The sequence below is a fragment of the Neoroseomonas terrae genome (genome assembly GCF_018129025.1).
Lineage (GTDB): Bacteria > Pseudomonadota > Alphaproteobacteria > Acetobacterales > Acetobacteraceae > Neoroseomonas > Neoroseomonas terrae.
The window spans coordinates 1-56,124 of sequence record NZ_JAAEDI010000009.1 but is presented as its reverse complement, the minus strand read 5'-3'; the positions used below and the strand labels follow the sequence as shown (position 1 = coordinate 56,124).

Genomic DNA, 56,124 nt, shown 5'->3' with positions numbered 1-56,124 from the left:
CGAGATGCGCCGCGACGCGCAGCGCGTTCGCGCAGTGGCGTTCCATGCGCAGCGGCAGCGTCTCGAGCCCCTGCAGCGTCAGGAAGGCGTTCATCGGCGCCATCGGTGCGCCGAGGTCGCGCAGCAGGATGACCCGCATGCGGATGATGTAGGCGATCGGGCCGAGCGGCTTCACCGCCTGGGTCCAGACGGCACCGTGATAGGAGGCGTCGGGCTTGTTCAGCGTCGGGAAGCGGTCGGCATGGGCTTCCCAGTCGAAATTGCCGCCATCGACGACCACGCCGCCGATCGAGGTGCCATGGCCGCCAATCCACTTCGTGGTGGAATGCATCACGATCGCGGCGCCGTGCTGCAGCGGCTTGCACAGCACCGGGGCGGCCGTGTTGTCCATGATGAGCGGCACGCCGATCTTGCGGCCGAGCGCGGCGACTTCGGCAATCGGGAAAACGTTGAGCTTCGGATTGGGCAGTGTCTCGGCGTACCAGCAGCGCGTGCGGTCGTCGGTCGCCTTCACGAAGTTCTCGGGGTCGGCCGGGTCGACGAAGCGGACCTCGATGCCGAGCGACTTCAACGTGTTCGCGAAGAGGTTCCAGGTGCCGCCGTAGAGGTCGGTGCTGGAGACAATGTTGTCGCCGGCCTCGCAGAGATTCATCACCGCGAAGGAGGTCGCCGCCTGGCCCGAGCCGAGCGCGAGGCCCGCCACGCCGCCTTCCATCGCCGTGACGCGCTTTTCCAGCACATCCACGGTCGGGTTCATGATGCGGGAGTAGATGTTGCCGAGCTCGGCCAGGCCGAACAGCCGCGCGGCATGGCCGGTGTCCTGGAACTGGAAGGAGGTCGTCTGGTGGATCGGCACGGCGACCGACCCGGTGGAGGGATCCGCCCGCCAGCCCGCATGCAGCGCAATGGTTTCGGGGTTCGTCCAAGTTGGTGCGGACATCGGTAACCCTCCGGTGTGGCGTCTTCCCGGGGCATCAAGTGCCACGGGTTGCGGCGCAGCGAAAGGGAAATGCAGGCATCGCGGATGGCGGGCCGGAGAGAGCAGGAGTTTCGGCGTCCGGCTGCCGATGGGAAAGGAATTTGCACCGTTATGACCGGCGCCCGGCGGGCGCGCCGCGCGCGCAATGCGTTCCCTGACGCGATCCGACCTAGGCGGCCATCACCCGCCCGACCTCCGCCCAGATGCGCGCCCACCCCGCGTCGCGGCCGAATTCCTCGGCGGCGTCGCTCGCCTCGGCCGGAATGCCGGCACGGCGGTCGAGCGCCGCCATGACCAGCGCCGCCGAGACGAAGCTGCGGGTGCGGTAGGCGAGAGCTGGCGCGGTAGAGACGACATCCGGTGCTGCGGGATCACCGATGCGCAGATGGGGGATGCCGGCGCGGAGAGCGATCTCCCGCGCCGGGCGTGTCCTCGCGGGGCGGCCGAGTTCGACGATGAAAGCCGGTCGGCGGCCGTTCCAGCCGCCTGGGTCGAAGAAGGCGCCCGTGGCGGCGAGCGAGATGGCCTCCCGCCGCACGGCGAGCGGGCCATCGGTGGGCCAGTCGGGCATGGCTGCGCCGTCCGGCGCGAAGATCGTCACCGCGCGGCGCTGTGCGGCGGTGAGACAGGCAAGGACGGGGAGCAGATCCGGGGCGGCCGGATCCTCGGCCAGCAGGGCGACCGGCCCGTCCGCGCCGCCGCGCAGCGCGGCGATGAGCCGGCTGTCCTCGCCCCGCCAGAGCAGCGGGACGGCAGCATGCGCGGCACCCGCTGCCCGGCGGATCGCCGCCGCCGCGCGGGAGGGCGCTTCCTCGAGCAGAAGAAAGCGCGGGAAGGCGCCGGCGAGCGTCGTGAGGCGGTCGTCGAGGCTGCCCTGCATCGCCATCGCCGCCGCATGTGCCACGCCGAGCCGGGTGCGAACTGGCGCCGAGGGCCCCGCATCGGGCAGGGTGGCGAACCAGGCGATGAGATGCGGCCCGGCCAGTATTTCCCACAAACCGGCGCGGCGCGGGCGCTTGTCGTCGAACAGCGACTGCGCGACAGCGGCGGGCAACGCCCCGCAGGCGGGGTCAACGACCGGGCGCCCGCGGGTGGCGAGCAGCCGCAGCGCCGCTGGGTCGGCGGCTTCCGGGTCACCGGAGAAATGCAGCGCGATCGGCGCACGGAAGCCGGCATAGCGGGCGACGTCGATGGCATGGTCGAGGATGAGGCTGCCCGGTCGGGCCTGGTCGAAGCGGAGGGCGATCACGACCGAAGGCGGCAGTTCCCCCGCCAGCGTTCCCGCATGGGCCAGGGTTTCCGCGATGCCCTGTTCGGCGGAGGCCACGGAGCGGCGCGACGCCTTGGCAAGTGCTTCCAGCGCCTCCGGCTCACGCACCAGCCGGTGGATCGCGCGCATCATGGCGTCGAAATCGGCGCATTCGTGGAAGGGGTGGGTCGCGGCGTAGCCCTCAAAAGCGTGGACGTGGCTGATCAGCGGCCTGCCCCGCGCCAGCGCCTCCCCCACCTTGATCTTGAGCCCGGTCGAGAAGGCCAGCGGCGCGAGGACGGCGTCGACTTGGTCGTAGAGCGCGTCCATCGTCTCGACCCGGCCGAGCTGGCGCAGATAGGGAAGGTGCAACCCTTCCAGCAGGTCGCAGACTGAGCCGGCGACGACGATCTCGACTGGCAGCAGGGTGCGGCGGAGATAGGCATCGGCTGCTTCGAGGAAGCGGCGGATGTTGCTTGCATTGATGTTGTTGCGCCCGCCGACGATGCCGAAACGCAGCAGGCCGTCAGCCGGCCGCGCGGGGCCGGACGGCGCGGGTGGTTCCATGTGCAGCAGCGTGCGCACGGGCCGGGCGGTCAGGGTCGCGAAGAACGCCGCCTCCTGCTCCTTGATCGCCCAGACGATGTCGGCGCGGCCGAGGGCGAGCCGTTCCTGTTCCTCGGTCGTGTGGAAGTATTCGGCGGAGAGGCCGTTGGCAGCCAGCAGGTCGCGTCGGCCGGAGAAGCGGTCATGCGTGTCGAGGATGCGCAGGACGCCGGACGGCGCGTGTTCGAGCGCCTTCGACAGCCACGTATAGTTGACCAGCAGCGCATCGTAGCGGCCGATCTTGAACAGCCAGTCGAGCATCTGGCCGATGGCCGGGTCCCACCAGTCGTCGGCGGCGTGGTCGGGGCCGGCGGATGGGCGGGAATGCAGCGGGCGGGTGACCGGCGTGTGGAAGACCTCGTCCCATTGTCCGGCCATGGCAGCCAGAGCGTCGCGGGGCAGGCGGGTGCGCCATTCCTCATCCGACGGGTAGTGCAGGAGCGCCACATGCGCGCCTTCGCGCTGCAGGGCGCGGTTCACCTGGACGATGCGGTTGCGGTTGCCGAAAGTGACCGGCCAGGTCGGCACCGGCGACAGCACCAGGACGCGCAGCCCCGCCCAGGAACCACCCGGGGCGGGCAACGGCGCATCAGACGTCATCCTGTTCGTCCAGCCCGGCGAGCAGCGCGATCACCGCATTGTAGACGGCCCCGGCCTGCCAGCGGAAATCCGCGGCGTCATCCTTGTGCAGGGCGAGTCCACGCATCGTGCGGTCGGCGGGATTCTGGGTGAGGAGGTAGCCCTTGACGGCGGCCCAGGCATCATCGCTGCGGTCGAACTGCGCCTTCGGATCGCGCAGGTATTCTGAAACCGCCTGCCAGGCAGCCCGGCGGCGGAACCAACGCTGCGTGAGGCGCCCCGGGTCGACCCAATGGTCCACCGCGGCGAGCGGGTCATAGGCCACGAGCCCGCCGAGTGCCTTGATACGCTCGGTGAGCGCTGTCTCCTCGGCGGAGAGCAGGCTGGCGCCGCCGCCGGTGCGCCCAAGGGAGGTGTCGAACCAGCCGGCATTGCGCAGGGCCGCGATCCGGAACGCGATGTTGGCGCCCGCAACCCATTCGCCATCGGCAAGAAGCCGGCGCTTGGGGCCGAGGTCGACGACGGTGACCTCGCCCAGCATCTCGTCCGGCAGCCACGCGGGTCGCGGCGCCCCCCACCAGGGACGGATGCGACCGCCGACCACGCTGACAGCCTCGCCGAACTGGTCGAAGCAGCCGGCGACGTTCTGCAGCCAGACGGGGTCGGCGCGCGCATCGTCGTCAAGGTAGGCGATGATGGGCGCGCGTGCGTGCCGTGCCGCGACGTTGCGGGCGTTGGACAGGCCGGGGCGGGCCTCGTGCCGCCAGGTAACGCCGGGCCTGTCGGCGAAGGGCGCGGCTTCGCGCGCCGAACGCGCGGGGTCGGGCGAGTTGTCGACGACGATCAGCTCGAACGAGCCAGGCGGCAGGGATTGTGCCAGCACCGATTCAATGGCGCCGGGAAGAAGGTCGTAGCGTTCATAGGTGCAGATGGCGGCAGTGACGCGCGGGGCGCCGGAGACGACGCCGTCAGTCACGGGCGAGGCGTAGGGTCTGGAAGGCCACGCCGAGCCGGCGCCTGTCGGCCGCGCCGTGGTCGGACGGCGAGTGGATGTGCGGTACGTGCAGCGTCACGCGGGTGGGGCCGTCGGTATCGCGCGGAGCAATGGGTTCTGAGCGCATGACCTTGCCGGGGCCTTGGTGATGGAGGGGGTAGCGCTGGCCGTCGACCTCGATGGCGAGGGCCTTTGCGTTGTCGGGGGTGCCGAAGTGGAAAAGGCGGAAGGTGGCGATGAGGGGGGCGGAACGGTCGATCCAGGCTTCGAAATGGACGTCATGGTCGGGGCCGGTCCAGCGCAGCGCGCCATCGGGGCCCCATTCGAGCTGGTAGAAGCCGTCCTGGGCGGGGAGGAGCTGGTCGGCGGCGATGTCGTGGGTGGTGGGGAGAGCTGTTGTCTCGGCGGAGGCCGGGGTAGCGGTGGCAGGTAGTGCAGCGTCGCGTAGCTGGAGGATGCGTTCGTAGGAATCGAGACGTGCGCGCAACTCAGCAACCTCGGCGCGGAGCCGCTCGGTGTCTGACGCCGCATCGGCCGCGATTGCGCCTTCATTGGTCAAGATAGCATCCATGGGCTTCGCTTTCGGCAAGCACGCAGCGCTCGCCGCAGGAAATGCTGTGTCGTTGAGGAGCACCGGTCAACCCAAGATTGGGTAACCGTATCCTACCCGTACCGGTCCAGCCCCGCTGCGATGGTCGGCAGGCGCTGCCGCAGGTCTTCGAGCTGCGGTGCCAGCTTCTCGGCGACGATGGCGCGTACCTCGTCGAGATCACCGTCCGGCTTACCGCCTTCGAAGACCTTCTCGCGCGCTTTGGGGAAACTGGCTTCGCTGAAAGGGAGGCCGAGAAAGTCGCAGATGCGGCGGAGCACACCCATCGGGTCGTCGCGGATCAGGCCGTTGTAATCAATGTGTAGCTGACCGGTCGGAAGCATGCCCCTCCAGCGCAGGAGCCAGTTTCCATAGTCGGAGTACCAGGCCACGCCGTTCCACCAGTTGGAGAGTGCGATCTCCTTCATCCGGCCAGCGGTCGGTGTCTTCCCGCATAGCATGGCGAGGTGGGACATCGCTCGGGCGACGGGATGGCGCAGCAGGACAATGACCTTCAGGTTCGGATTGAAAGCCAGTGCATGGCGAATCGCCTCGCGGGGTAGCACGGAATATTGCGGCGAGATCTCTCCGCAGATCTGATCCACTCCGCAGCCTTCGAAGAGTGTTGCGTATGCCTCATCCGTCATCGGTTCCTGGGCCAGGGCATCGAGACTGGCGATGACGCGGGCACGGATCTCGGGCCGAGGTTCCTTGCCACCAGGCCGATCGGTCAGCGTCCAGTGCTTGCGCGCTTGGCCGACCTGGAAGGCGCGGTGATCCGCATCCGCCTTGGCCCAGCCGGGGACGTAGAGCGATGAGAAATACGCGACCTCCTTGACGGGCGGCATCAGGATTCCGGGATGGCCGCGCAGATTGGCGTAGAGCCAAGTCGTGCCTGCCTTCTGCGCGCCGATGCAGATGAAATCGGGCCGCGCGGCACGCGACGACGTGATTGGCGCATAATGCGGGCTGCGGCGGTCCGGCGAGGCGACGGCTGCTTCCTCTTTCTGCGCAATCTTCTCGAGCATGAACCACTCCGGAACGGCGCCCTTCAGAGGGGGCGGCTCTTTTCCTTAGCGCCCGGTCATGCGACATGGAAGGCCGCATGACCGCTGCGGCACAACAAGAGATGCGCTATCCCGATTTTCTGTGCATCGGTGCGCAGAAGGCGGGCACCACATGGCTCGATGCGAATCTCCGACGACATCCGCAGATATGGATGCCGTGGATCAAGGAACTGCAGTTCTTCAACGATGTGCATATCCCGGCGCATCGGGCATGGACGGGCCGGCATCGATGGCAGCATGCCGAGAAGGCGGCGCGACGATTGGTTCGGCGAGCGGAGGACAAGCCGCTCGATATGACAATTCTACACCGCATCACCTCCATCGGAACGTCGTCCGTCTCTGATGACTGGTATGGACGGATCTTCGCTCATGCGCGCGCCGATCAAGTCTGCGGCGAGGTTACGCCAGAGTATAGCTTGCTACCTGTGCAAGGAATTGAGCACGTTAAGAGACTAAATCCTGAATTAAAGATTATATTTCTCCTGCGCGATCCCGTTGATCGGTGCTGGTCGCACTTGAGAATGTTGGCAAAAAATCACACGAAATTGGATTTATTGCAGGCCGCACAAAGCTCGGACGTTCTTGATAGAAGTAATTTTGTGTCAATATATCAAAAATGGGTTAGTATTTTTGGATTTGATAAAATATATCTTTCTTGTCTGAAGAATATTGCTGAAACTCCTTGCGAATTTCTGGGAGATATTTGTCGATTCCTCGGAATTTCCGTGCACTCCAAAATTAACCTATCCGCTTACGAGCCTGTTTTTGTCGGGGAGCGCTTGGAAATGCCGGAAGCAATTCGTGCTGTTCTCGAGCGAAGATTGGAGCGAGTTCGGGACGAAATGCGCGCATTACCGATTCGTCGCGTGCCAATGGTCGCGGCCGGGGTGGGGTCGTGACGGCGCCGGGCAGGTTCGATGCGCGCGTTGCGGCGTTTCACCGCGCGCTTCTTCTTCCTGTGGAGCGGCTTGCATCGGGCGGCGCGCCTTTTCGGGTCGGCGCCCTCGATCAGAATGGGCTGCCTATTAAGGAGTTTCGTCTTCGCCGGGGACGATCCACAACCGCTGATGCGACTTTCCAGCATCCGACGGAGATTCTCGAAGGCGAGTATGTCTACGGGGGCATTTCGTTCGCTCAGTGGGGTCACTTCCTCTTGGAGACGCTCGCCCGGCTTTGGTTTTTGAAGGCCTGTAGCGATCACTTGCCAATCATCTGGCACGGCGTCGATGGGCATGCTGGATTTTGGCGTTGGCAGGCGGAGCTAATCAATATCGTGGGTCTTGGGGGGCGAGAGCATCGCTTTGTTGTCTCGCCTACTCAGATTTCGAATCTGACGGTGCCCGAGCCAGGCTTCGTTCTCTTGGATGAGTTTGCTGAGCGTCAGGTGCGTGCCCTTGGATGTGTTTCGTTCGGTGCGAAGCGCCGCGGCCACCGGGTGTGGATATCCCGCTCTCAACTGAAGGCGCGTACGATCGCCGGTGAGGCTGATGTTGAGGCCCGACTCCTGGAGCGCGGCTGGGCCGTTCTCTCGCCTGAGAAGCTCTCAGTACGCGAGCAACTCACTATGATTGCGGGCGCTGAGGTGATTGCCGGTTTCGAGGGGTCGGCATTCCATACGCTGGCGCTGTTCGACGACGTTCCGTCAAAAGTGCGTATCGTCGCCCGACCTGGTGGCATTGGCGCGAACTACCAACTCATCGCCGCGGCGAAGTCGATTGATCAGGCAGTATTTACGGCCCAGGTCGACGCCGTTTCCGTCAGCGATCGGGGAACAACGTTGGCGGCACGGGATCCTGCGAGGATTGTCGAGTTTGCTAACGATGGTGGTGCCAAGTTGCCGCAGCGCGCACCGTCTCCGGTTCCGGGCAAGGATCGGATTAGGGCGCTTCGCGCTGAGGCCTGGAGGCTATTGGGGAAGAAGGCCCGTCTCGAAGCTGACGCGATTGCGCAGGCGGTGCTTGCGGAGGTGCCCTTAGATGCCGGGATGCTGCGTTGCCGCGCGGAAGTCGCACTGGCGATGCGTGACTTGCCGGCTGCACTCGAACTGGCGACGTTGGCCTGGGCACAGCCGAGTGCAACCAGTGAACACGCGTTGCTGCTGGCCGACATTCTCCTGAAAACGAACAGGCCGGCCGATGTTATCGACCTCATCGCTTCGGCCTCTGCGCGCTTATCGAATGCCGTCACACTGGTCCGGCCGCATGTTGAAGCACTCCGACGCCTTGGTCGATACGATGAGGCTGCGGCGGTGTTCGATGTTCAGGATATGCGTGCTTTACCGCGGTCGCTGCAGTTGCTGCGCGCGCTGGTCCTTGTGGAGTGCGAACGTGAGTTCGATGCGATTGAAGCATTGTGTGACTTGGTGGAGGGCATCGATCCAGGGCGCGCCGATCTGGGCGGCATCGTTAACGTTGTCGATATCCTTCGCCAGCGTCGAGCGATAGGACGCAGCAATGAACGATTGGTGCGCGCTCTCTCGCGTTTGCCACCCCACTTTCGACTTGCATGGCTTGTTGCGCCAGATGCCCCGTCGCCCGAAGCGCTCGACCACGACGATTGCGCTGTCGTTGCGGTGCAAGGTCAGGAAGCTGATCCGCGTATCGCGGGAGTATTCAAGGACTGGCCCAGACATCCGGCCTCATCCTTTGCGCGAAATTTTCGACCCGAACAGGACGTGAATCTGCGTTCTTACCGAAATGTTTACTTGTATGTGTTTGAATCAGGCTTTATTTTGCTCGATCGGGATTGGAATCCGTTAGATATTTCATATCCCTATGCGCTTCCAACGCACGTTGATTTGATTCGAGATCGATCTCCCGTCTCCCTCGGGAGTATATTTTATGCCGGGGATCGGTTTGCTCCGCGTAATTACTGTCATTGGATATCCGACTACCTGCCGAGAATTTTGGTGGCCAATGACCTTGGTGTCGATTTAAAGATCGGCATTCCGCGGTATGATGCCAAAAAATTCCAGTTAGATTCACTGTCGTTTTTTGGAATAGACCCTCACAGTGTACATAATATCGCGAATGGACTCTATCATTGCGAGGTATTAAAGATTCTAGATTCTTCATCGCATCGATTCCAGAGATACTTTCAACACGGAAATGCGAAGTATGCCTCCGCGCTTCTTCGGCGCCTGCCAAGGGCCGACGGTCTGCCCTCCAAGCGCATTTGGTTGACTCGTGGGGAAACCAAGATCCGCCATCTGGTCAATGAAGCTGAGGTCAACCAACTGGTCGAGAAGCTGGGCTTCCGTGCCATAGATGCCGGCGCCATGCCATTTGCCGAGCAGGTACAGCTAATGATGTCGGCCGCACATGTAGCTGGCCCGCATGGTGCAGCTTTTCAGAATATCCTTTTCTGCCGAGAACGCACGGGGGTGGCGGAGTTCTTCCCCGCTAACTATGGGACGCCGGCTTTCGCGGTTATGGCGGCGCTTAGGAACTTGAGATATCAACCCTTTATCGTAGAAGCTGCGGGATCAGTCGTTCGCCTTGGACAGGAACGTCAGTCAGCAGACTTCAGCGCCGATCTTTCATCGATCGAGGCGGGCATTCGTAGTCTACTGCGGGAGACTGCCGCACCGTAGCCGAAATTCTTTAAGTATTGGCAAGGCCTGTATCCATATCAATTTAATGGGAGAATTTCAGATTGGTCGCAGCCATGTCCGGCGACGAGCTTAGAGTCTGGTTGACGATTCTGCGGCGAGGGGCGCGTTTTGTTGGAGAATGAGATCGAACCACTGTCTGGTGGCGAGCGGCGTCCAAAAATCCTCCATCCGCGAATGAGCGCCCCTGAGATCAAAATGTTGCGCGAGCTTGCGTTGAAGAGTCGGTGTGTCACGGAATTCGGTATTGGTGGGTCGACGTCTCTATTTGTTAGATCTGGTGCCGAAATGGTGGTGTCCGTGGAATCTGACGCTCGCTGGATTGAAGCGGTACTTGCCCAAGACAATCTGAGCGATGCGCTTGCTCACCGACGCGTAATCGTCGAGCATGTTGATCTCGGCCCGGTAAGAGCTTGGGGTTACCCGGCTAACTTAGACAAGATTGACGCGTGGCCGACATATTCCCGGGCGCCTTGGCCTGTCTGGGATCGAATGGCGCAGACGCCAGATCTGGTACTTGTGGATGGCCGGTTCCGCGTGGCGTGTTGTGCCCGAACCGCTGAGTTCCTTATTGAGAGGCGGGTCAGCGATGCGTTGATTCTGGTGCACGACGTCACGTCTAAGCGAGCAGGCTACCAGAGGATCTTCGATTTCATGGACGAGATCCGATCGACGGAAACCCTTTTCCTTCTCCGATGCAAGGCCGGCATCGGTCTTCACCAACTCCGGAAGATTGCGGAGGAAACGGAGCGCGAGCCACAGTAACCGCTTCGTACTTTTCGCCACCACAACGCGTTCTCCCAAGACGCTACGGCCTTCAGCTCGCCACGGAGGCGGCCCTCGTGATGGCAGGTCGAACCACCGCGGATCGAGTGCCCCGAGTATCTCGGCTTCACCGAGGCAGGCACCATCGGCGGCCTCCCGAACCGCATGTGGTATCTCGACTCCTGCCTGCTGCGCTTGATTGGCGATGGCTGTCATGAACATGGCTGTCATGAACCCGGCTTGCCAAGCTCGATCCGCAAAGCGCAAAACCGGGCCTATGATCCGCCTCGCCCCCCGCCTCCTCCGCGCGCCGGACGGCCCCGCCGCCGGCGCCCCGCCCGAGACCTTCTTCCGCGCCCCCCTGGCCGCTGCCGACCCGGACATCGCCGCCGCCGTCGCCCAGGAACTCACCCGCCAGCAGGACGGCATCGAACTCATCGCCTCCGAGAACATCGTCTCGAAGGCGGTGCTCGAGGCCCAGGGCAGCGTCCTGACCAACAAATACGCCGAGGGCTACGCCGGCCGTCGCTACTACGGCGGCTGCGAGGCGGTGGACATCGCCGAGCGTCTGGCGATCGAGCGTGCGTGCAAGCTGTTCGGCGCGTCCTTCGCGAACGTCCAGCCGCATTCCGGCGCCCAGGCCAACCAGGCGGTGTTCTTCGCCCTCATGCAGCCGGGCGACACCTTCATGGGGCTCGACCTCGCCGCGGGCGGGCATCTCACGCATGGCTCACCGGCCAACCAGTCGGGCAAGTGGTTCAAGGTCGCGCCCTACACCGTGCGGCGCGATGACCAGCGCATCGACATGGATGAAGTCGCCCGCATCGCGCGGGAAAGCCGCCCCAAGGTCATCGTCGCCGGCGGCTCCGCCTATGCCCGCGCCTGGGACTTCGCCCGCTTCCGCCAGATCGCGGACGAGGTCGGCGCCTACTTCATGGTGGACATGGCGCATTTCGCCGGTCTTGTGGCCGGCGGTGCGCATGACAGCCCGGTACCCCACGCTCACGTCACCACCACCACCACGCACAAGACGCTGCGCGGCCCCCGTGGCGGCATGATCCTCACGAATGACGAGGCGCTGGCGAAGAAGATCAACTCCGCGGTCTTCCCGGGCCTGCAAGGCGGCCCGCTGATGCATGTCATCGCCGCGAAGGCAGTGGCGTTCGGGGAGGCGCTGAAGCCCGACTTCCGCACCTATGCCGCCGCCGTGGTGGCGAACGCCAAGGCGTTGGCCGAGGAACTGAAGGCCCAGGGCCTCGACCTCGTCACCGGCGGCACCGACAACCACCTGCTGTTGGTGGATCTGCGGCCGAAGAAGCTTACGGGCAAGGTGGGGGAGGCGTCGCTGAACCGCGCGCACCTCACCTGCAACAAGAACGCGATCCCGTTTGATCCGGAAAAGCCGATGGTGACCTCCGGTGTCCGCCTCGGCACGCCCGCAGGCACGACGCGGGGCTTCGGCACGGCGGAGTTCCGTGAGGTCGGCAAGCTGATCGGTGAGGTGCTGGACGGCGCGGCCCGCGCCAATGCCGAGGACGGTAATGCGGCGGTCGAGGCGGCGGTGAAGGCCAAGGTGCTCGAACTCTGCCGGCGTTTCCCGGTCTACTGACCGGGCGCGTCGCCCCCACCGGTGGCGTTTCAACGAAGCTTCAGCCACAATATATGGCGATCGTTGAATGATCGGCGAGGGAGCGACCGATGAAGTGCCCGTTCTGCGGTGCGGAAGACACGCAGGTGAAGGACAGCCGCCCGGCCGAGGATGCGGCGGCGATCCGGCGCCGTCGCGCCTGCCCCGCTTGCGGGGCGCGCTTCACGACCTTCGAGCGCGTGCAGCTCCGCGAAATCACGGTGCTGAAGACGGACGGCCGCCGCGTACCCTTCGACCGGGAAAAGCTGGCGCGCTCCGTGCGCGTCGCGCTGCGCAAGCGTCCGGTGGATGAGGACCGGATCGAGCGGCTGGTGAATTCCATCCAGCGCCGACTGGAGACGGAGGGCGAGACCGAGATCCCGTCCCGCAAGATCGGCGAGCTGCTGATGGAATCGCTGAAGGAACTGGACCAGGTCGCCTATGTCCGCTTCGCCAGCGTCTATCGCAATTTCAGCGAGGCGAAGGATTTCCAGGCCTTCCTCGGGGAACTCGGCGGCAAGGAGTAGGCTGCCGTGCCGTTCCTGATCATCGGGGTCGTGCTCGCGCTGCTCTTCGGGCCGATGCTGTGGGTGAAGTGGGCGATGCGCCGGCATTCGGGCGATCGCCCGGATCTGCAGGGAACCGGCGGCGAACTCGCCCGCCACCTGCTGGACGAGGCCGGGCTGCGGCATGTCCGCGTGGAGCAGACCGACCAGGGCGACCACTACGATCCGACCGTGCCCGCGGTGCGGCTTGGGCAGTATCACTACGATGGGCGCAGCATCACGGCTGTCGCGGTTGCTGCGCATGAGGTCGCCCACGCCGTGCAGCATCGCGACGGGGCGCGGCTGTTCAGCCTGCGCATGACGATCGCACGCATCGTCACGCCGCTGCGGCTGGTCGCGGTCGTGATGATGACGGTGCTGCCGCTGGGCGGCGCGGCGTTGGGTGCGGGGCATATTGCGCTCGGGTCGATGCTGCTGGCGCTCGCGGTCTTCGCGCTGTCGATCCTGCTGCAACTCGTAACCCTGCCGCTGGAGTTCGATGCGAGCTTCCGCCGCGCACTGCCGGCGTTGCGGGCGGGCGGCTATCTCGCGGAACGGGACCTCGGCGCGGCCCGGACGGTGTTGAAGGCGGCGGCGCTCACCTACGTGGCTGGGGCGATGCTGTCGCTGCTGCAACTGGCGCGGGTGGTGCGGTAGGCGGCGCGGAGCCGCCATGCCGCAAGGCACCTTGCCCGGTCCTGTCCGGTGCGGGAGAAGGGCGGGCCTCATGCCCGATGATGTCACCCACATGCGCGCTGCCCTAGCGCTGGCCCGCCGTGGCCTCGGCAATACCTGGCCGAACCCCGCGGTCGGCTGCGTGCTGGTGAAGCACGGTCGCGTCATCGGCCGCGGCTGGACCCAGCCCGGCGGCCGCCCGCATGCGGAAACCGAGGCACTGCGCCGCGCCGGCCAGAACGCCCGCGGCGCCACCGCCTATGTCACCCTCGAACCCTGTTCCCACCACGGCCGCACGCCCCCTTGTTGCGATGCGCTGACCGCTGCCGGCGTCGCCCGCGTGGTCATGGCCATGCGTGACCCCGACCCGCGTGTGAACGGCCGCGGCGTCACCATGCTGCGGGACGCCGCCATCCTTGTGGAAGAAGGCCTGCTCGAAGCGGAGGCGCGCGCGCTCAATGCCGGCTTCTTCCGCCGGATCGAGCGCGGGCTGCCCGTCGTCACCCTGAAGCTCGCCACCACGCTGGATGGCCGGATCGCCACGGACTCCGGCGAATCCCGCTGGATCACGGGCCCCGAGGCGCGGCGAGAGGCCCATGCCCTCCGCGCCCGCCACGACGCCATCCTGGTCGGCTCCGGCACCGTCCTGGCGGATGACCCGGACCTGACCTGCCGAATCCTGGGCATGGAGCGCGTACCTATGCTTCGCGTCGTCGCCGACGCCCGGTTGCGCACGCCGCACACGGCGCGCCTGGTGACGACCGCCCGTGTGGCGGCCACCTGCATTGTGACCGCCCCCGGTCATCCGCCCGCCGCCCAGGCGCCCTTCACGGCGGCGGGGGTCGAGCTGCTCACGGTGGGGCAGGGGGACGACGGCCTCGACCTCCGCGCCCTTCTGGGCGCCCTCGCCCGCCGCGGCGTGACGCGCGTGCTGGCCGAGGGCGGCGCCGGCCTCGCCGCCGGGCTGCTGCGCGCGGGCCTTGTCGATCGCCTCGCCTGGTTCCACGCGCCGGGCGTGATGGGCGGGGAGGGGCATCCCGCCGTTCAGGGCTTGCACCTTGCCGCACTCGCCGCCATGCCACGCTTTCGTCGGGTGGCCGTGAAGCCGCTCGGTGCGGACCTGCTGACCGAATATGAATCCAGCGCGGAGCTCGGCTGATGTTCACCGGTATCGTCACGGACCTCGGCACGGTGCGGGAGGTGCAGCCGATCGGCGGGGGCCATGACCTGCGCCTCGTCATCGGCACCTCGCCCGGCTTCCTTGCCAACCCGGCACCGGCGGCGCTCGGCGCCTCCATCGCCTGTTCCGGCGTGTGCCTGACCGTCGTGCATCTCGCGGCCGATGCCTTTTCTGTGGATTGCTCGGCCGAGACGGTCGCCATGACCACTGTCGGGACCTGGACGCCCGGCACGCGGGTCAATCTGGAGCGCGCGCTGCGCCTGGGCGACGAACTCGGCGGGCATCTCGTCGCCGGCCATGTGGACGGGGCTGCCGAAGTGCTGTCCGCGACGCCGGAGAACGCCTCCGTCCGGTGGCGCTTCCGGATTCCGGCGGCGCTGGCGCCCTTCGTCGCGACCAAGGGATCCGTCACCATCGACGGCGTTTCCCTGACGGTGAACGAGGTTGACGGTGAAGTGTTCGGGGTCAACATCATCCCCCACACCACCACCGTCACCACCTTCGGCACGCTGCAGCCCGGCGACAAGGTGAACGTCGAGGTGGACATGATGACGCGCTACGTGGCGCGGCTGCGGGAGTATCAGCGTTGAGCGCGACCACTGAGACCGTCCGGACGTCCTTCAGCGACTTCCTGTCACCGACGGAGGAGTTGCTCGAGGAAGCGCGCAGCGGCCGGATGTTCATCCTGGTCGATGACGAGGACCGCGAGAACGAGGGTGACCTCGTCATCCCCGCCCAGTTCGCGACGCCGGGTGCGATCAACTTCATGGCCCGCTATGCGCGCGGACTGATCTGCCTCGCCATGACGCGCGGGCGTGTCGAGCAGCTCGGCCTGCCGCTGATGGCCCAATCAAACGGCACGCGCCACGCGACGGCCTTCACCGTGTCGATCGAGGCCCGGGACGGCGTTACGACCGGCATTTCGGCGGCCGACCGGGCGCGCACGGTCGCCGTCGCCATCAACCCCGATCTCGGGCGCGACCACATCGTCACGCCGGGCCACGTCTTTCCACTGGTCGCGCGGGAAGGCGGCACGCTGGTCCGCGCCGGCCACACGGAGGCGGCGGTCGATTTCGCCCGCATGGCCGGCCTGAACCCCGCCGGCGTGATCTGCGAGATCATGAACGACGATGGGACGATGGCGCGTATGCCGGACCTCGTCGCCTTCGCCCAGCACCACGGGTTGAAGCTCGGCACCATCGCCGACCTGATCGGTCATCGCCGCCGGACTGAACGCTTGGTTCGCCGCGTCGAGGAAGCCATCCTGCCGCAGGCCATCGGTGGCGAGTGGCGCGCCGTGGTCTATGGCAGCACCGTCACCCCCGGCGAGCACCTGGCTCTGATCAAGGGTGACGTGACGGCCGGCGACGAGCCGGTGCTGGTTCGCATGCACGCGGCCTCGCTCATGAACGATCTGGTCGCGGGGCGCACCATCGGCGAACTGCACGGCGCGATGCGCATGATCTCCGAGGCCGGCCGCGGTGTCGTCGTGCTGCTTCGCGACTGGCGCAGCGACGGGCTGTCGGACCAGATCCGCCGCGGCCGCGGCCGGGCCACCGCGCCGGAGCTGCGCGATTACGGCATCGGTGCGCAGATCCTCGCCGATCTTGGCGTTTCCCGGATGATCCGCCTTTCCAACCATCCGCGGCCCATCGTCGGCCTCGAGGGCTACGGCATCGAGGATGTCGAGATCAGGCCCATTCCTATGGACAACACGAATTGAGCACCCTTGATTCCCCCGAGCGCGGCTCCGCCGCGCTCGCCGGCCCGCCGCCGCGCATCCTGGTCCTCTCGGCGCCCTACTACCGCGACGTGGTGGACGGCATGCTGGGCGGCGCGCAGCGCGTCCTCGCCGATGTCTCGGCCACGGTGGAGGTCGCCGAGGTCGCCGGCGGCTACGAGCTTCCCGCCGCGCTGGCCATGGCACTGAAGCAGCCCGCCCGCTGGGATGGCTTCCTGCTGCTCGGCTGCGTCGTGAAAGGCGAGACCGACCATTACACCTTCATCTGCGACGCCATCTGCCACGGCGTGATGGATGTCTCGACGCGTTCCGCCGTGCCGGTCGGCTTCGGGCTGCTGACGGTGGACAGCCTGGAGCAGGCGATCGCGCGGTCGCGCGACGACCGCATGAACAAGGGCGCCGAGGCGGCGCATGCGGTGCTGGGGCAGATCGGCCTGGCGCGTGCCTGGGGGCTTGGCGCATGAATCCGCGCCCGAAGCCCACCGGCCGCCCGCGCACCGGGGCGCGCGTCGCGGCCGTGCAGGCCCTGTTCCAGTCCGAGCAGACCGGAGAGACCGCCGAGACCGTCGCGCACCAGTTCATCCGCCACCGCATCGGCGCGGGCGCCGGGGTCGAAGCCTTCGAGGACGGGCAGGTGCCGCTCGCCCACATCCCGCTGTTCGAGGCGATCCTGAAGGCGGCGGCGACGCGGTCGGAGGCGGCGGATGCCGAGATCCGTGCGCGTCTTTCCAAGGACTGGACGCTGGAACGGCTCGACCCGGTGCTGCGCGCCCTGCTGCGCGCGGCGGCTGCGGAACTGCTGGAGTCGCGTGATCCGCCGGCGCGGGTGGTGATCAACGAATATCTCGACATCGCGCGGGGGTTCCTCGACGAGGAGACGTCCCGCTTCGCCAATGGCGTGCTCGATGCAATGGCGCATGCCTTGCGGCCGGGGGAATTCGGGCGGTGAAGGTGTGTCGGGGAGGGGCGCCGCCCCTTTCCGAACCTCACGCCGCGAGAGCCGTTTTCCCTTCGCCTCGGCTCACGGCAACGTCTCCAGCCCGTCGTTTTCGCGAGCATCTTCACCCGATCAGGTGATTCCACCTGATCGGGAACTGCTCTAAAGGCCGAAGGGCCTTCGGAAACCAGTACCTGGCGCCGTGCGCCGCGAGCAGGATGGGCGCAGTGACCCGCATTCGAGCACGGAGTGGCGCAGTGGTTGGACGATTCCGCCGCGCTCGGCACCAGAAGATAGATTTCCAGATGACACTGTCATTTGGCGGGGGAGGCTCGGAGGGGGCGGCGTCCCCGCCGCTTCCCCCCGCGGCCGGTATCGCGCCAGCCTGGAGGGCAGCGGTTCCAGGGCCCGGCGTCGCGTGACCCTTCCTCCCGAATTCGCCCTCATTGCCCGTCATTTCCGCCCCCTGGCCGGCCACGGGGCGCTCGATCTGTCCGACGACGCGGCGCTGCTGGACGTGCCGCCGGGCCGGCAGCTTGTCCTTGCGGCGGATGCGATGGTGGAGGGCGTCCACTACCTGCCGGATGATCCGCCGGAGACGATCGGGCGCAAGCTGCTGCGGGTGAATCTGTCGGACCTCGCGGCGATGGGCGCGGCGCCGCTTGGCTACCTGATGACGACCGTGCTGGCGCGAGGCACGCCCGATGACTGGATCGCGGGGTTTGCGCAGGGGCTGGCCGAGGATCAGCGCGACTTCGGCCTGACGGTGCTTGGTGGCGATACGGCGGCCACGCCGGGGCCGACCTGCCTGTCGCTGACCATACTCGGCACCGTGCAGCCGGGCGCGGTACTGCGGCGAGGAGGAGCGCGGCCGGGCGACGACGTCTGGGTGTCAGGCACGATCGGCGACGGGGCGCTGGGGCTGCGCGTGCTGCGCGGCGAACTGCCGGACGATGCGGCGGGGCACCTCGCGCACCGGTACCGGCTGCCGCAGCCGAGGCTGGCACTGGGGCAGGGCATAGCGCGCCTGGCGCGGGCCGGCATGGATGTCTCGGATGGGTTGGTGCAGGACCTCGGGCATCTCTGCCGCGCCGCCGGCTGCGGTGCGGAGATCGAGGCTGCCGCCGTGCCGCTGTCCTCAGCCGCGCAGAAGCTGCTTGGGGCCAATCTGGCGCTGCTGCCGACGGTGCTGGGCGGCGGCGACGACTACGAACTGCTGTTCGCCGCCGCGCCCGAGGCCCAGGGACCGCTTCGCGAGGCGGCCTCGCGGGCCGACGTGCCGATCACGCGGATCGGCCGGATGGTGTCGGGCCCGCCAGCGGTCTCGGTGACCGGCGCCGATGGACAGGCGATAAACTTGGCGCGAGGCGGCTGGAGCCACTTCTGAGCCTGAGCACGCCCGCCTTGGAGCGACCCACGCTGCCGGGGGCTTCCATTTGGATGTCGGCCCGTTGGAGGGGTTTCGCCCCTCCAAGCCACCCCAGCAAAGGCCGAAGGGCCTTTGCAAACCTCAACTTGGCATCGCGCGCCAAGGGCAGGAATGGTGCTGAAATCGGTCCTTGCGCCCGACACGCACCGTAGGGGGCCAAGCCCGTCATGCCTCGTACGAACGAATTGCGGTCCAGGTGCTCCAAGCACCTGGCGGGGTGGCTTGGAGGGGCAGAGCCCCTCCAACGGATCGTCAGTACCGCCCGCCGAGATTCGCCGGATTGCCCGGCCCTGGCGAGCCACCCATGCTCGGCCGGCCGAGGTTCCCGAACAGCTCCTGCATGATCGACCGCTCGTTGCCCGGCACCGGCGTCTCGCGCGACACCATGGCGACGTCGCGGCCATCCGCCTCCGTCAGCTCGCGCACGCCGCTGACCACGCCCTGCGGGTTGAAGGAGATGACGACGACGCGCCGGTCCTCCACCTGCAGGTAGCGTCCGGGCTGCAGCCGGGTCTGGGCGCTGCTGTAGTACCAGTTGTCCTCGTCGAAGGTACCGCGGAAGGAGGGCGATCCGAGGAGCGCCTCGACATCCGTCCGGGTCTGAACGCCGGGGGTGATCTGGGACAGCCGTTCCGCATCCACGCGGTTGCCGCGCATGACGGGGTCGGGCCCGAATGTATCGGTGATCCATCCGCAGCCGGAGAGGGCGAGCAGGAGGAGGGCGGCCGGCGCGAGCCGGGATGCGTTGACCGATCGGGAATGGCGGGCCATGTCGCGGGAACCGATAGACATCATGGTGCCCCGCGGTCAACCGTTCTGGGCCAGGAGCCATTCCAGATCATGGGCATCCTCGCGATGTTCCGCCGCCGGCCGCATGAGCGGGCTGGCTTCGAACTCTACGGCGCGGCGGTCGCCGCGGCCCGCAGCCCCGCGCTGTTCGCCGAGCTGGGTGTGCCTGACACGGCGGAGGGGCGTTTCGACCTCGTGACCGTGCATGTCGGGCTGGTGATTCGCCGGCTGCGCGCGGATGGCGACGCGCGCGGCGCAGCACTCGCTCAGGCGGTCTTCGACGCCATGTTCGCGGACATGGACCAGAACCTGCGCGAGATGGGGGTGAGCGACCTGGCCGTCGGCAAGCGCGTGCGCTGGCTGTGGGAGGGTTTCCACGGTCGTGCCCTGGCCTATGAGCAGGCGCTCGACTCCGAGGATCCGGCGGTCCTGCCGGAAGCTCTGGCGCGCAATGTCTGGCGCGGCGAGCCTCCGCCTGGGGACGCGGCCGCGCGACTGGCCGGCGTTGCCCGGGCGCAGGCCGAGCATCTGGGCGGGCAGGGGATCGATTCGCTTGTGACAGGCCATGTCGCGTTCCTGTCTGCGGAGGACCTTCTGCGTGACGCCTGAGTTTTCCCGACCCATCGCGCTGGCGCGCATCCCGCCGGAGGGGCGCGCGGAAACCTTGCGAGCCTCCCCCGCGGAATGCGCCGCGCTGGCGCTGCGATTCGGCATCCCGGCAGTGAACCGGTTCTCGGCCGCATTGCGGCTGACGCCCGAGGCGGGCGGCGCCGTGGCGATCGAGGGACGTATCCGCGCGGAAGTGGTGCAGGACTGTGTCGTCACCCTGGACCCTGTGGTCCAGCAGGTGGACGAAGCCGTGCATCTTCGGGTTCTGGGCGCCGGTGAGACCGCGTCCGAAGACCCGGACACGCCGGATGATGTCGAGGCGCCGGGAGGCGTGGCGGATCTGGGGGAGGCGGTGGCCGAACAATTGGCCCTGGTGCTCGACCCCTATCCGCGCGCGCCGGGCGCGGTGTTGCCGGACGAAGCCGAAGGCGAACCGGAAGCACCTGAGGAGCCTCGGCCCAACCCGTTTGCCGCCCTTTCGGCGCTGCGCGGGCGGAAATAGCGCCCGGTTTCGGCCGTGCGGCTTGCGTATCGGGGGGGTGGGTGCTAATGGCCCGCCCTCCCTGCTATCTTTGCCGTTTGTAGATGAAAGAGGCTCGGCGCCATGGCCGTTCCGAAGAAGAAGACTTCGCCCTCCCGCCGCGGCATGCGCCGTAGCCATGAGGCCCTGAGCGCCCCGTCGCACCAGGAATGCTCGAACTGCGGTGAGCTGAAGCGTCCGCATCATGTCTGCTCCCACTGCGGCCACTACAATGGCCGTGAGGTGGTGGCAGCCGAGCGCGTGGGCCAGACCATCCGTTCCTGACGCGCGGTGGTGACATCCGCGCCCATGGACCGCTGACGTGTCCCAGCCGAGCCGGCCCTTCGCCCTAGCCATCGACGCCATGGGCGGCGACGCGGCGCCGGATGTCGTGATCGACGGCCTGGAACTGGCGGCCGAGCGTCATCCTGACGCTCGATTCCTGCTAGTTGGCGATGAGGCCCGCGTCGGCGGCGCTCTCGCGCGGCGCAAGCGCGCCGCCAAGGCGTGCAGCCTGCGCCATGCGCCGGACTACATCCCGGGCGACATGAAGCCGACCGCGGCGCTGCGCGTGCGCGGGTCGTCCATGCGCGTCGCCATCGATGCGGTGGCGGGCGGAGAGGCGTCGGGCATCGTCTCGGCCGGCAATACCGGTGCGCTGATGGCGCTGTCGAAGATCGTCATCAAGACGATGCGGGAGATCGACCGGCCGGCGCTCGCCGCCATCGGGCCGTCGGCGCGCGGCGACGTGGTGCTGCTCGACCTCGGCGCGAACGTGCAATGCGATGCGCGAAACCTGGTGGAGTTCGCCGTCATGGGCGACGCCTTCGCGCGCGCCGTGCTCGGCCTGACCAACCCGTCGATCGGGCTGCTGAATGTCGGTTCCGAGGAGTTGAAGGGCGACGACCGCGTGCGGGCGGCGGCGGAGACGCTGCGCGATTCGCACATCGGCGCCAATTTCCGCGGCTTCGTCGAAGGCCACGACATCACCGCCGGGACGACGGATGTGATCGTGACGGATGGCTTCACGGGGAATGTCGCCCTCAAGACGGGCGAGGGCGCGCTGAAGCTGATGCGCGACCTGCTGCGGCAGGTCTTCACATCCTCAGTGCCGGCGCGGCTCGGCTATCTGCTGGCGCGGCCGGCGCTCGACCGGCTGCGCGAATGGATGGATCCGCGGCGCTACAACGGTGCCATCCTGATCGGGCTGAACGGCGTGGTGGTGAAGTCCCATGGCGGGACGGATGCGCTCGGCTTCGCCCATGCCGTCGACGTCGCGATGGACATGGTGACGCATGGCTTCAACGAGCGTATCCGTGAGGGCCTGACCCGTCTGTCCACGAACGGACCGCGAATCGCGGCCGAGTCTCACTGAGGTAGTCCGTCCTCCCATGGTAGTGCGTGCCACCATCGCCGGAAGCGGCGGCTATCTGCCCGCGACCCGGCTGTCCAACGACGAACTCGCGGCGCTGAAGGGGCTCGATACCTCCGATGCCTGGATCCGCGAGCGGACCGGGATCGGCTATCGCCATATCGCGGCGCCAGGGGAGACCGCTTCGGACATGGGGGCAGCCGCGGCCCGGCAGGCGCTGGAGCGCGCCGGCGTCGAGGCATCGGAGGTGGACGCGATCCTGGTCGCGACCTCGACGCCCGATTCCGCCTTTCCGGCGACGGCGGTGCGTATTCAGGCGAAGCTTGGTGTCACAAAGGGCTTTGCCTTCGACCTCGCCGCGGCGTGCACCGGCTTCATCTATGCCGTCAGCGTGGCCGACGCGCTGATCCGTGCCGGGCAGGCGCGCTGCGTGCTGGTGATCGGCACCGAGGTCTATTCCCGCATCCTCGACTGGACGGATCGCGGCACCTGCGTGCTGTTCGGGGACGGCGCCGGCGCGCTGCTGCTGCGCGCCGGGGAAGGGGCGGGCACCACCGCTGATCGCGGCGTGCTGTCCTGCCACCTGCATTCCGACGGCAGCCAGGGTGACATTCTGCACGTCGAAGGCGGCGCAGGCTCGACGGGCGGGACGGGCCTGCTGCGGATGGCGGGGAAGGAAGTGTTCCGCCATGCCGTGACCAAGCTCGCCTCGGTGGTGGATGAGGCGCTGGCGGCGAATGGCCTCGGGCACGAGGATGTGCGCTGGCTGGTGCCGCATCAGGCGAACCGCCGCATCATCGACGCCATGGGCAAGAAGCTGCATCTGCCGCCCGAGCGCGTGGTGGTGACGGTCGAGCGGCACGCCAACACCTCTGCCGCCTCGGTGCCGCTGGCGCTGGCCGAGGCCTGCGGCGACGGGCGCATCCAGCCCGGCGACCTGGTGGTGATGGAAGCGATCGGCGGCGGGCTGACCTGGGGCGCTGCGCTCGCGCGGTTCTGAGAGACGGCGGATCGCGGCACCTTCGCGAGCCAGGAGCGCACAGCGCAACCGCTCCCGAGTAGCGCGTTGCGTCCGGCAGACGAAGGCGGGCCGCGAAACAGTCCGGCATCCCGACGCCAGGCGTCCGAGGCCAAACAACACGGCTCGGCACGATACAGTTGACCTGCGGTCCCGATACCGGTTTTCTAGTGTTCAGAACGGCTTGCGGGCGGCTCCACAGCATGAACACGGTAACGCGGGCGCAACTCGCGGAAGCGATCTACGCCAATGTCGGCCTCTCGCGGAACGAAAGCGCCGCGCTGCTGGAGACCGTGTTGGAGCGGATTTCCGCCGCCCTCGAAGCCGGGGAGGCGGTGAAGATCTCCGCATTCGGCACCTTCCTGGTCCGCCAGAAGGGCCAGCGCGTCGGCCGCAACCCCAAGACCGGCGTCGAAGTGCCGATCCTGCCGCGCAAGGTCCTGTCCTTCCGCCCGTCCCAGGTGCTGAAGGCACGGATCAACAATGAGCCTGAGGGCGAGGGCGACGAATGAGCGAGGAACTGCCGCCCGTCGAGGGTGAAGGCCGCGTCCGGCCGCGCAAGGCGCCGACTGCCTTCCGCACCATCAGCGAGGTGGCGGACGACCTGCACATTCCCCAGCACGTCCTACGCTTCTGGGAGAGCAAGTTCCCGCAGTTGAAGCCGCTGAAGCGCGGCGGCGGACGGCGGTATTACCGGCCGGAGGACATCGCGCTCCTGCGACGGATCTCCGATCTGCTCTACACGCAGGGCTACACGATCAAGGGCGTGCAGCGGCTGCTGCGGGACGGGACGGACGAAGGCCCCCAGGGTGGGGAATTGCCGCTGAACGATCCCCCGCCGCCGACGGCCGCGGAGGAGGTCGAGACGGCGGCGTTGCGCGCGGCGCTGGCGGAGCTGGAAGCGATTGCGGCCGAGTTGCGGGTGTTGGCGGGGTAGTTGCCGCGCCACTGACACCGGGGGCTTTCAACGTATCGCCCCGGATGCTACACGGCGCCCCTCGGTCGGGCAGTAGCGCAGCCTGGTAGCGCATCAGTCTGGGGGACTGGGGGTCGTGGGTTCGAATCCCGCCTGCCCGACCAATCATCGATCATCACCATAGCCTCCCACACGACGCATGTGATTGCGGCGACAAGCGTCATGTGCGCTTCACCCCGTCCGCGGCGGCGCGCCCGCGGCGAAGCCTGCACCGGCAAGCGCAGGCATTTCTGTTCGGTTCACCGCCCGGTCCGACCGTGATGATCCTTGCGGAAGGACGGTCGAGACGAGAGCGCTACGGTGCGTGTTCCCCGGCACCGTAGTAGAGGGCGACGGTATGCGTCGCCTCGGCGAACATCAGCCATCGTTCGGCCAGCAGGCCAACCGTCACGAGCGCCGCGGCGGCCACCGCAAACACCCCCGCGAAGGCGCCCCCAGTGAGTAGCGCCAGCAGCAGCAGCGCCGCGGGCACGGCGAAGCCGGCGACCGACGCGATCCGCCGCAGCTTCGCCGCATGCACGCGGCCGATGCGGAAGGCCATTTCGCGCAGCAGGTAGTTCGTCTCGGTATGCGGCGGGTCGAGCACGCGGACCTTGCCGATGAAGCCGAGGCCCGTCGCCGTTTCCATCGTCGCGAGCGGCGGTCCGGCATCGACGCTCGCCCAGTAGGCGCGCTTCAGCACGAAGGCGACGGCGCCGAGCACCGCGGCGATCGCCGCCGGTGCCATTGCGGCACCCCAGAAGGCGGCGAGTGTCGCGAGCAGCGCCGCGCCGGAGAAGGCACCGAACAGCAGATAGCCGGGTGCGACCAGCGGGTGATGCCACTGCCGGATGGTGGGCAGGGAGGCGTAGATCATGCCCGTGCACCACACCGTCACGGCTGCACCGGCGGCGGCGAGCAGCCCGGTGGGCAGCGCGAGCCATTCGGACTGGCCGGCGAGGGCCAGGAAGAACAGCCCCGCGGGCGCGAAGGTCGCGATGGCGCAGATGCCTTCCCGGGACAGCCAGGAGGACCGCCATTGGCTCAGCGCGCGCCACGCCCGTTCCGGCCGGCCGAGATGCGCCGTGGAGGACAGCAGTCCGAGCATCGTCAGCGCCAGCGCGATCCCGACGGTGAGCACGCCGAAGCCCGCCGTCTGCGGGACCAGCCCGAGCGGCCGCAGCAGGCCCATCCAGAACAGCAGCCCGTAGCCGGCGCCTGACGCCACGGTGAAGAAGATGATCGACGGCGCCGGATTCATCGCGACAGCACCTTGTCCACCCAGCGCAGCAGCGGGTTGGTGATCTGCGAGGGCAGGGGACCGGCATCCTTCGGCGGCCCGGCATCGGGCTTCGGCGCGCGGCGTGGCGGCAGGTATCGGTTGACCGGCTTGTAGCCGAGCTCCGGCATCAGCTCCATGCCGCCGCGCTCGGCGACGAGCTTCGAGACATCGCTGTCGGGATCGCCAAGATCGCCGAAATGCCGCGCATTGGCCGGGCAGGTGGACACACAGGCAGGGACGCGTCGTTCCTCGGGAATGTGCTCGTTGTAGATGCGGTCGACGCAGAGCGTGCACTTCTTCATCACGCCCTGGTCTTCGTCGAATTCGCGCGCGCCATAGGGGCAGGCCCAGGCGCAGAGCTGGCAGCCGATGCAGATGTCGGTGTTGACCAGCACGATGCCATCCTCGGCGCGCTTGTAGGACGCGCCGGTGGGGCAGACGGTGACGCAGGCGGGCGTTTCGCAATGCAGGCAGGATCGCGGGAAATGGACGGTGCGGCCATCCTCGCCATCGCCGGCTTCGTAGGAATGGACGCGGTTGAACCACACGCCCTCGACGCCGGCGGAATAGGGATGGTGGTCGGGCAGCGGCGCCATGTGGCCGCTGGTGTTCCATTCCTTGCAGTTGGTGGCGCAGGCCTGGCAGCCGACGCAGGTATCGAGGTCGATGACGAGGCCGAGCTTCTTCGCGGAGGGCGCAGGTAGGGACGTCATGGCTTCTGGCCTCCCGCATTGAAGCGAAGGATGTCGGGCGGGTCCGGCATGTCCGGTGGGGGTTCCAGCACGTCCGGGTGCGGCGCGGTGACGCCTTCCTCGCCCGGGGCGACCTTCGTCACCTTCACGCGCAGATCGTACCAGGCGGCCTGGCCGGTGACGGGGTCGGCATTGGCGAGGCGCGGGCCGGCCTGGCTCGGCAGCCATTCGCTGATGACGTGGTTCAGCAGGAAGCCGCGCTGCGATTCCGCGGCATCCGGCGAGAGCATCCACGCTCCTGCGCGCTTGCCGATCGCGTTCCAGGTCCAGACGGTGTCGCGGTTCACGCCTTCCATCAGGGTGAGCTGCGCTTTCACCCGCCCGCTGCGGCTTTCGACCCAGACCCAGTCATCCTGTGCGAGGCCATCGGCCGCGGCGCGCTCACGCGACATGTACAGCTTGTTCGACCCGTGGATCTGCCGCAGCCACGCATTCATCGAGCCCCAGGAATGGTACATCGCCATCGGCCGCTGCGTGACGGCGGAGAGCGGGAAGGGCTCGGTGTCGTGCTGCTGCTGTTCGAGCGGCGCGTACCAGAAGGGCAGCGGGTCGCAATAGGTGCGCACGCGCTCGCGCAGCGCCTCGGGCGGCTGCTTCGTGCCATGGCCCTCGGCGGCGAGGCGGAACTTCTGCAGCGGCTCCGACCAGATCTGCAGCACGATCTGGTTGGATTGCCCCTGCATGCCCATGGCTTTCGAATTGGCCAGGTAGGTCGCATTGGCGTGCTTGAAGTAGGATTCCTCGGGCGCCAGGTGATGCCGCCAGAAGCAGCCATTCTCGATGTAGCGCTGGAGTTGGTTGGGGTTCGGTTCGCCGACGCCCTTCTTCGATCCGTCCTCGCCACGCCATCCCGCCAGCGGCCCGACGCCCGGCGTGCGCTGATGGTTGGTCAGGTAGTCCGGATAATCCTTGAAGCGGGGCGAGCCATCCTCCTTCACGAAGGCGGGCAGACCGAGCCGGGCGCCGAGTTCGATCAGCACAGTCTGGAACTGCCGCACGTTGCGGTCGGGCTCGACCACCGGCTGGCGGATCGCATCGCCCGGCCCGTGCGCAGACCCGATCGGCCGGTCGAGGATGCTGATCGCGTCCCAGCGTTCCAGATAGGTCGTGTCCGGCAGGATCAGGTCGGCGTAGGGCACCGTCTCGCTGAAATACGCATCCGAGTAGATGACGTGCGGAATGACGTAGTCGCCATTCTCGTCCTGCTGCGTCAGGCAGTCGATCGTCTCGAGCGGATTCATCGCGCTGTTCCACGCCATGTTCGCCATGAACATGAACAGCGTGTCGATCTTGTACGGGTCGCCCTTCGCCGCATGGCCGATGACCGTATGCATCATCCCATGAAGGCCGAGCGGCGCTTCCCACGAGAAGGAATGGTCGATGCGCAGCGGCGTGCCGTCATCCTCGACCAGCAAATCGTCCGGCCCATGCGTGAAGGACAGGATGTTGCCCGCGAGCGGCGTGTTCGGCTTCGCCCCCTTGCCGGCAGGACCTGGCCCGGGCGGGATCGGCCGCGGAAAGGGCGATTTGTAGCGCCAGGAGCCGGGCGTATCGACCGCGCCGAGGATCATCTGCAACAGGTGCAGCGCGCGGCAGGTGTGGAAGCCGTTGGAATGCGCGGAGATGCCGCGCATCGCGTGGAAGGCGACCGGACGGCCCACCATCGTCTCGTGCTTGCGGCCCCACACATCCGTCCAGGGGATGTCGAGCGTGATCGTCTGGTTGAAGGCGACATCCGCGATCTCGGCGGCGAGGCGGCGGATGCGCTCGGCGCTGAAGCCGCATCGTTCGGCGACGGCCTCGGGCGCGTACTCCTCGCCGAGATAGCGTTCGGCCATCAGGTTGAAGACCGGCTTCGCGACGCGGCCATCGGGCAGGGTGAACTCGCCGACCAGCACCGGCGACAGATCGGCCGTGTCGGCGGCGATCGCGCCACGCGCGCGATCCCAGGCGAGCGGCTTGCCATCCGCATCGCGGGCGAACAGCCCATCGTCGGCACCACCAGGATTGCGCACCACCAGCCAGGGCGCGTTCGTGTAGCGGACCAGGAACTCGCCATCGACCTTGTCGGTGCGGATCAGCTCATGGATCAGCGCCATGATGAACAGCCCGTCCGTGCCTGGACGGATGCCGACCCATTCATCGGAGATGGCGGAATACCCGGTGCGGACCGGATTGACCGAAACGATCTTCGCGCCGCGCTTCTTCATCGACGCGAGGCCGATCTTGATCGGGTTGGAATCATGGTCCTCGGCAACGCCGAAGATCATCAGGTATTTCGCGCGTTCCCAATCGGGCTCGCCGAATTCCCAGAACGACCCGCCGATGGTGTAGAGCCCGCCGGCCGCCATGTTCACCGAGCAGAAACCGCCATGCGCCGCGAAGTTCGGCGTGCCGAACTGCGCCGCCCAGAAGCCGGTCAGCGATTGCGACTGGTCGCGCCCGGTGAACAAGGCAAGGCGCTTCGGGTCGGTTTCCCGTATATGCTTCAGCCAGCCGGTGGCGGTCTCCAGCGCCTCATCCCAGCTGATCTCGGCATATTCGCCGGAGCCGCGCGGCCCGACGCGCTTCAGTGGCGCCTGCAGCCGCGCCGGCGAATACTGCGTCATGATGCCGGCGCTGCCCTTGCCGCAGAGCACGCCCCTGTTCACCGGATGGTCGGGATTGCCCTCGATGTAGCGAACGCGGCCATCCTTCAGATGCACGCGGATGCCGCAGCGGCAGGCACACATGTAGCAGGTGGTCGTTTTCACCTCGTCGCCGATCGGCGCGGAGTAAACGATCCGGTCGGTCGCGCCGCCATCAGCCGGCATGGTCGTCTCCCGAAGGTTTCCACCCGAGTAGCGCATGCTCTGACGATGCCGCAAAGGGGCGGAAGGATTGATGCGAATGGCTCGCAAATTCAGAAATCGCGCTGAGCGCCGTGACTACGACCCGAACAACGGGCAGAGCTCCATCGGTGCTGTTCCGGCGCGTGGAAGCCACCCACCGATGGTGCGGTCAAACAGTGGCGTCGCGAAGGCGGCTCGCACCGGCATGTCGCCTGGCCAGCCGGCACGCCAGCGGTCGCCCTGCGCCATCGCGACCAGTAGCGCGACCGGACGCACGCCGGCCCGTTCCAGCAGCGCCACGCCCGCAAGCGCCGAGGTGCCCGTCGAGATGACATCGTCCACCAGCAACACGCGCCTGCCAGCGAGCCGCGGCAGCAGGCGCGGATCGAGCCAAAGCCGCCGATTGGCAGGCGCCGTCGAGGAGGAAGCTTCGACGGACAGCGCATCATCGTACCAGCGCTTCCGCGACCAGCCCGGCGCGACCCAGTTCGCGTGGCCCAGCGCCTGCGCGACGAGGGGTGCGAAGACCTGGCCGAGGGTCGGGAGCCCGACGACGACCTCGGCACCGAGATCGGACGCCGCCCTGGCCATCCAGTGGCCGATGCGCTGCGCGACGACGATCGCCGCCTGGTTGGCGATGAAGCCTGCGACAGCGATCTCGCCATAATCGCGGAGCGGCAGGATGAGGCAGGAGCCATCCGGCATCGGCGCCGGATAGCGGTCGATGAAGGGGCCCTTCGCGCCGGTCTCCGCGGCGAACGCTTGCCAGAAATCCATGGCGCAATCCGTGGTGCAATGGCGGTCAGCGTGGCATCGTCGCCGCGGCGCAGCAACGGAGACGCAGCAGCATGGCCATGACGCGCCGGGTCTGTCTGATCGACACCGATCCCGGGACGGACGATGCCGTGGCCCTGTGGCTGGCCCTGGCCTCGCCGGAGCTCGATGTACGCCTGGTCAGCGTGGCCGGCGGGAATGTCGGCCTGATCCACACGCTGCGAAATGCACGCGCCATCGTTGGGCTGAGCGGTCGTGACGTGCCGGTCGTCGCCGGCGCGGACCGGCCGCTGCTCGGTGCCTTCCGGCCGGAGCTGCAGGTGCATGGCGCGGACGGTCTGGCAGGCGCCGCGCTGCCTGAGGGCCCGTCGGAAGCGCCCGGCGTCGCGGCCGATGCGATCCGCGCGCTGCTGCGGGCTGAGCGTCGCGTCACGCTGATCGGCATCGGGCCGGCAACCAACCTTGCCTTGGCGCTGGCGACCGAGCCGGCGCTGATCGACCGCGTTGAAGAAATCGTGCTCATGACCGGCGCATGGGCGGAGGGGAACATCACGCCGTCGGCCGAGTTCAACGCCTGGTCGGACCCCGAGGCGCTGGCGATGCTGCTGGAATGCGGCCGACCGGTGACGCTGGCAACGCTGGAATTGACGGCGCAGGCGCTGGTCACGCCGACGCGCATCGCCACGCTGCGTGCTTCCGGCGGCGGGGCGTGCCTGGATGCCGCAGCGCGCATCATGGCCGGCGTGCCGCCATCCCGCCGCTTCGGCCACCGAGGCCACCCGCTGCACGATCCCTGCGCGATCGCCTGGCTGATCGACCCCACGCTGTTCACGCAGCGGGAGGTGCATGTGCATGTGGAATGCGCCGGCGTGCCGCGGGGCCGCACGGTGGTGGACCGGTGGGAGCGCAGCGGCCACCCGGCGAATGCGCGGCTGCTCGACACCCTGGATGCCGATCGCTTCTTTGCGCTGCTGGCGACGCGGCTCGCGACGCTGCCGTAACGTGGCGCTTGCCGGGCGCGCCGCGCCGCGCTACGGCGCAGGAAACGGCGTTTAAGGGAACGGAAACGTGAACCGTCGGCAAGCATTGACCATCGCGGCTGCAGCGCTCGCCGCCCCGCGTTTCTCGGTAGCGCAGGAGACCCGGCCGAACCGGCCTGTCACGCTGCTGGTGCCCTTCGCAGCCGGCGGATCGAACGACGTAGTGGCGCGGCTTGCCGCGCCCGTGCTCGAAGCGCGGCTTGGCCAGCCCTTCGTGATCGAGAACCGGCCGGGGGGCGGCGGTTCGCTCGGCATGGGCGCGGTGGCGCGGGCGCGGCCGGACGGATCGATGTTTCTGATCTCCTCGGCCTCCAACCATGTATTCCATCCGCTGGTGTCGGGCGATCTGGGCTATGATCCGCGCGAGACGCTGCCTGCCGTCGCCATGATGGTGGACGTGCCGAACGTGATCGCCGCGACGCCGGGCCTCGGCGTCTCGACCGTGCAGGAATTGATCGCCAAGGCCCGGGCGACGCCCGGCGGGCTGTCCTTCGGCTCATCGGGCGTCGGCACGTCGAACCACTTGGCCGGCGAGCTGTTCAGGCTGCGCACGGGGCTCGACCTCACGCATGTGCCCTATCGCGGCGGCGGGCCTGCCATCAACGACCTGATCGCCGGCACCGTGCCGATCGCCTTCATGAACCTGCCGACCGTCGCCCCGCCGGCCTCGGATGGGCGGGTAAAGATTCTCGCCGTCTGCACCGCGGATCGCGTGTCGATCCGTCCTGACATCCCGACGGTGACGGAACAGGGCGTGCCGGACTACGCGGTGCGGTCCTGGACCGGACTGTTCGCGCCGCGTGGCACGCCCGCGCCCATCATCGAGCGCTTCTCGGTGGCGATGCGGGAGGCGCTGGCCTCCGATGTCGTGAAGAGCCGGCTGGTCGCGATCGGCAGCGAGCCCTTATGGATGTCGCCCGAGGATACGAACGCCTTCGTGCGGCAGGAATTCGACCGCTGGGCGCCGGTCGTCCGCGCCGCCGGCATCACCACGCAGGGCTGAGCCCCGGCTGCTCGTTGACGCCCGCCTGTGCTTCCCGCAGCGTCCGCGCGGCAAGCACAGGAGCGCGCGATGAAAATGCCCGGCCATGGGCGCTACGCTCACAGCGCCATCCCGAACCGGCCGACCTATGAATGGCCGAACGGCGCGCGGCTGGCGCTGGTGGTGTGCAACAACATCGAGGCCTTCGCCTATCGCGCCGGCATGGGCAGCGACAGCACCGGCGCGGCAGCGGTGCAGAACCAGCGCAACTACGCTTGGCGCGACTACGGCAATCGGGTCGGGCTGTGGAACATGCTCGACATGCTCGACGACCTCGACCTGCCCTGCGCGCACAACGTCAACGGCGCGGTGCTCGATGCCTGCCCCGAGATCGCCCCGGCGCTGAAGGCGCGCGGCGACGAATTCATCGGCCATGGCCGCACCAACGCCGAGCGCCAGGACACGATGTGGGAGGAGGATGAGCGCCGCCTGATCGCCGAAAGCCGCGACGCCATCATCCGCCATGCCGGCGTGGCGCCGCAGGGATGGCTTGGTCCCTACATCGCGCAATCGGCGGTGACGCTCGACCTGCTGAAGGAGGAAGGCTTCTCCTACGTGATGGACTGGCCGGCCGATGACCAGCCCTTCTGGATGACGACGCGCGCGGGGCCGATCATGTCCGTGCCCTACTCCGTCGAGCTGAACGACAGCCCGGCGCAGGTGTTCCGCCAGCATTCCGGGCGCGAATTCGGGCAGATGATCATCGACCAGTTCGACGAGATGCTGGAGCAGTCGCGCAAGCGGCCTCTGGTCTGCTCGGTCGTGATGCATCCGTTCATCGTCGGACAGCCTTTCCGGCTGCGTGCGCTGCGCGATGCGCTGCGGCATATCCTGTCGCATCGGGACCGGCTGTGGGTGACGCGGCCGGGTGAATTGGCGCGCTATGCCGCCGGCCTGCCGCGCGGCGTGGTGCCGGGGTCCGAGTCCCTCTGATACGTCGCGAGGTGCTGGCCGGCGCTCGCTTCTCCATGCCGCGACTTGGACGCGCCCACTGATCCACAGGCGCGATGGTCGCGGTCCCGCGCGCGGACCTTCCCGGCGCTGCGCAGGCGGGTAGTCTGGCATCCGCCGCGCCGATGGCGCGGCGGAATGTCCAAGAAAGGAACAAGGACGATGCGGAGATCACTCCTCGTCGCGGCCGGGATGCTGTGCCTTGCGGCGGCGTTGCCCGCCAAGGCCCAGAACGCCGTCACCATGATCGTCGGCTACCCGCCCGGGGGCGCGAGCGACCTGATGGCGCGCATCATGCAGCCGGAACTCTCGACCGCGCTCGGCCAGCAGGTCGTCATCAAGAACGTCGCCGGCGCCAATGGCACGGTCGGCGCACTTGAGATGACGCGCGCGCGGCCCGACGGCACGACGATCCTGTTCGCACCCGGCGGGTCGCTGGTGCTGACCCCGCACACGCGCGGCGCGCCCTTCCAGCAGGCGGATTTCGCGCCGGTCTGCCAGATGGTCGACGCGCTGGTCGTGATGATGACGCAGCAGGATTCCGGGATGCGCACCCTGCAGGACGTGGTCGCGCGTGCGCGCGAGAACCCCGGTGCGCTGCCCTATGCCAGCACCGGCCCCGGCGGCACGCCGCATGTCAGCATGATCTCGCTGGAGCGCGGCGCCCGCATCGAGATGAACCACATCCCCTTCCGCGGCTCGGGCGAGGTGATGCAGGCGATGGTTGGCGGGCAGCTCCATCTGTTCACCGACCAGGGCAATTTGGTGCGGCAATACAACCTGCACCCGATCGCGGTGTTCAGCGCCGAACGCGCGCAGGAATTCCCTGACACCCCGACGATGCGCGAACTCGGCCATGACCTCGTCTTCACCATCTGGTCGGGTCTCTACGCCCCGGCGGCGACGCCGGAGCCCGTGTTGCAACGACTGGAAGCCGCCTGCCTGCGGATGATGCAGGCGCAGCCGGTGCTCGATGGCCTGCGGCGGATGGATATGCCGGTGCGGGTGCGGAACCGCGCCGAATTCAGCGCCTTCCATCGCGCCGAATATGAGCGCTTCGGCGCGCTGGTGCAGCAGTACAATCTGCGCGTGAACTGATGCTGCCGGGGCCGGGCCGCTGGGCCCGGCCTCAAACCACCGCCGTCATGCCGCCATCGACGTAGAGAAGGTGGCCATGCACGAAATCCGAGGCCGGCGCGGCGAGGAACACCGTCGCGCCGACCAGCTCCTCCACCTTGCCCCAGCGCCCGGCCGGCACGCGCTGGCACAGCCAGTCGGTGAAGGACGGATCCTGTACCAGCGCGCTGGTCAGTTCCGTATCGTAGTAGCCGGGCGCGACGCCGTTCACGTTCACGCCCTGCCTTGCCCATTCGGCGCACAGCGTCCGCGTCAGCATGCGCAGCGCGCCCTTGCTGGACGCATAGGGCGCGATGGTCGGGCGGCCGAGCTCGCTCTGCACCGAGCAGATGGTGATGATCTTGCCGGCGCCCCTGGCGACCATGCGCTTGCCCGCGGCCTGGCAGCAGAACCAGACGCCGTCGAGGTTGACGCCGAGCACCTTCCGCCAGGTCTCCGGCGGCATCTCGACCGACGGCGCCCGCAGGTTGATGCCGGCATTGGCGACCAAGATATGGAGCGGGCCATGCACGGCCTCGATACCGGCAATGGCCGCTTCGACCGCATCGGGGTCGGTCACGTCGAAGGGTGCCGCCAGCGCGCCCGGAATGCCGGCACAGGCGGCGTCGAGCTTCGCTGCATCCCGGCCATTCAGCACGACCGTGGCGCCGGCCTCCGCCAGCCCCTTGGCCAGCGCGAGGCCGATCCCCTGGCTCGATCCGGTGACGAGGGCCAGCCGGCCGGTCAGGTCGAACAGTGCACGCGACATGGGCATCACTCCCCGCAGGATTGCCGGCGGGGAGGCTAGGGGGGAGAGGCGGCGCCGGACAAGCCGGGCCGCGTCAGTCCGGGAAGAACTGGTTCGCCGGCCGCGGCAGGCCGAGATTCTCCCGCAGCGTGTTGCCGACATACTCGCCGCGCACCAGCCCGCGCTTGCGCAGGATCGGGACGACGTCGCCGACGAAGCGTTCGAACTGCGTCGGGAAGAAGGGGGGCATGATGTTGAAGCCGTCGGAACCGCCACCGACGAACCATTCCTCCAGTGCGTCCGCCACCTGTTCCGGCGTGCCCCAGACGATGCGGTGGCCGCGCGCGCCGGCGACCAGGTAGTACAGCTCGCGCAGCGTCAGGTTCTCGCGCCGCGCGAGGTCGGTCAGCAGGCGCGCGCGGCTCTGGAGCTGGTCGGATTCCGGCAGGTTCGGCAGGGGGCCGTCGAGGTCATAGCCGGACACGTCGTGGCCCAGGCGGTCGTTGAGCAGCAGGATCGCGGCTGCCGGGTCGATGCCGCCCTGGAGCTGGGCGTAGAGCGCCTTGGCCTCGGCCTCGGTGCCGCCGATCACGGGGCAGACGCCGGGCAGGACCATGACGTGATCGGGATTGCGACCCGCTTCCACGGCGAAGCCCCGCAGCCCGTCGCGGAACGCCTTGCCTTCGACCAGCGTCTGCTGCGCGGTGAAGACGATCTCCGACGTCCGCGCCGCGAGGCGCTGACCGGGCAGGGAGGAGCCCGCCTGGATGATGATCGGATGCCCCTGCGGCGGGCGCGACGCGTTGAGCGGCCCCTTCACCGAGAAGTACCTGCCCTCATGGTTCAGGGTGTGGACGCGGTCGGGCTCGACATAGACGCCACGCGCCTTGTCCTTCACGAAGGCGTCATCAGCAAAGCTGTCCCACAGGCCGCGGACGACGTCGATGCACTCCTCGGCGATGGCGTAGCGGTCGTCATGGGACGGATGGTCGCCGCGCGAGAAATTCGCCGAGGAGCGGGCGTAGGACGTGGTGACAGCGTTCCAGGCCGCGCGGCCGCCGCTGAGGTGGTCGAGGGACGCGAAGGCGCGCGCGATGTGGAAGGGCTCGGTGTACGTGGTCGACATCGTGGCAGCGAGGCCGAGATGCTTCGTGCCCATGGCGAGCGCCGAGAGCAGCGCGATCGGTTCGATCCGGGCGACGAATGACGGATGAGCGTCGGCGCTGCTGGTCAGCCCATCGGCAAGGAAGAGCAGGTCGAAATGACCCTCCTCCGCCGTGCGGGCGATGCCCTGGATGAGCTTCAGGTTCTCGCCGCCGAACTGCGCCTCCGGATGGCGCCAGCCCGCCACGTGATGGCCTGCGCCCTGGAGGAACAGGCCCAGTCGCATCGGGCGGTCGGTGGCGGCAGACATCAGGGCGATCCTCGCTGGCGTGGTCGCCGCAGATAGGTATCGCCCGCGCGCGGTGTCAATCTGGCGCGCGGGCGGCCGGGATTACGCCTCAGCGGCCTTGGTCTCCGTCTTCGGTGCGGCGTCGCCGGACTTCCGCCGCTTCGTCCATTCGTCGAAGCGCTGCAGGACCACGAAGAAGGACGGTACGAACAGCACCGCAAGCGCCGTCGAGGCCAGCATACCGGAGAACACGCTGATGCCGAGTGAGCGCCGCGCATTCGCCCCCGCGCCGGTCGCCAGCACCAGCGGCAGCACGCCGAGGATGAAGGCGAAGGATGTCATCAGGATCGGGCGCAACCGTGTCTTCGACGCCTCCACCGCGGCCTCGACAAGCGACTTGCCGCGGATGATGCGTTCCTCGCGCGCGACCTCGACGATCAGGATGCCGTTCTTCGCCGACAGGGCGATCAGCAGCATGAGACCTATCTGCACATAAAGGTTGTTCGCAACACCGAGGGACGTCAGCGCCGTGACTGGCCCGACGAGGGCGAGCGGCACGGCTGCCAGCACGGACAGCGGCAGGATCCAGCTTTCATACTGGCCGGCGAGGCAGAGGTAGACGAGCAGCAGCGACAGCGCGAAGACATAGATCAGCGTGTTGCCGGTGACGTTCTCCTGATAGGACATCCCCGTCCATTCGAAGGCGACGTCGGCAGGCAGTACCTCCCGCGCGATGCGCTCCATCGTCGCCATCGCCTGGCCGGAACTGTAGCCCGCGGCCGGGCTGCCGACGATCGTGGACGACGGATAGAGATTGTACAGCGTGATCAGCGGCGGCCCGGCGACATTGCCGAGCGACGCCACGGCGCCGAGCGGCACCATGTTGCCGTCCTGGCTGCGGACATGCAGTTGCAGCAGGTCATCCGGGTTCAGGCGGAAGCGCGCATCGGCCTGCACATAGACCTGGAGCGACTGGCCGAACTTGTTGAACTGATTGACGAAGGAAGACCCAACATATTCGGTCAGCATGGCGAAGACGTCGCCAACCGGCACGCGGAGCTGCTGGGCGCGCTCGCGGCTGACGGTGACGGTCACCTGGGGTGCGTTGGCCCGGAAGGTGGTCAGCGCGCTGCGGATCGAAGGCTCCTGCGCCGCACGCTGGAGGATCTGGGATGTCAGTTCCTCCAGCTTGCGATAGTCGAAGCTGCCCCCGAGGAGTTCGAGCTGCATCTGGAAGCCGCCGGCATTGCCGATGCCCTGGACGGCCGGCGGCGGCAGCACCGTGATCTGGCCATCCTGGATGGCAGCGAGGTCGCGCGACAAGCGTTCGTACAGTGGCAGCAGCCCCTGCTCGGGGTGCTGGTCCCGCTCGGCGAAGGGCTTGAGAATGATCCACGCGACGCCGGCATTGGACAGGTCGGCGAAGTTGTCGAGCGGCGAGACGCCGGCCAGCGCGGTGACGTTCTGGACGCCGGGCACGCGCGCCACGATCTCCCGCGCCTGTTCCAGCGTCGCCGTGGTGCGGCCCAGCGCCGCACCTTCCGGGAGAGTAACGGCGAGCAGCAGGTAGCCCTGATCATCGATCGGGATGAAGCCGGTCGGGATGCGTGAGAGGCCGTAGAGCGCCCCACCGGAGATGAGCAGCGCGATGACCACCATGACCCCGCTGACACGCACCATCCGGGCGATGATGCGCGTGTACCAGCGTTCGAAGCCGTCATAGACTCGGTTGAAGCCGCGATAGAAGAAGTTGCGCTTCTCCGGCGGCGTCGGCGTGCGCAGCCACATGGCGCACTGCGTCGGCTTCAGCGTCGCGGCGTTGATGGCGCTGATCAGTGCGGTCACGGCGATGACCAATGCGAACTGCGCGAACATCTGCCCGGTAAGGCCCGGCACGAATGCGGCAGGGAGGAAGACGCTCATCAGCACGAGGGTGATGCCGATGATCGGGCCGAACAGCTCGCGCATGGCCTCGATGGCGGCCTCGACGCCGTTCTTGCCGCGCTCGATGTGCTGCGTGACGCCTTCCACGATGACGATGGCATCGTCCACCACGATGCCGATGGCCAGCACGATGCCGAACAGCGTCGTCAGGTTCACCGTGAAGCCAAGTGCGGCCATGCCGGCGAAGGCGCCGATGATGGTGACCGGCACGGTCGTCGCCGGCACCAGCGTGGCGCGGAAGTTCTGCAGGAACAGCAGGATCACGATCAGCACCAGGATGCCGGCCTGGTACAGCGTCGAATACACCTCATTGATCGAGGCGTTGACGAAGATCGTGGTGTCGTAGGGGATGGAGAAGCGCATGCCCTCCGGGAAGCGCTGCGACAGCCGTGTCATGGTGTCGCGAATGCTCTGGCCCACCTGGAGCGAGTTCGCTTCGGGCGTCTGGTAAATGGCGATGCCGGCGGCCTGCCGTCCGTCCAGGTGGAATTCCTGCGCATAGTTCTGCGCGCCGAGTTCCACCCGCGCCACGTCGCGCAGATAGGTCAGCCGACCACCCTGGGCCGTCTGGTCGCGAATGACGATGTTCTCGAACTGGCTCGGATCGTCCAGCCGGGACTGCACATTGACCGTGTACTGGAACTGCTGGTTGTTGGGGGCCGGCGGCGCGCCGACCTGGCCGGCGGCGATCACCTGGTTCTGCTGCTCGATCGCGTTGATGACGTCGGCCGGCTCGAGGCCGAGCTGAAAGAGCTTCTCAGGATCGAGCCAGACCCGCATGGCATACAGGCCGGCGCCGAAGACGGTGACGGAGCCGACGCCGGGCAGCCGCGACAGCACATTGACCAGGTTGATTGTCGCGTAGTTGGACAGGAAGGCGCTGTCATAGCGGTTATCCGCCGAATCCAGCGTGACCATCTGAAGGATGGCGGTGTTCTTCTTCTGCACGTTCACGCCCTGCGCCTGCACCGAGGGCGGCAGCTGGGCGAGGGCGAGCGAGACGCGATTCTGCACTAGCACCTGCGCCGTGTCGGGGTCCGTCCCGATCTGGAAGGTGACGGTCAGGCGATAAGTGCCGTCGGGTGCCGAGGTGGAGGACATGTAGATCATGCCGTCCACGCCGTTCACCTGGTTCTCGATGGGCAGGGCGACGGTGTCGATGATGGTCTGCGCGCTGGCCCCCGGATAGTTCGTCGTCACCATCACGGTGGGCGGCACGATGTTCGGGAACTCGGAGACCGGCAGCCGGAAGAGCGACACCCCGCCCATGACGATCAGCACGATCGCCAGCACGTTGGCGAGGACGGGCCGCTCGATGAAGAACTTCGACATGCCGGCCCTTCCTTACTGCGGCAGCGTGGTCGTTTGCGGCGTCACCCGCAGGCCGGGCGAGGCCCGCCACAGGTCGCCCACCACGATCCGGTCACTGGCGGTGACGCCGCTGGTGGCGACCTGCCACGCACCGACCACGGGTCCGAGCTGGACATAACGCTTCTGCACCGTGTTGTTCTGGTCGACGATCAGCAGGAAGCGGCCGCCCTGGTCTTCCTGCAGAGCGCGCTGCGGCACCAGCAGCGCCGATTGCAGCGTGCGTCCCATCGGGATGCGCACATTGACGAACAGGCCCGGCAGCAGGGTCCGGTTCGGGTTCTGCAGCAGCCCTCGCACGAACAGCGTGCCGGTCTGCGCATCGACCTGCGGCGCGACATAGTTCAGCAGGCCGCGGTGCGGGAAGCCGGTCTCATTCTGCAGCTGCACCTCGATGGGCACGCGCTGAAGGTCCTGCAGCGTCATCCGCCGCTGATCGAGATTGGCGCGCACCTGCTGTGCCTGGGACGCCGCGATGTTCACCTCGACATAGATCGGGTCGAGCTGGAGGATCTCCGCGAGGTTCGCATTCTGCGGGCTGCTGCCGACGAGGTTGCCGACATCGATCAGGTGGCGGCCCATCTGCCCGTCGAAGGGCGCGCGGACCTCAGTGTAGCTCAGTGTCAGCTTGGCGAGGTCGACCTGCGCCTGGGCGTTCATGATGTTCGCCTCGGCCGCGGCGCGCTGATAGACCCAGTTGTCCACCTCGACCTGCGTCGCGGCGTTGCGGCGCACCAGGGCGCTGTAGCGGCTGACCTCTGTTGTCGCATGGGTCAGCGCGGCGCGCTGGAGCTGGAGCTGCGCTTCCGCTTGGCGGAGCTGCGCCTGGTACTGGTCCTGCTGGATGGTGAAGAGCAGGTCACCACGGCGCACGATGGCGCCGTCCTCGAAGTGGATCTGCTGGAGATAGCCGACGACGCGCGCGACCAGGTTCACGGTGTTCACCGCGGCCGCGTTGCCGGTCAGCGTCATCGTCTCGCCGACCGACTGCGTGCGCGGCGTGACGACGGGGATGGACGGCGGCTGCGGCGTGGCCTGGGCCGGCGTCACCGGTGCGGGCGGCGGCGGGGCGGCTGGGTGTGGCGTTGCCGGCGCGGGGGTGGCCGCGGGGGCGCTGGGCTGCGCCGGCGGCGGCGCGGCGGAGCCGCCACGGCCGGTCACGTCGTCCCACAGCCGCTCCATGAGCCCCTGCGCGCCCGACCGTTCCGCCACGAAGGCGACCGGCAGGGCCACAAGCGCCGCGATCGCGTTCCGCCGCGTCGCGACGCGGCGGGCCTGGACGAGTCCACGGATGAGAGCCTGATGCATGATCATCACCATTGCGGTGCGCGGATGTCGGGACCGCGGTCGGCGGGGCCGGGAAGGCCGGGGGCGGCGGGTTGCGGCGTGCCGGCGGGCGGCAGCGCGCGCCCCCAATCCGTGCGTGCACGCATCTGGTCGCGGGTTGCGTCGTTCACGAAGTCGTTGCCCTGGCGGAGCTCCCAGCCGCCGCCAAGCGCGCGGTACAGCGAGGTCAGCGCCCGCGCCCGCGCGCCGCGCGCAACCGCGAGGCTGTTCTGCGCGGCGTAGAGGTTTTGCATCGCCGTCAGCACGGTCGTGAAGTCGCGCGTGCCCATCCGGTACTGGTCCATGGCGATGGACAGCGCCTGTTCCGCCGCGCGCACGCTGCGCTGGAGCAGCACGACCTGCTGCCCGCCCTGGATGTAGCCGGACAGGCCGTTCTCCACGTCGCGCTGCGCGCTCAGCACCGTGTTCCGGTACTCGGTCAGCAGGCCCTGGAGCCGGGCATCCTGCACGCGGACGGTGTTGGTGATCTGGCCGTAGTTCAGGATCGGCCATGAGAAGTTGGCGCCGAAGGCGAACTGGATGGCGCTCGCGTTGAACATGTCCGAGACGCGGTTGCGCCCGATGTTGCTCGCCTGCGTGCCGAAGACACCGCTCAGGGAGAAAGCGGGATACAGCTCGGCCAGCGCCATGCCGATCTGCTCGCTCTGCGCGGCGGCGCGCAGCTCCGCGGCGCGGATGTCCGGGCGGCGGCGCAGCAGCTCGGCCGGGATGCCGACGGCCACGGCCTCGGGCAGCACCGGGATGTCGGGGCGGCCGGCCAGCAGCGTCTCCATCCGCTGCGGCGGCAGGCCGAGCAGCACGCGCAGCGCTGCCTCTCCCTGCTGAAGCTGGGCGGTGAGCTGAGGGATGGAGGCTTCTGTCTGCGCCAGCACGTTCTCCGCCTGGGCGACGTCGAGCGCGGTGCTGACCCCGCCCTGCCAGCGGTCGCGCGCAATCTGCAGCGCCACGCGCTGCCGCGCGACGTTCGCGCGCGCGATGGCGATCTGCACCTGCAGCGTGCGGATGCCGACATAGGTCGAGGCGACATCCCCGACCAGCGTCACCAGCACGTCGTCATAGGTGGCGATGGAAGCGAGGTAGGCAGCGTCCGCCGATTGCACCCCGCGCCGGAAGCGGCCCCAGAAGTCCAGTTCCCACACCGCGCTGGCGGCCAGCGTGCCGCGCCAGAACTCGCCGAGATTGGCCTGGGGGATGCCGCTCGGGTCGCTTTCGCTGGGGCGGATGTAGGAAAGCCCGCCGCCGACGGTCTGCGACTGCGGGTAGAACTCGCCCGCCGCCACCCCGAGCGCCGCCCTGGCTTCGAGGACCCGCGTCCCGGCGGTCAGTAGCGTCAGGTTCTGCCTGTACGCCATGTCGACTAGGTCGTTCAGTGTCGGGTCGTTGAAGACCGTCCACCAGCGTTCATAGGTCGTGCGGTCGGTGATGACGGATCGGTCGCTGGCCTGGAGCCAGCGCTCGGCGAGACTTGCCGATGGTTCCGTGAAATCAGGCCCGACCTTGCAGGCCGCGAGCGGCAACAGCACGGCCAGCACCGTCGCGCGGAATCGGGGGTGAGCCGAGCGTGTCATAGGACCCAAGCCTGAGTTTCGCGGGAAGAATACACGCTACGCGCGCATTGCCGAATCCGGCCGGCCGGTGGGGGACGGGAGGCAGGGCGGAACATAGGGGACTCCGACAAGCGCACGGTCTGGTGCATTTGTTGCAGCGCAGGATCGTACACGTCCAGAGCCGAAGCATCGAAGGACCGCGCCGGCGACGGAAGGTCATCGGCCTGCAACGCCGGCGCCATCCGGACGGCCGGTAAGCCAGCATCGGTGTGGAAGGCAATGAACCGCGGCGCTACGCGGCATGCGTCGGCTGTTTGGCGAAGTGCAGCCGGTGATTGCCCTGCCAAGTCCCATGCCGAACTGCGCATGCTTACGAGCAGGCGGCCCGCCAGACAGCGCCGCCGGCTGCGTGCTCGAGGACCGGGGGGTCTCCGAGCCATGGGCCGAAGGCTACACGGGGCCGAGGCGGGGCCGACGGCGGCGCCGGGAATCCTGGCGTCCGCGCGCAACGGCGGCGCGATGGCGGCTGATCGTCGCCACGCCGCGCGGCCTGTATAAGCCCGTGGATGCGAAACAAGGACGCTGCCATGACGCTACGCCGCCTGGCCCTTCTGGCCCCCTTCCTTCTCGCGGCCTGCGCCCGCGGCGACCTGCCCGAGGCGCCGCCGCCGGCTGACGCGATTCCGTCGCCGGGGCTGTTCACCCTGTCCCCCGGCACGCCAGCGGACGGGACGGTGCGGCTGACGCTGGCGCGGGGGTCCGCCACGGCGCGCGGTACGCTGCAGACCAACGCGCAGAGCTTCCCCTTCACCATCACCGGGCTGTCCGTGCAGGACGGGGCACCGGCGCGCGCGACGGTCACGGGGCGCGTCTTCGGGCTGGAGCGGAGCGGCGACTTCGCTGGAACCTATCGGGATGTCGGAGGGGTCGCGTCCGATCTCGGCGCGGCGCTGCGCCTGGGCAATGACAACCTTGTGCTGATCGAACTGCGCTCTGCACCGCCGGGTCTTGCCCTCGGCGTGCCGCCTCAAGGCGCCACGGTCACCCTGGGTCGCTGAACGGGCCGGCGGGGCCGCGGCGATGGATGAGACCGCCGCGGTGATCGATATCGGTGGCTGGGGCCGATCCTGGGCGGTCGGCGCTCCGCTGATCGTCCTGACGGTGGTGGTTCATGTGATCGGCCTGGGGCTGATCCGCGCGGCCTTCCACCGGGCCCTGCCGCGCCCAGCGGCGGTCATTCGCGCGCCGCTGCCGCATTTCGCCCTGGTGATGAGCGTGACGGTCTCGCTCGTGACGCTGCTGCACGTCCTGCAGGCAGCGCTGTGGGCGGCGGCCTTCATGGTGACGGGCGCGCTGCGGACATCGCATGAGGCGATGCTCTACTCGCTGGGCGCGATGACGACCTACGGCCATGCGGCGATCTACCTTGAGCGGCACTGGCAGATGCTCGGAGCGCTGGAGGCGTTGAACGGCGCGATCCTGCTCGGCCTTTCGACAGCCTTTCTCTACGCCATGATCCAGCAGGCCTGGCCGGGGACCCGGTAGCGGGCGGCGCGCAAAGCGCACCGCCCGCCGCGGGGGGTTCAGTCGCTGTAGTAGTTGTTAACGACGGTCGGCGGCTGGCTGTAGTTGTAGACCGTCGTCGCCGCAGGCGGCGCCGGCGGACGCGAGGCGGATGCCGCGGCGGCGCCCACCACGCCGCCGACAATGGCTCCGGCTGCGAAGCTGCCGGCCGGGTTGTAGCCAGGCGTCACCACCACGGGCGGCCGGTAGTAGGTGTGATAGTCGCCGCCCCAGCCGTGGTAGCCATAGGCCGGATGAGCGCCGTAGGCGCCGGTGCCACCGGCATGCCAGTGGTTGCCCCAGCCGGTCGTGCCGCCGGCATGCCACCACACGAGTGTGGCGCCGGGCGTAGCCTCGCGCAGCGCGGTGCCGAGCGCGCCGGCGGCATCGATCGGCGCGGCCGCCACCGGCATCGCGACAAGCCCGGCCATCGCCGTCAGAAGCAGATATTTCCGCATCATCGTCCGATCCTTGCCGTCAGCGGTTGAGGTTGTGGTCCTGCACCAGCTTGCGCCAATCGGCGAGGCTGCGCTCGCAGAACTGGCGGTCCACCTGGTGCGAGGACCCTGCGCCGAAGGAGGTCGCGAAGCGGAAGGCCGCATTCGCACCCATTTCGGCGATCAGGATGCTATTGAAGGCGAGCACGGCGCGCTGGGCGGCAGGGCGCTCGCCCTCCGGCAGGCACTGAACGGCGTGGCCCGCCATCAGGCCGAGATTGGTCAGGCCGCGATCCAGGCCTTCGACCGTGACGGTCGGGGGCGGCTGGGCGGCGGCGGAGGTGGCGATGCCGAGCGCGAGCAGGGCGGGTGCCAGAAGGCGCATGCGTAGCGTTCCTCATGGATTCGGATAGGTCGCGCGCGGAGCCTAGACCGGCTGCGCGCACGGATCGATCCGCTATCGTCCTACATCATCGTGACCGGCGTCAGCGCGTGAGTTCCCGCCGCACGATGGCAGCACCTTCGACCATCGCCCGCATCTTGCCGTCGGCGACCTCCCGCGGGAGGTACTTCATACCGCAATCGGGGGCGACGATGACGCGCGTCGGATCGACATGGGGCAGCGCCTTGCGGATGCGCGCGGCGACCGTCTCCGCCGTTTCCACCTTCTGGTCCAGCAGGTCGATCACCCCGAGGATGATCGTCTGGTCCGGCAGGTCCTTGAGCACTGCGGTGTCGAGGTTGGACTGCGCCGTCTCGATCGAGATCTGCCGCACCTTGCAGCGGCACAGCTCGGGCAGGAAGGAATACCCGTTCGGCCGTTCGTGGATGATGGCGGCATAGCCGAAGCAGATGTGGAGCGCCGTCGTGCCGGTGATGCCTTCGAGCGCACGGTTCACCGCTTCGACGCCGTATTGCCGCGCCTTCTCGGGGCGCGCCTGGAGATAGGGCTCGTCGATCTGCACGACGTCGGCGCCGGCGGCGAAGAGGTCGCGGATCTCCTCGTTCACGGCGGCGGCGTAGTCCATCGCCATCTCCGCCTCGTCCTTGTAGAAATCGTTCTGTGCCTGCTGCGCCATGGTGAAGGGGCCGGGTACGGTGATCTTGATCATCCGGTCGGTATTGGCGCGCAGGAAGCGGACGTCGCGATCCTCCACCGCGTGGCGGCGGCGGATGCGGCCCACCACGCGTGGCACCGGATTCGGATGGCCGCTGCGGTCGAGCGCGGTGCCCGGATTGTCGAGATCGACGCCGTCGAGCGCGGTGGCGAAGCGGTTGGAATAGCTTTCCCGGCGCATCTCGCCATCGGTGATGATGTCGATGCCCGCAGCTTCCTGCGCACGGATCGCGAGCAGCGTCGCGTCGTCCTGCGCCTGGTCGAGATACTCCGGCGCGACGCGCCACAACTCCTTCGCGCGCACCCTCGGCGGGAAGCGGCCGGCGAGGCGCTGGCGGTCGATCAGCCAGTCGGGTTGCGGATAGGAGCCGACGAGCGACGTCGGCAGCAGCGTTTGGGTCATGGCGAATCCTCCGGCCGCGGAGGCTAGCGGCGGTCCATGGCGCCCACCAGAGGCGGAGGCTTCCGCCGCTCCGCGCGCAATGCAAACATTGCCGCAACGAAGCCTCAGGGGATGGACGATGGCGGCGAAGGAAGCGGACTACGTCATTCTGGGCGGCGGTTCCGCCGGCTGCGTCATGGCGGCGCGGCTGTCGGAGGACCCGTCGTCGCAGGTGGCCCTGCTGGAAGCGGGGCCGTGGGACCGCAATCCCTGGATCCACATCCCGATGGGCTTCGCGCGGCTCTACGTCACGCGGAAGTTCGACTGGAACTATCAGACCGAGGCGGAGCCCGAGCTGAACAACCGTAGCCTCTACTGGCCGCGCGGGCGCGTCATCGGCGGGTCGGGCAGCGTGAACGGGCTGGTCTTCCTGCGCGGTTCGCCACGCGACTACGATCGCTGGTCTCAGTCCGGTGCGCGCGGCTGGTCGTATGAGGATTGCCTGCCGGCCTTCCGCAAGCTGGAGACCTTCGCCGGGCCGGACAGCGAGTATCGCGGCAAGGACGGGCCGGTGCAGGTCGGCGAGGTTCCGGAACCTTCCGACGGCTGCCGCGCCTTCGTCGCGGCCTGCGAGCAACTCGGCTTCGTGCGCAACCAGGACAACAATGCGGAGTGGTTCGAGGGCGTCGCGCCGAACCAGCTCAATGTCCATCGCGGCTGGCGCTGGTCCCCGGCGACGGCCTATCTGAGGCCGGCGCTCGGCCGGCCGAACCTGGACGTGCAGACCGAGCGCGTCGGCCAGCGCATCCTGTTCCGCGACGGCCGCGCCATCGGCGTGGTGGTGCGCGGACCCGTGGGCGAGGAAACCTGGCTCGCGCGCCGCGAGGTGATCGTCTGCGCCGGCGCGATCGAGAGCCCGAAGCTGCTGATGCTGTCGGGCATCGGCGATGGTGCCGCGCTGCAGGCCATGGGCATTCCGGTGGTGGCGCACGCCCCGGAGGTCGGCAAGAACCTGCAGGACCATTTCATGGTCCGCTACGCCTTCCGCACCAAGCCCTGCGGCACGCTGAACGAGATCATGGCGAACCCGGTGCGGGCCGCGGGGCTCGGCCTCGGCTGGTTCATGCGGCGGAAGAACCAGATGGCGGTCGGCGCGTCGGAGGCGAGCCTGTTCGCCCGCGTCCTGCCGGGTTCCGAGGAGCCGGAGGTGCAGTTCCAGTTCGTGAACTTCAGCTTGGATGACCAGGCCCGTGGCGCGAGCCGGCTCGCGAAGTACCCCGGCTTTACCTTCAACTACTGCGTATGCCGCCCGGACAGCCGCGGGGAGCTGACGCTCCGCGCGCCGAATGCCGACATCAAGCCGGTGATCCGCCCGAACTACCTCAGCGCGCCGTCCGATATCCGCATCATGCTGGAAAGCCATCGGCTCGGACGGCGCATCGCGGAAACGGCGCCCTTCGCCGGCCTTATCGAGCGCGAGGAATGCCCGGGCGCAGCGACGCAGACCGACGATCAGGTGATGGACTACATCCGCGACAATGGCGCGACAGTCTATCACCCCTGCGGGACCAACAGGATGGGCGCCGACGAGCGGTCGGTGGTGGACCCGGAACTGCGGGTGCGCGGGGTGACAGGGCTGCGGGTCGCGGATGCCTCGGTCTTCCCGCTGGTGCCGTCGTCGAACATCCATCCGGCCGTGCTGATGCTGGCTGAGCGTGCGGCCGAGATCGTCAGGCGCGCAACGTAGGCCCTTGCCCGGCGTTGACGGGGCGAGGAACCAGCAACGCCAGCGCGCAGGGCCCGCCCATGCCGACGAAGAAGTGGTCGCAGGACGTCACCGAGCATTCCGATGCGCTCGACCTTGAGGAGCGCGTCTTTACGAAGGACGATCCGAAGGCGATCGCGCAGTCGCTGAAGCGATCCGCCGAGCGCAGCGACCGCCGCAAAGGCACCCCGCTGCAATCCGCCATGGGGATGCTGACATTCTACATCAACCGCGCCGGGAAGGAGCTGCCCGCCGAACGCCGCCGCACGCTGGATGCCGCGAAGGATGAACTACGCGCGCTGTTCGACAAGGACTGAGCGGCGCCGAGGCTACGCCTCGACGCTCGACATCCCTGGCGTGGCGGGCGCGCTCTCCGGCGCCTCGGCGGCCTCGCCAAGCACCCGCCAGGTTCCGCCCATCAGCACCTCGCTGGGGCGGAAGCGCGCCTTGTAGGCCATCTTCCGGCTCTCCGGCACCCAGTAGCCCAGATAGACGTAGGGAAGGCCGAGCTGGCGCGCGCGCTGGACCAGCCAAAGCACGATATAGGTGCCGATCGACCGCTTCTCCTCCGCCGGCTCGTAGAACGAGTAGACGGCCGACAGCCCGTCGGAGAGGCGGTCGGCCAGGCAGGCGCCGAGCAGCCGGTCGGCATCGTCGCGCAGCTCGACCACACTGCTGCTGATCGGCGTGTCCTCGACCATCGCGCGGTAATCGTAGAAGCCCATTGCCGCCATGTCGCCGTCGGCGTGGCGCGCCTTCTGGTACCGGTTGAACAGGGCGAACTGCTCGGCGGTGGCCCGCGCCGGCATCTCCGCGGCCTCGACCGCTGCATTGGCGCGGGCGATGCGGCGTTGCGTACGGTCGGGCTCGAAGGCGGTGGCGACGATCCGAATGGGAATGCACGCCTGGCATCCGGGGCAGACCGGCGAATAGGCGATGTTGTGACTGCGCCGGAAGCCGGCGCGGGAGAGCCGGTCGTGCAGTGCCTCGGCGTCCGTTCCCGACAATTCGGTCACGACCTTCCGCTCCGTCCGTCCGGCCAGGTAAGGGCAGGGCAGGGGCGCGGTGGTATAGAAGAACTGCGGGCGGCGGGCGGAACGCTGGAGCATCGGTCAGCCTATAGTGTCGTCGTCCCGGCGTCGGGAATCAACACCGGCATGGATCACGGCAGCAGGCGGATGCGGCCGGCCGGCTCGCCCTCGATGGGGCCAAGGCGCAGCAGCGCCCCGTCGCGCCAGGGCTGAAGCTGGTCGGACCAGTTCCGGCTCATCGGATGGCCGGATTGGCCTGTCGCGATCACCACCCAGGCGCCGGCCGGGTCCGAGAGGTCGAAGACGCCACGGAAGCCTGGGCCATGGATATTGCCGAACTGGCCTTCCATCTCCCCGCGCAGCCCGGCGCGGTTGACCGTCTCGCCATCCCCGGCCGAAGGCGTGGCGATGCGTGTCAGGCCGCCAAGGCCGGGCACGAAGCGCAGCAATGGGTGCTCGAAGCGCGCCTCGTGCGCCGGGGCCCATCGCCAGGCCGAAGGGTCGGGCCCATGGAAGGGCGCGAGTTCGGTGACGGCGCGGCCGAGTGCCGCCGACAGCAGCGGTCCGCAACCCTCGGTGCCGCACCAGGCGCGGCCGCGCTCGGGCTGGGTCAGGATGCGGCGCAGGAATTCGGGGCCGACGCGCTGGGCGTCGTCGGGGACGCCGGCACGCTGCAGGATATCCCGGGTGAAGCGGCCGATCGTCGCGTGGAAGATCAGAGGCTGTGGCCGCTGTCCCTCCATGTCGCCATCCCAGGCGGCCAGCAGATCGAAGGCCGCCCCGCCGGCGCCGGCAGGGCGGGGTGCGGCGAGGATGGCCGGTAGTACCTCCCGCGCGAACAGGGAGACTGTATCGACCTGCATGCCGGCGAAGGCGCCGGCATCGAGCCGCGGCTGCGCAGCGAGCATCTCCCCGATGCGGCGGAAGCGCCAATCGCCGAACCAGTCGCGGCCGAGGAACGCCGCGTGGCCCGGCGGCACCACGCGGTTGTTGGCATTCACAAGAAGGTGGCTCGGCGGGTTCTCGACATGCGGCAGGCTGTTGAAGGGAATGAAGCCCTGCCAATCCGCGCGGCCGTCCCAGCCCGGCACCGGCAGGCTGCCGTCGCCGCTGCGGCGGACCGGTACGCGGCCGGTCAGGAACATGGCGATGCTGCCCCCGGCATCGGCGACCATCAGGTTCTGCGATGGGCTGGTGATCAGCCTGGCAGCATCCCGCGCCGCGGCGATGTCGCGGGCGTGGTTCAGCGCCAGCAATCCGACCGCAGCAGTGTCGCCCGGTGCCAGATTTGCCATGGCGAGCGCGAGGACCGTGCCGTCGCTGCGCCCCTGCGGCGCCTCGAGGTCGGAGATGACCGGCCCGTGCCGGGTCTCGCGTACCGTCAGCCTCACCGGATCGCCGCCGCGGACGCGGATCACCTCCTCGCGCCGCACGAAAGGCATCGGGCCGTCCGGGGTCTCGTAGGCATCCGGACCGGCAAGGCGCTCGACGAAGACGTCCTGCGTGTCGGAATGGGTGGTAGTGAAGCCCCAGGCGAGGCGCTCGTTGCGCCCGATCACGATGCCCGGCACGCCGGGCGCCGTGGCGCCGGCCAGTACGCGGCCTTCCGGCAGCTCGATCCGCGCGAGGTACCACAGGATCGGCGCCGAGTAGCCGAGATGGGGATCAGAGGCGAGCAGCGGGGCGCCGCCCGCCGCGCGCGGTCCCGTCACGGTCCAGGCGTTGGAGGCGAGCGCCGGCAGCGGCGCATCCAGCGGGAAGACCGGCAGTTGGGCGATCAGCCGATCCAGCCCCACGAGGCGCGGCGCGGTTGCCGGCTCGCCGGAAGCTGCGGGGCCGGCGGCCGCGCCTGAAGGGCGAAGCGGCTCGTCCGGCCGGCCGGCGGAGGTGTCGGGCGGCCAGAGGTCCTCGATGCGGTCCGGCGCCAGGATGCCGGCGAGACGGGCGCGCTCCAGCTCGGTCCGCCAGTTCCCTGACAGCCACAGCCCCATGACCTTGCCCCAGAGAAGGCTGTCCACCGGCCGCCAGGGCTCGGGCGCGCCGATCAGCACGAATTCTGGCCCGGCGAAGCGGCCGCGCTGCGCGATCCAGGCATTCACGCCGACGGCATAGGCATCAAGCGCCTGGCGTGCCTCGGGCGTCAGCGCGGCGAGGTCGGCTTCGGCGCGCGGCACCAAGCCAAGCACGCGCATGGTGCGGTCAAGCCGGAGCGCCGAGGCACCGGCGATCTCGGCCAACCGGCCGGAGGCGCCGCGCCGCATGGCCTCCATCTGGAACATGCGGTCCCGCGCATGCAGCCAGCCCAGCGTCATCCAGGCATCGGCCTCGGTGGCGGCGAAGATGCGTGGGATGCCATGATCGTCGAAGGCGACCTCGACGGCCGCCGACAGGCCGGGCAGCGCGAGACGTCCGTCGCGGGAAGGCAGCGTCCACCAGACGGCGCCGAACAGCAGGATCACCGCCGCAAGCACGAGCAAGACAAGGCCCGCGGCCACGCGGCCGGACCAGCGCAGGATCAGGGACATGACGCCACAATGGGTGCGTGGGCTGCCGAACGGAAGGCCGGGGCCTGGACGGTTCAGGCCGTGCGGCAACTCGTTCCGCTGCCGGTGGCGCCGCGCGGGACGAATTCCAGCCGGGCTGAAACTGCTCTAACCCTGCGGTGGCATGAGCACCACGATCCCCCCCAGCCGAGGCGCCGGAGCGGCGCCTGCCGGTCGCGCTGCCCCCGTGATGCTGGGCGAGGTGCGCGGCATCCGCCTGTGGCATTGGCCCGGGCGCGGACCCGGGACGCTCATCCTCTTCACGCCACCGGGCGCCCCGACAGGGCCGCGCAACTGGTGGGGGCAGGGGCTGGCCGCGCGACTGGGCTGGGAGACGCTGGTCTTCGCCGGGCACGAACCGGCCTGGTACCCGGCCGAGGAGATGGCGGGCCTGCTGCCTGCGGCACTCGCGGCACTGTCACCCGGCGCACGCCTGACCTACGGGCTGGGAATGGGGGGCTATGGGGCGTTGAAGTTCGGCCGGGCGCTCGGCGCCGGCGCGACGGTCGCGCTGGCGCCGACCTACTCGATCGACCCCGCCGACATGCCCGGCGATCCGCGCGCGCGCCGGCGCTTTGACCCACAGCGCCATGCTGGCATGGCCATCAGGGCCGAGGATCTGGCCGACCTGCCGATCGTCCTGTCCGACCCGTTCGCGCGCCAGGATCATCTCCATGCGCGCCGTCTGGCGGCCCTGCCGGGCGTGCGGGCCGTCGACGTCCGGCGAGGTGGCGCCGTGCTGCAGAACATCCTCGTCGAGACCGGTCGCATCGCACCGCTGCTGACCGCCGCGCTGCAAGGCGACCACGTGCAGGCGGGCGGTCTCGTACGGCAGGCGCGGCATGCCTCGCCGACGCTGCGCAAGCTGGTGGCCGAGGCGCTGGAGGCGCGCGGCCACGGAGTCTGGGCAGCGGCGCTAAGGCAGCCGACGTCAACGGTGGCAAAGTCTCCACCGGCCATCACGCCGCAACAGGCAGCATCGGGGGCTGGGGCCCGCCTCGCCATGCAGGCCCGCCGGCTGCGCCAGCGCGGCGCACACGGCGCCGAGGAGGAGGTGCTGCGCCGCTGGCTCGCCATCGATCCGGCCTCGGCCGAGGCGCGCACGACGCTGGCGCAGTGCCTGCAAATGCTCCGGCGCGACAAGGAGGCACTCGCCCTCCTGCTCGAAGCGCTGCGCAAAGGCGTGCGGGACCAGCGCCTGTTCACCCAACTGGTGCGCCTGCTGCGCCGCCTGGGTGAAACGACCGCCGCGCTGGAGGTGGCCGAGGGGGCGGCGGCCGCTGCACCCGGCGATGCCGAAGCGCTGGTCCAGCTTGGCGAGACGCAGCAATGGGCAGGACACGCTGAGGCGGCGGAACAGGCTTTCAGACACGCTCTCGGCGCGCAGCCGGGGCACCGCCGCGCCTTGGTGAGCCTCATCCTGATGGCACCGCCCGGAGAGACGACCGCGGCGCCGTACCTCGCAGCGCTGCTGGAGCGGCTTGCGACGGGGCCGGCCCCTCAGCCCGACTGGCTGCGCACGATCGACCAGCTTTGGCGCGGCGCGCGGTACGAGGCCGCGGTCCGCATCGCCGCCGCCGCCTGGGAGGCGCATCCTGACGCGATCGCGTTCCCGCTGCGGCAGGGCCGCATCCTGCTCGCCGCCGGGCGCGAGGACGAGGCGGTGGCGCATCTGCGCGCGGTCGTCGAGGCCCGGCCAGAGCTCATCGAGGCCTGGTACGCGCTCGCCGACACGTTGTTGACGTTGCAGCGCCATGCCGAGGGGCGTGACGCCCTGCTGCACGGCGTGGCGACGCACCCGCAGGACCCGGTGATCCTGGCGCGGCTGGCGGCCTTCCTGTTGGCGTTGCAGGAGACGGAGGCCGCGCAGCGGACGGCGCAGCAGGCGATCGAACTCGATCCAGCGGTGGAGGATGGCTATCTCATCGTCATGTCCGTGCTGCACCGTCGGGAGCGGCGTGGCGAGGCAATCGCGCTGGCGCGGGCTGCGCTGGAGGCAATGCCGGGGGCAGGGGCGAACGTCGCCCAGCGGCTCGGCCGCATGCTGATGGAGATCGGCGATGCGGCAGGTGCGGCCGACGCTTATGGCCGGGCGACGGAGGTTGCCCAGGTGCCGCGACAGGCCTGGCTCGGTCTCGCCGAGTCGTTGCAGGCCGCCGGACGGCCGGCCGACGCGGAGGCGGCGCTCAGGCGCGGCCTGCAGGCGCGGCCCGAGGAGCGGGCGCTGAAGACCAAGCTCGGCGATGTGCTGCTGGATCGCGGGGAAACGGATGCTGCTCGCCAGGTGCTCGCCGAAGCAGTGTCCGACGCGGCCGATTCAGCGGCAGCCGACATTGCCATGGTCGACGCCCTGCTTCGCCAGGGCCGCCCGCGCGAGGCGTTCGACCTCCTGGCCGCCACGGTCGAGCGCGAGCCGGGGCATGTTGAGGCGGAGCTACGCTTCGGCACCATGCTGCTGGACGAAGGTCGTCACGATGACGCGGCCGCGCTGTTCACGCGCATAACCGAGGCAGCGCCGGACCTGGCGGCGGCATGGGTCGGGCTCGCGGATGCGGAGCGGCTGCGCAAGCGCGTGAAGCCCGCACTCGAAGCCTATCGCCGGGCCGTGGCGGCGGGTGCGTCAGCGCAGGTGCTGCGGCAGCTCCGCTTCCGCCTGTTCGGCGAGTACGACGGCTAGAACGGATCGCGCTCCGACGGGATCATCCGGGTTGCGCGAAGAAAAGGCCGAAGCAGGCGGTTTGGGTTCAAACGGACGCAGCATGCTGGAGGCCGCTGGCACGGTCGGTGGAGCGGGCGATTTCGCTCGATGCTCTACCGACACTCCAGCACGCGGATATCGTAGACCGGGTGCTCGAGCATGTTCACGCCGGGGGCGTTCGCGAACATCCAGCCGCGGAAGGCCGGCGGCGCGCCGGCCGCGGCACGGCTGTCGGTGATTTCCATCCAGGCCGCGGCGTCGGGCACCTCGTCCGGGGAGCGCCCCTGGCACGCGCGCAGGTTGATCGTGAGCGAGCCGAAGGTAGCCGCGCTGCCAACCCGCGCCTCGATGATGGTGACGCGGGCCGTGACCTTGTCGAGCGCCTGGAGCTGCGCGCTGCGCATCGGCACCCATTCCTGGGCCGCCGCGGGTAGGGCGGCGAGCGCGAGGACCAGGACGGCGATCCACTTCATGCCCCGCGCCTCGGGCTGTCCAGGCCAGCGACCATGTCGGTCAGGATCCGGCGCATCGCGGCCTCATCCACGCCCATCAGCAGCGCATCCTCGAAGACGTCCTGGAGCGCCTGCCGGGCTTCCGCGTGGTTCTCGGCAAGCACCTTGAGCTTCTCGCGGCAGGATAGCGGCTTGCCGTCCGTGCCGGGCCAAGTGGCAGGGGGGGCGGCGCTCATGGCTGGCGCGGCGCCGGCGCCGCGCCCTCGGGCTGGTCGCCGCTGCGCTGCTGGTTCATCTCCGTCACGCTGAAGATGAACCGGCCGAGCAGGCTTTCCAGGCTGATCGCGCTCTGGGTGATGGTGATCTCGCCGCCGTTCTGGAGGAACCGCTCGGAGCCGCCGGGGACCAGGGCGACATAGCGGCCGCCGAGCAGCCCTTCGCTCTGGATCTCGGCCGAGGTGTCGGTCGGCAGGCGCAGCGTGGCATCGACGTTCAGCGTCAGCACGGCGAGGAAGCTCGCCGGATCGATCCGCTGCGCGACCACCTGGCCGACCTTGACCCCTGCGATTCGGATGTCGGCACCCTGCCCGAGCCCGTCGATCCGGTCGAAGCGGGCGGTGAGGGTGATGCCGCCGGTCGTCAGTGCCCGGCCGCTGCCGGTGACGGCGTAGAACAGGAAGAGGGCGGCGATCACCAACACCGCGGCGCCGGTCAGGATCTCGGCAAGGCTGCGCTTCTGCATGGTACTGGATGTCGGGTCTCAGCGCCCTGGCGTCCAGGCCTCATAATCCCCGGACGGGTACTGGCTGGCATCCGCGCCCCCGCCGGGTTGCCGCCAAGCCTCGGGCGTGCCGGTCAGGTTCGGCAGGTGGTCCTTCTGCCAGGGCCTGCGCGGCGCATCGAGCGGCGCATCCGTGGTATGGTGCAGCCAGCCCCACCATTCGGGCGGCACGACAGACGCCTCATGCGGACCGGCATACGTGATGCGGCGCATCGGGCGCCCGTAGAAATCCTTGCGGCGGCGCGCTTCCCAATAGGTGTTGCCAGCGCCGTCCCGGCCGATGCGGCGGCTCGTCAGTCGGATGAACAGGTGGTCGAACATGGCCATGCGGCGCATCCTTGGGGCATCGCGGAAGTTGTCCTGATGCCACAGCCGGCGGCGCGGCGCAAAGCGCAGGCTATCCACAGGATATTGGGGGTTCGTGCGGAGAACCACACAAGATGCGGCTTCCGTCCCGACGCAACCGCGCCTAGCATCACCCTATGGCAGGCTTGATCGGCACTCTTTGGGACGGTGTGGCCCTTCGGCGGGAGCGCTGCGGCGCCGATCCCGACGCCCCGCCCCGCCCCGTGGCATTCCCCGCAACCTGGGATGACGGCGCCGCCGAGGCGCTTGCGGCGCTCGCGCCGGGGAGCGGGCCGGTGCTGCTACCGATCCTCGCCGAGGGATGGATCCGCCGCGTCACTGCGCGCGGGCACCGACTTGGGCTGCTGCAGGGGCCGGAGGAGGCGGGCTCGCTGGCGGAGGCACTGCGCGCCCTGCTGCTGGCGCGCCGCGGCGCCCCTGGGCTGGAGGTATGGCGCGATCGCAAGGAAGACGCCCGCTTCGTGCTGAACCTGCCGGCCTTCCTGGATCCGGCGGGCGGCTTCGATGCGGCGGGCTACGCGGCGGCGGTCGGCACCGCGGTGCAGGTGCTCGACATCCTCGGACACGGCCGCTCGCCCCGGCTCCGGGTGGGTTTCGCAGACCTGGCCGGGCTGCTCGCGGCCTATAGGCTGCCCTATGACGGGGGAGAGGCGCGGGCGGTCGCGGCAGCGCTGGCGGCGCTGACGCGCGGCGCTGCCGAGGCCGCGTCGGGCCGGCTGGCTGAGCGTCACGGCGCGCTGCACCCGGTAGCGCTGTTCTGGCCCGCGCCGCCGGCCGAGACCGTTGTCCCGGGCCTTGCTGAGGCGGCACGGACGGCGCTCGATGCTGCGGCGGCCTCGCCCGGCCTGCGCCATGACGGCTGTGTTGCCCTTGCGCCGGCCGATGCGGTGGAGGCACTGCTGGGCGCCGAGACCGCGGGCGTGGCCCCCGCCGCCGGTGCCGTGCGGCCCGAGCGCGACGGGGAAGGCCGGCTGGTGCTGCGGCCGACGCGGGCCGCGCTGCGGGCCGGCGATGTCGCT

Annotated in this window: 52 protein-coding genes, 1 tRNA gene and 1 pseudogene (1 of these 54 only partly in view); 29 read left to right on the top strand and 25 right to left on the bottom strand. The window is 68.7% G+C overall.

Going from position 1 to position 56,124, the window contains the following annotated elements:
- From GXW78_RS09730 to GXW78_RS09710, 5 genes are all read right to left on the bottom strand, one after another.
- Positions 1–940: the 5' portion of an O-acetylhomoserine aminocarboxypropyltransferase/cysteine synthase family protein gene (locus GXW78_RS09730; protein WP_211868291.1), read on the bottom strand. It extends 386 nt beyond the left edge of the window; the window shows 940 of its 1,326 coding nt (coding positions 1–940); its start codon is at positions 938–940; its stop codon lies beyond the left edge, outside the window.
- A 208-nt stretch (positions 941–1,148) separates the two neighbouring features.
- Positions 1,149–3,434, bottom strand: coding sequence for a glycosyltransferase (locus GXW78_RS09725; protein ID WP_211868289.1), 2,286 nt, complete (start codon positions 3,432–3,434; stop codon positions 1,149–1,151).
- Positions 3,424–4,389, bottom strand: coding sequence for a glycosyltransferase family 2 protein (locus GXW78_RS09720; protein ID WP_211868287.1), 966 nt, complete (start codon positions 4,387–4,389; stop codon positions 3,424–3,426). Before GXW78_RS09720 ends, GXW78_RS09725 begins: the two co-directional genes overlap by 11 nt.
- Positions 4,382–4,966, bottom strand: coding sequence for a hypothetical protein (locus GXW78_RS09715; protein ID WP_211868285.1), 585 nt, complete (start codon positions 4,964–4,966; stop codon positions 4,382–4,384). The genes GXW78_RS09720 and GXW78_RS09715 overlap by 8 nt, the downstream gene beginning before the upstream one ends.
- Positions 4,967–5,070: 104 nt before the next feature.
- Entirely contained in the window at positions 5,071–6,024 is a 954-nt protein-coding gene (locus tag GXW78_RS09710) for a sulfotransferase family protein (protein ID WP_211868283.1), read from the bottom strand.
- A 77-nt stretch (positions 6,025–6,101) separates the two neighbouring features.
- Here GXW78_RS09710 and GXW78_RS09705 point away from each other — a divergent pair, with 77 nt between their 5' ends.
- The gene (locus tag GXW78_RS09705) at positions 6,102–6,962 is read left to right on the top strand and encodes a sulfotransferase (RefSeq protein WP_211868281.1); all 861 of its coding nucleotides are present in this window, start codon (positions 6,102–6,104) and stop codon (positions 6,960–6,962) included.
- Positions 6,959–9,655: a glycosyltransferase 61 family protein gene (locus GXW78_RS09700; RefSeq protein WP_211868279.1), complete on the top strand. Its 2,697-nt coding sequence runs from the start codon at positions 6,959–6,961 to the stop codon at positions 9,653–9,655. Before GXW78_RS09705 ends, GXW78_RS09700 begins: the two co-directional genes overlap by 4 nt.
- 450 nt (positions 9,656–10,105) lie before the next feature.
- Here the strand turns inward: GXW78_RS09700 and GXW78_RS09695 are convergent, their stop codons facing one another.
- Positions 10,106–10,669 carry a hypothetical protein gene (locus GXW78_RS09695; protein WP_211868277.1) on the bottom strand — a complete coding sequence of 188 codons (564 nt, stop codon included), beginning with the start codon at positions 10,667–10,669 and terminating at the stop codon, positions 10,106–10,108.
- A 46-nt stretch (positions 10,670–10,715) separates the two neighbouring features.
- On the opposite strand from GXW78_RS09695, the gene glyA reads away from it, so the two are divergent.
- The 9 genes from glyA to thiL all read left to right on the top strand — a co-directional run bounded on the left by glyA (position 10,716) and on the right by thiL (position 18,530).
- Positions 10,716–12,047 (top strand): serine hydroxymethyltransferase, encoded by a 1,332-nt coding sequence (gene glyA, locus GXW78_RS09690; protein WP_211868276.1) that lies wholly within the window; start codon positions 10,716–10,718, stop codon positions 12,045–12,047.
- 89 nt (positions 12,048–12,136) lie between these two features.
- Positions 12,137–12,592 (top strand): transcriptional regulator NrdR, encoded by a 456-nt coding sequence (gene nrdR / locus GXW78_RS09685; RefSeq protein ID WP_211868274.1) that lies wholly within the window; start codon positions 12,137–12,139, stop codon positions 12,590–12,592.
- Between the two features lie 6 nt (positions 12,593–12,598).
- Positions 12,599–13,267, top strand: coding sequence for a zinc metallopeptidase (locus GXW78_RS09680; protein WP_211868271.1), 669 nt, complete (start codon positions 12,599–12,601; stop codon positions 13,265–13,267).
- A gap of 16 nt (positions 13,268–13,283) precedes the next feature.
- Positions 13,284–14,444 (top strand): bifunctional diaminohydroxyphosphoribosylaminopyrimidine deaminase/5-amino-6-(5-phosphoribosylamino)uracil reductase RibD, encoded by a 1,161-nt coding sequence (gene ribD / locus GXW78_RS09675; RefSeq protein WP_456307080.1) that lies wholly within the window; start codon positions 13,284–13,286, stop codon positions 14,442–14,444.
- Positions 14,444–15,055 carry a riboflavin synthase gene (locus GXW78_RS09670; RefSeq protein WP_211868267.1) on the top strand — a complete coding sequence of 204 codons (612 nt, stop codon included), beginning with the start codon at positions 14,444–14,446 and terminating at the stop codon, positions 15,053–15,055. The genes ribD and GXW78_RS09670 overlap by 1 nt, the downstream gene beginning before the upstream one ends.
- Entirely contained in the window at positions 15,052–16,188 is a 1,137-nt protein-coding gene (gene ribB / locus GXW78_RS09665; RefSeq protein WP_246522012.1) for a 3,4-dihydroxy-2-butanone-4-phosphate synthase, read from the top strand. Before GXW78_RS09670 ends, ribB begins: the two co-directional genes overlap by 4 nt.
- Positions 16,185–16,670: a 6,7-dimethyl-8-ribityllumazine synthase gene (gene ribH, locus GXW78_RS09660; RefSeq protein WP_211868265.1), complete on the top strand. Its 486-nt coding sequence runs from the start codon at positions 16,185–16,187 to the stop codon at positions 16,668–16,670. Before ribB ends, ribH begins: the two co-directional genes overlap by 4 nt.
- The gene (gene nusB, locus GXW78_RS09655) at positions 16,667–17,155 is read left to right on the top strand and encodes a transcription antitermination factor NusB (RefSeq protein WP_211868263.1); all 489 of its coding nucleotides are present in this window, start codon (positions 16,667–16,669) and stop codon (positions 17,153–17,155) included. Before ribH ends, nusB begins: the two co-directional genes overlap by 4 nt.
- Positions 17,156–17,561: 406 nt before the next feature.
- Positions 17,562–18,530: a thiamine-phosphate kinase gene (gene thiL, locus GXW78_RS09650; RefSeq protein WP_211868261.1), complete on the top strand. Its 969-nt coding sequence runs from the start codon at positions 17,562–17,564 to the stop codon at positions 18,528–18,530.
- 294 nt (positions 18,531–18,824) lie between these two features.
- On the opposite strand, the gene GXW78_RS09645 is transcribed toward thiL, so the two are convergent.
- On the bottom strand, positions 18,825–19,343 hold the full coding sequence (locus GXW78_RS09645; RefSeq protein WP_211868259.1) for an outer membrane protein assembly factor BamE: 519 nt from the start codon (positions 19,341–19,343) through the stop codon (positions 18,825–18,827).
- 69 nt (positions 19,344–19,412) lie between these two features.
- Here GXW78_RS09645 and GXW78_RS09640 point away from each other — a divergent pair, with 69 nt between their 5' ends.
- From GXW78_RS09640 to GXW78_RS09605, 8 genes are all read left to right on the top strand, one after another.
- Positions 19,413–19,970: a ubiquinol-cytochrome C chaperone family protein gene (locus GXW78_RS09640; protein ID WP_211868257.1), complete on the top strand. Its 558-nt coding sequence runs from the start codon at positions 19,413–19,415 to the stop codon at positions 19,968–19,970.
- Positions 19,960–20,472 carry a YceD family protein gene (locus GXW78_RS09635; RefSeq protein WP_338147715.1) on the top strand — a complete coding sequence of 171 codons (513 nt, stop codon included), beginning with the start codon at positions 19,960–19,962 and terminating at the stop codon, positions 20,470–20,472. The genes GXW78_RS09640 and GXW78_RS09635 overlap by 11 nt, the downstream gene beginning before the upstream one ends.
- A 102-nt stretch (positions 20,473–20,574) precedes the next feature.
- Positions 20,575–20,775, top strand: coding sequence for a 50S ribosomal protein L32 (gene rpmF / locus GXW78_RS09630; RefSeq protein ID WP_211868253.1), 201 nt, complete (start codon positions 20,575–20,577; stop codon positions 20,773–20,775).
- 79 nt (positions 20,776–20,854) lie between these two features.
- Positions 20,855–21,865 (top strand): phosphate acyltransferase PlsX, encoded by a 1,011-nt coding sequence (gene plsX / locus GXW78_RS09625; RefSeq protein ID WP_211868492.1) that lies wholly within the window; start codon positions 20,855–20,857, stop codon positions 21,863–21,865.
- Between the two features lie 16 nt (positions 21,866–21,881).
- A complete protein-coding gene (locus GXW78_RS09620; protein ID WP_246522011.1) occupies positions 21,882–22,862 on the top strand; it encodes a beta-ketoacyl-ACP synthase III in 981 nt (326 codons plus the stop codon).
- Between the two features lie 221 nt (positions 22,863–23,083).
- Positions 23,084–23,392 (top strand): integration host factor subunit alpha, encoded by a 309-nt coding sequence (locus tag GXW78_RS09615; protein WP_211868251.1) that lies wholly within the window; start codon positions 23,084–23,086, stop codon positions 23,390–23,392.
- Positions 23,389–23,817 carry a MerR family transcriptional regulator gene (locus tag GXW78_RS09610; RefSeq protein WP_211868249.1) on the top strand — a complete coding sequence of 143 codons (429 nt, stop codon included), beginning with the start codon at positions 23,389–23,391 and terminating at the stop codon, positions 23,815–23,817. Before GXW78_RS09615 ends, GXW78_RS09610 begins: the two co-directional genes overlap by 4 nt.
- Positions 23,818–23,883: 66 nt before the next feature.
- Positions 23,884–23,960 (top strand) — tRNA-Pro (locus tag GXW78_RS09605).
- 191 nt (positions 23,961–24,151) lie between these two features.
- Here the strand turns inward: GXW78_RS09605 and GXW78_RS09600 are convergent.
- From GXW78_RS09600 to GXW78_RS09585, 4 genes are all read right to left on the bottom strand, one after another.
- Positions 24,152–25,096 carry a dimethyl sulfoxide reductase anchor subunit family protein gene (locus tag GXW78_RS09600; RefSeq protein WP_211868247.1) on the bottom strand — a complete coding sequence of 315 codons (945 nt, stop codon included), beginning with the start codon at positions 25,094–25,096 and terminating at the stop codon, positions 24,152–24,154.
- Positions 25,093–25,830 carry a 4Fe-4S dicluster domain-containing protein gene (locus GXW78_RS09595; protein ID WP_211868245.1) on the bottom strand — a complete coding sequence of 246 codons (738 nt, stop codon included), beginning with the start codon at positions 25,828–25,830 and terminating at the stop codon, positions 25,093–25,095. The genes GXW78_RS09600 and GXW78_RS09595 overlap by 4 nt, the downstream gene beginning before the upstream one ends.
- The gene (locus tag GXW78_RS09590) at positions 25,827–28,682 is read right to left on the bottom strand and encodes a molybdopterin oxidoreductase family protein (protein WP_211868243.1); all 2,856 of its coding nucleotides are present in this window, start codon (positions 28,680–28,682) and stop codon (positions 25,827–25,829) included. The genes GXW78_RS09595 and GXW78_RS09590 overlap by 4 nt, the downstream gene beginning before the upstream one ends.
- Positions 28,683–28,796: 114 nt before the next feature.
- The gene (locus GXW78_RS09585; protein ID WP_211868241.1) at positions 28,797–29,477 is read right to left on the bottom strand and encodes a phosphoribosyltransferase; all 681 of its coding nucleotides are present in this window, start codon (positions 29,475–29,477) and stop codon (positions 28,797–28,799) included.
- A gap of 71 nt (positions 29,478–29,548) precedes the next feature.
- On the opposite strand from GXW78_RS09585, the gene GXW78_RS09580 reads away from it, so the two are divergent.
- The 4 genes from GXW78_RS09580 (at position 29,549) to GXW78_RS09565 (ending at position 33,605) form a co-directional block, all read left to right on the top strand.
- Complete coding sequence (locus GXW78_RS09580; protein ID WP_246522010.1) at positions 29,549–30,475, top strand: nucleoside hydrolase; 927 nt, start codon at positions 29,549–29,551, stop codon at positions 30,473–30,475.
- 67 nt (positions 30,476–30,542) lie between these two features.
- Entirely contained in the window at positions 30,543–31,517 is a 975-nt protein-coding gene (locus GXW78_RS09575) for a Bug family tripartite tricarboxylate transporter substrate binding protein (protein WP_211868240.1), read from the top strand.
- 69 nt (positions 31,518–31,586) lie between these two features.
- On the top strand, positions 31,587–32,489 hold the full coding sequence (locus tag GXW78_RS09570) for a polysaccharide deacetylase family protein (RefSeq protein WP_211868239.1): 903 nt from the start codon (positions 31,587–31,589) through the stop codon (positions 32,487–32,489).
- A gap of 180 nt (positions 32,490–32,669) precedes the next feature.
- On the top strand, positions 32,670–33,605 hold the full coding sequence (locus GXW78_RS09565; RefSeq protein ID WP_211868238.1) for a Bug family tripartite tricarboxylate transporter substrate binding protein: 936 nt from the start codon (positions 32,670–32,672) through the stop codon (positions 33,603–33,605).
- 31 nt (positions 33,606–33,636) lie between these two features.
- Here the strand turns inward: GXW78_RS09565 and GXW78_RS09560 are convergent, their stop codons facing one another.
- From GXW78_RS09560 to GXW78_RS09540, 5 genes are all read right to left on the bottom strand, one after another.
- The gene (locus GXW78_RS09560; protein ID WP_211868237.1) at positions 33,637–34,398 is read right to left on the bottom strand and encodes an SDR family oxidoreductase; all 762 of its coding nucleotides are present in this window, start codon (positions 34,396–34,398) and stop codon (positions 33,637–33,639) included.
- A gap of 67 nt (positions 34,399–34,465) precedes the next feature.
- Complete coding sequence (locus GXW78_RS09555) at positions 34,466–35,785, bottom strand: LLM class flavin-dependent oxidoreductase (protein WP_211868236.1); 1,320 nt, start codon at positions 35,783–35,785, stop codon at positions 34,466–34,468.
- A gap of 81 nt (positions 35,786–35,866) precedes the next feature.
- Positions 35,867–39,040, bottom strand: a complete 3,174-nt coding sequence (locus GXW78_RS09550; protein WP_211868234.1) for an efflux RND transporter permease subunit — start codon at positions 39,038–39,040, stop codon at positions 35,867–35,869.
- 12 nt (positions 39,041–39,052) lie between these two features.
- On the bottom strand, positions 39,053–40,384 hold the full coding sequence (locus GXW78_RS09545) for an efflux RND transporter periplasmic adaptor subunit (RefSeq protein WP_211868232.1): 1,332 nt from the start codon (positions 40,382–40,384) through the stop codon (positions 39,053–39,055).
- Positions 40,385–40,389: 5 nt separating this feature from the next.
- Positions 40,390–41,991 (bottom strand): efflux transporter outer membrane subunit, encoded by a 1,602-nt coding sequence (locus tag GXW78_RS09540; protein WP_211868230.1) that lies wholly within the window; start codon positions 41,989–41,991, stop codon positions 40,390–40,392.
- Positions 41,992–42,557: 566 nt separating this feature from the next.
- Between GXW78_RS09540 and GXW78_RS09535 the strand changes: the two genes are divergently transcribed.
- Both GXW78_RS09535 and GXW78_RS09530 read left to right on the top strand, forming a co-directional pair.
- On the top strand, positions 42,558–43,028 hold the full coding sequence (locus GXW78_RS09535) for a hypothetical protein (RefSeq protein ID WP_211868228.1): 471 nt from the start codon (positions 42,558–42,560) through the stop codon (positions 43,026–43,028).
- Between the two features lie 22 nt (positions 43,029–43,050).
- Positions 43,051–43,515, top strand: a complete 465-nt coding sequence (locus GXW78_RS09530) for a hypothetical protein (protein ID WP_211868226.1) — start codon at positions 43,051–43,053, stop codon at positions 43,513–43,515.
- 38 nt (positions 43,516–43,553) lie between these two features.
- On the opposite strand, the gene GXW78_RS09525 is transcribed toward GXW78_RS09530, so the two are convergent.
- The 3 genes from GXW78_RS09525 to GXW78_RS09515 all read right to left on the bottom strand — a co-directional run bounded on the left by GXW78_RS09525 (position 43,554) and on the right by GXW78_RS09515 (position 45,490).
- A complete protein-coding gene (locus tag GXW78_RS09525; protein ID WP_211868224.1) occupies positions 43,554–43,994 on the bottom strand; it encodes a hypothetical protein in 441 nt (146 codons plus the stop codon).
- Between the two features lie 16 nt (positions 43,995–44,010).
- The gene (locus GXW78_RS09520; protein WP_211868222.1) at positions 44,011–44,355 is read right to left on the bottom strand and encodes a hypothetical protein; all 345 of its coding nucleotides are present in this window, start codon (positions 44,353–44,355) and stop codon (positions 44,011–44,013) included.
- 100 nt (positions 44,356–44,455) lie between these two features.
- A complete protein-coding gene (locus GXW78_RS09515; protein ID WP_211868220.1) occupies positions 44,456–45,490 on the bottom strand; it encodes a uroporphyrinogen decarboxylase family protein in 1,035 nt (344 codons plus the stop codon).
- 118 nt (positions 45,491–45,608) lie between these two features.
- Between GXW78_RS09515 and GXW78_RS09510 the strand changes: the two genes are divergently transcribed.
- Complete coding sequence (locus GXW78_RS09510) at positions 45,609–47,216, top strand: GMC family oxidoreductase (RefSeq protein ID WP_211868218.1); 1,608 nt, start codon at positions 45,609–45,611, stop codon at positions 47,214–47,216.
- 59 nt (positions 47,217–47,275) lie between these two features.
- Positions 47,276–47,551 carry a DUF3175 domain-containing protein gene (locus GXW78_RS09505; RefSeq protein ID WP_211868216.1) on the top strand — a complete coding sequence of 92 codons (276 nt, stop codon included), beginning with the start codon at positions 47,276–47,278 and terminating at the stop codon, positions 47,549–47,551.
- A 12-nt stretch (positions 47,552–47,563) separates the two neighbouring features.
- On the opposite strand, the gene GXW78_RS09500 is transcribed toward GXW78_RS09505, so the two are convergent.
- On the bottom strand, positions 47,564–48,343 hold the full coding sequence (locus GXW78_RS09500; protein WP_211868214.1) for an arginyltransferase: 780 nt from the start codon (positions 48,341–48,343) through the stop codon (positions 47,564–47,566).
- A 53-nt stretch (positions 48,344–48,396) separates the two neighbouring features.
- Positions 48,397–50,790: a penicillin acylase family protein gene (locus tag GXW78_RS09495; RefSeq protein WP_211868212.1), complete on the bottom strand. Its 2,394-nt coding sequence runs from the start codon at positions 50,788–50,790 to the stop codon at positions 48,397–48,399.
- Positions 50,791–50,932: 142 nt separating this feature from the next.
- On the opposite strand from GXW78_RS09495, the gene GXW78_RS09490 reads away from it, so the two are divergent.
- Entirely contained in the window at positions 50,933–53,485 is a 2,553-nt protein-coding gene (locus tag GXW78_RS09490) for a tetratricopeptide repeat protein (RefSeq protein ID WP_211868210.1), read from the top strand.
- 134 nt (positions 53,486–53,619) lie between these two features.
- Here GXW78_RS09490 and GXW78_RS09485 read toward each other — a convergent pair whose 3' ends face one another.
- The 4 genes from GXW78_RS09485 to GXW78_RS09470 are packed head-to-tail and all read right to left on the bottom strand — an operon-like array spanning position 53,620 to position 55,066.
- Positions 53,620–53,979 (bottom strand): DUF2155 domain-containing protein, encoded by a 360-nt coding sequence (locus tag GXW78_RS09485; RefSeq protein ID WP_211868208.1) that lies wholly within the window; start codon positions 53,977–53,979, stop codon positions 53,620–53,622.
- The gene (locus GXW78_RS09480) at positions 53,976–54,194 is read right to left on the bottom strand and encodes a hypothetical protein (RefSeq protein ID WP_211868206.1); all 219 of its coding nucleotides are present in this window, start codon (positions 54,192–54,194) and stop codon (positions 53,976–53,978) included. The genes GXW78_RS09485 and GXW78_RS09480 overlap by 4 nt, the downstream gene beginning before the upstream one ends.
- A complete protein-coding gene (mlaD, locus tag GXW78_RS09475; RefSeq protein ID WP_211868204.1) occupies positions 54,191–54,700 on the bottom strand; it encodes an outer membrane lipid asymmetry maintenance protein MlaD in 510 nt (169 codons plus the stop codon). Before mlaD ends, GXW78_RS09480 begins: the two co-directional genes overlap by 4 nt.
- A gap of 18 nt (positions 54,701–54,718) precedes the next feature.
- Positions 54,719–55,066: an NADH-ubiquinone oxidoreductase subunit NDUFA12 family protein gene (locus GXW78_RS09470; protein ID WP_211868202.1), complete on the bottom strand. Its 348-nt coding sequence runs from the start codon at positions 55,064–55,066 to the stop codon at positions 54,719–54,721.
- 242 nt (positions 55,067–55,308) lie between these two features.
- Here GXW78_RS09470 and GXW78_RS09465 point away from each other — a divergent pair.
- Positions 55,309–56,124: pseudogene (locus tag GXW78_RS09465) on the top strand (hypothetical protein); the annotation flags it as partial.

Coding starts and splice junctions, on each gene's coding strand:
- GXW78_RS09725 (WP_211868289.1), bottom strand. CDS start 3,434: ATGACGTCTGATGCGCCGTTGCCCGCCCCGGGTGGTTCCTGGGCGGGG.
- GXW78_RS09710 (WP_211868283.1), bottom strand. CDS start 6,024: ATGCTCGAGAAGATTGCGCAGAAAGAGGAAGCAGCCGTCGCCTCGCCG.
- GXW78_RS09705 (WP_211868281.1), top strand. CDS start 6,102: ATGACCGCTGCGGCACAACAAGAGATGCGCTATCCCGATTTTCTGTGC.
- GXW78_RS09695 (WP_211868277.1), bottom strand. CDS start 10,669: ATGACAGCCATGTTCATGACAGCCATCGCCAATCAAGCGCAGCAGGCA.
- glyA (WP_211868276.1), top strand. CDS start 10,716: ATGATCCGCCTCGCCCCCCGCCTCCTCCGCGCGCCGGACGGCCCCGCC.
- nrdR (WP_211868274.1), top strand. CDS start 12,137: ATGAAGTGCCCGTTCTGCGGTGCGGAAGACACGCAGGTGAAGGACAGC.
- ribD (WP_456307080.1), top strand. CDS start 13,284: ATGCCGCAAGGCACCTTGCCCGGTCCTGTCCGGTGCGGGAGAAGGGCG.
- GXW78_RS09670 (WP_211868267.1), top strand. CDS start 14,444: ATGTTCACCGGTATCGTCACGGACCTCGGCACGGTGCGGGAGGTGCAG.
- nusB (WP_211868263.1), top strand. CDS start 16,667: ATGAATCCGCGCCCGAAGCCCACCGGCCGCCCGCGCACCGGGGCGCGC.
- GXW78_RS09645 (WP_211868259.1), bottom strand. CDS start 19,343: ATGGCCCGCCATTCCCGATCGGTCAACGCATCCCGGCTCGCGCCGGCC.
- GXW78_RS09640 (WP_211868257.1), top strand. CDS start 19,413: ATGGGCATCCTCGCGATGTTCCGCCGCCGGCCGCATGAGCGGGCTGGC.
- rpmF (WP_211868253.1), top strand. CDS start 20,575: ATGGCCGTTCCGAAGAAGAAGACTTCGCCCTCCCGCCGCGGCATGCGC.
- plsX (WP_211868492.1), top strand. CDS start 20,855: ATGGGCGGCGACGCGGCGCCGGATGTCGTGATCGACGGCCTGGAACTG.
- GXW78_RS09620 (WP_246522011.1), top strand. CDS start 21,882: ATGGTAGTGCGTGCCACCATCGCCGGAAGCGGCGGCTATCTGCCCGCG.
- GXW78_RS09615 (WP_211868251.1), top strand. CDS start 23,084: ATGAACACGGTAACGCGGGCGCAACTCGCGGAAGCGATCTACGCCAAT.
- GXW78_RS09610 (WP_211868249.1), top strand. CDS start 23,389: ATGAGCGAGGAACTGCCGCCCGTCGAGGGTGAAGGCCGCGTCCGGCCG.
- GXW78_RS09600 (WP_211868247.1), bottom strand. CDS start 25,096: ATGAATCCGGCGCCGTCGATCATCTTCTTCACCGTGGCGTCAGGCGCC.
- GXW78_RS09595 (WP_211868245.1), bottom strand. CDS start 25,830: ATGACGTCCCTACCTGCGCCCTCCGCGAAGAAGCTCGGCCTCGTCATC.
- GXW78_RS09590 (WP_211868243.1), bottom strand. CDS start 28,682: ATGCCGGCTGATGGCGGCGCGACCGACCGGATCGTTTACTCCGCGCCG.
- GXW78_RS09585 (WP_211868241.1), bottom strand. CDS start 29,477: ATGGATTTCTGGCAAGCGTTCGCCGCGGAGACCGGCGCGAAGGGCCCC.
- GXW78_RS09580 (WP_246522010.1), top strand. CDS start 29,549: ATGGCCATGACGCGCCGGGTCTGTCTGATCGACACCGATCCCGGGACG.
- GXW78_RS09570 (WP_211868239.1), top strand. CDS start 31,587: ATGAAAATGCCCGGCCATGGGCGCTACGCTCACAGCGCCATCCCGAAC.
- GXW78_RS09565 (WP_211868238.1), top strand. CDS start 32,670: ATGCGGAGATCACTCCTCGTCGCGGCCGGGATGCTGTGCCTTGCGGCG.
- GXW78_RS09560 (WP_211868237.1), bottom strand. CDS start 34,398: ATGCCCATGTCGCGTGCACTGTTCGACCTGACCGGCCGGCTGGCCCTC.
- GXW78_RS09555 (WP_211868236.1), bottom strand. CDS start 35,785: ATGTCTGCCGCCACCGACCGCCCGATGCGACTGGGCCTGTTCCTCCAG.
- GXW78_RS09550 (WP_211868234.1), bottom strand. CDS start 39,040: ATGTCGAAGTTCTTCATCGAGCGGCCCGTCCTCGCCAACGTGCTGGCG.
- GXW78_RS09545 (WP_211868232.1), bottom strand. CDS start 40,384: ATGCATCAGGCTCTCATCCGTGGACTCGTCCAGGCCCGCCGCGTCGCG.
- GXW78_RS09540 (WP_211868230.1), bottom strand. CDS start 41,991: ATGACACGCTCGGCTCACCCCCGATTCCGCGCGACGGTGCTGGCCGTG.
- GXW78_RS09535 (WP_211868228.1), top strand. CDS start 42,558: ATGACGCTACGCCGCCTGGCCCTTCTGGCCCCCTTCCTTCTCGCGGCC.
- GXW78_RS09530 (WP_211868226.1), top strand. CDS start 43,051: ATGGATGAGACCGCCGCGGTGATCGATATCGGTGGCTGGGGCCGATCC.
- GXW78_RS09525 (WP_211868224.1), bottom strand. CDS start 43,994: ATGATGCGGAAATATCTGCTTCTGACGGCGATGGCCGGGCTTGTCGCG.
- GXW78_RS09520 (WP_211868222.1), bottom strand. CDS start 44,355: ATGCGCCTTCTGGCACCCGCCCTGCTCGCGCTCGGCATCGCCACCTCC.
- GXW78_RS09515 (WP_211868220.1), bottom strand. CDS start 45,490: ATGACCCAAACGCTGCTGCCGACGTCGCTCGTCGGCTCCTATCCGCAA.
- GXW78_RS09510 (WP_211868218.1), top strand. CDS start 45,609: ATGGCGGCGAAGGAAGCGGACTACGTCATTCTGGGCGGCGGTTCCGCC.
- GXW78_RS09505 (WP_211868216.1), top strand. CDS start 47,276: ATGCCGACGAAGAAGTGGTCGCAGGACGTCACCGAGCATTCCGATGCG.
- GXW78_RS09500 (WP_211868214.1), bottom strand. CDS start 48,343: ATGCTCCAGCGTTCCGCCCGCCGCCCGCAGTTCTTCTATACCACCGCG.
- GXW78_RS09495 (WP_211868212.1), bottom strand. CDS start 50,790: ATGTCCCTGATCCTGCGCTGGTCCGGCCGCGTGGCCGCGGGCCTTGTC.
- GXW78_RS09490 (WP_211868210.1), top strand. CDS start 50,933: ATGAGCACCACGATCCCCCCCAGCCGAGGCGCCGGAGCGGCGCCTGCC.
- GXW78_RS09485 (WP_211868208.1), bottom strand. CDS start 53,979: ATGAAGTGGATCGCCGTCCTGGTCCTCGCGCTCGCCGCCCTACCCGCG.
- GXW78_RS09480 (WP_211868206.1), bottom strand. CDS start 54,194: ATGAGCGCCGCCCCCCCTGCCACTTGGCCCGGCACGGACGGCAAGCCG.
- mlaD (WP_211868204.1), bottom strand. CDS start 54,700: ATGCAGAAGCGCAGCCTTGCCGAGATCCTGACCGGCGCCGCGGTGTTG.
- GXW78_RS09470 (WP_211868202.1), bottom strand. CDS start 55,066: ATGGCCATGTTCGACCACCTGTTCATCCGACTGACGAGCCGCCGCATC.